Genomic DNA, 57,671 nt, shown 5'->3' on the forward strand with positions numbered 1-57,671 from the left:
CCAGCTCGGACAGATCCTCCAGGTCAAAGCCGAATTCGGCCACCGCCTGACGGCTGCACTGATCCATATTCAGATTGTAGATGTTGTTTTTCAGGAAGCGCCCCGGCAGAAACTCCAGGGAGAGGTAGTAGACCCGCTTGGCCTTGGACTCGTGGTAACGCCGCTGGGTATAGATCCAGCGATCCACCATGCGATCGCGCACGGCATATGCCAGTGCCTTGTAGTAGGGGTAGGGACGGGGTGGATCGTAGTCATTGCCCAGCGAGGAGATCACGTGGCGTTGGATATCGTTCTTCAGGCTGTCCTTGTCATCGGATTGGCACAAGGGTTTGTAAGTGGAGACGGGTCGCGACGGCATGGAATCACCTCCGGCGTGATCGCTGAGTTATATGGCAGACCATATGATGGAAATAATGAAGTATAGCTGGGTTAGAGTCAGGTGGCAAGCAGGGAAACGCCAGGATGAGCCGGGGTGGCGCAACAAAATACACTTTCAACCGAGGAATGTAGCTTCTTGCTACGCGAAGCAGGCGCGCAGCCAGGGGTCATGCTCCAGCAAGTGGGCGATTTCCGGCCACCAGTCACGCTGGGAGAGAATGGTATGGAAATTTGGCTTGATACGGGGTGCCAGGGCTATTGCCTCCTGCCACTGCTGGCGGTTCAGGCCACTGCTGGCGGCGCTTTCCCAGAAGCCGGTATGCTCAAAGAGCCCGGCCAGGGCGCACAGGTGTTCGTTGCGTTGGAGGTGAGCCACAATATAGGTGGCCACACCCACCTGAATGCCATGCAGGTGCTGTTGGGGAGCCATGCGATCCAGGGCGTGGCTGATGAGGTGCTCACTGCCGCTGGCCGGGCGCGACGAGCCGCAGATTTCCATGGCAATACCGCTCTGCATCAGGGCAGTGCCCAGCAGGCGCACTCCCTGCAGGTCGTGGGCAGGACGCGCCAGAAACTGGAAAACAGTGGCATCGGAAAGCAGAGCCGCAAAATCGTTCACTTTTTCGCCTGTCGCGTGGAAGGCCAGCTTCCAGTCGCGCACCGCCGTCAGCTTGGCTGACAGGTCGCCGACGCCGGAGTGCCACAGCTGGCGGGGAGCGCCCAGGCAGACCTGGGTGTCGATGATGACTCCGAAGGGCATGGTGGCATTCAGAGAGCGTTTCGCTCCCCTGAGCAGCAGGCTGACTGCCGGGCTGGCAAAGCTGTCGTTGGAAAGGGATGTGGGGACACTCAGGTAGGGTTTCCGGGCCAGGGCAGCCGCGAATTTGGCCACATCCAGGGCCTTGCCTCCCCCAAAGCCAATGATCGCGTCTGCCTGTGACGGCAGGGCCGCAAAGATATCGCGAGCCTCGTCGAAGTCAGGCTCCGCGGCCTCCTGCCTGAAGAGGATGTGAATATCGGCGCTTTCCAGGGAGCTTTTCAGCGCCGACGTCAGAGCAGCGGGCAGGTCGGCGCTCATAACGATGGCCACGCGACCGAATCCCTGGCGTTGGCAGTAGATGCCCAGCCGCTCCAGGGCTCCGGGTTTGATGCGTACCAGGCCGGGAATGGTGATACTGGTGCTGTTCATGTGGGTTGTGCTGCCGAATCGGGCAGGTGGGTGACCACCTCGGCCCAGCGTTCAAAGGGAAGAAAACCCTCCTGGCGGCGGGTCAGCTCCTCGGCCAGCCAGCCGCGGGCAAAGCGCAGGTGAGGGGGAGCCAGCAGCGCTGGTTTCAGATCGGGTCGTCCGTCTCCGGCGAAGGCGATGGTGCAGCCGCGTTCCAGATAGTGACGGGCGATGGCTTCCTTGTCGACGCCCGTTGTCGGGCAGGTGAAAAACTCGCCTGCGGGAAGCGTCATTCTCAGTCCATGGGATGGGCTGAAGGTGCCCGGATTGGCATAGATGGTCGGGTTTACCTGGTGCTGACTCAGCAGGCGCTGGATATACCAGGCGCAACCAGCCGAAGCGATGACCAGCTGCCAGCGGTTCTGCTCCAGCTGTCCGCAGCAGTGGGCCAGCTCTGGTTCCGGCTCCATGGCGCGCAGCAGCTCATCCATCTGGTCCAGGCTGATACGCAGTTCAGCGAAGGTGCGCGCCAGGGCCTCAAAGTGCCCCAGGCGGCCATCCTCGTAGGCCTGCCACCAGCGCCCGCACTCAGCGGGAAGCTGTTCCAGGGCGACGCGGAAGAAGTCGCGCCGGGTGATGGTGCCATCGAAATCGCTGATAAATATGTGCTCCGGGAAGGTCTTCACCGTTACTTCTGCCACTTCTCCCATGGTTTGCGATACACGGGCTTGTTGGGAATTTCCTGATGGAAAAACACCTTGCGCACAAAGAGGATAAGAGTCACTGGCCAGAACAGCCCGAGGGCCAGGCTGAGAAAGAGAGCCATGCCCACATCGGTGCGCCCCTGGCGCAGGGAGTAGACCAGGGCAAAGACAGCCGTAATTCCGGCCAGGATCAGGTAGATGGTGGTATATGTGCCCAGCTGGACGCCTATGGCTTCCAGCTGCTCGGCAATGCGTTCTTCTTCGGCAGTGTTGGGCATGGGGGCCTTCCTGGAGAGTTTTTCGGAAAAGCTTCAGGCTGGAGCACGAAAAGCGCCCCAGCCTGAAGGGAAATATCCTGTTGTGGTCGGATCAGATTTTTTCTTTATACAACTTATAGCGGATGGAGTCCACCAGTGCCAGGTAGGATGCACGAATGATGTCGCAGTGGACGCCCACCGTTGACCAAGTGCTTTTGCCATCGGTGGATTCAATCAGGACACGGGTCTTGGCCTTGGTGCCCACGGTAGTGTTCAGGATGCGCACCTTGTAATCCACCAGGGTGACCTCGTCCAGGATGGGGTAGAATTGAATCAGCGCCTTGCGCAGGGCGCTGTTGAGGGCGTCTACCGGACCATCGCCCATGGCAGCCGTGTGATAGACCTCATTGTTGGGAGCTTCCAGGCGCACTGTGGCCTCGCTGATGGGCTCGGCGTCCTGCTCGCGCCGCTCGTCCACCACACGGTAGCCGCGCAGCTTGAAGTACTCGGGCAGGTTGCCACGGGACTTCTGCAGCAGCAGTTCCATACTGGCTTCGGCTCCTTCGTAGGCGTAACCCTGATTCTCCAGATCCTTGATCTTCTGCACCACTTCCTGGACGCTGGGGTCGTTCATATCGATATCCAGCCCCATCTCCTCGATCTTGTACTGGATATTGGAGCGGCCACTGAGGTCGCTGACCAGCACGCGGCGCTTGTTGCCCACCACCTCGGGGGCAATATGCTCGTAGGTTTCGGGGTTCTTGAGAATGGCGGAAACGTGGATACCGCCCTTGTGGGCAAAGGCGCTCTTGCCCGTGTAGGGCTGGTTCTTCCACTCACCCAGGTTGGCCAGCTCCCGCACCGAATGGCTCAGGTGGTTGAGCTTGCGCAGACCCTGATCGCTGACACAGTCAAGGCCCATCTTCAGCTTCAGGTTCGGGATGATGCTGATGAGATTGGCATTGCCGCAGCGCTCGCCAAACCCGTTGATAGTGCCCTGCACCTGGGTGATACCGTGCTTCACCGCCGTGATGGAGTTGGCCACCGCCAGCTCGCTGTCGTTGTGGCAGTGGATGCCCAGGGGCACGCTGATGTGCTTCTTTACTTCCTCGATGATCGCCCCCAGCTCAAAGGGCAGCGTGCCGCCGTTGGTATCGCACAGCACGATGGTCTCGGCCCCACCGCGCTGGGCCGCCAGCAGAGTCTTGATGGCGTATTCCGGATTGGCCTTGTAGCCGTCAAAGAAGTGCTCGGCGTCGTAGAAGACCTCCTCCACATTCTTCTTCAGGTAGGCCAGGGAGTCCTCGATGATCTCCAGATTCTGCTCCAGGCTGATCTGCAGTGCCGTGGTCACATGGAAATCCCATGTTTTGCCAAAAATGCAGGCCACCGGAGCCTGACTCTCCAGCAGCGCCTGGATGTTGGGATCTTCCTCGCACGTCAGTTTGGCACGACGGGTGGAACCGAAAGCGCTGATGCGGGCATTCTTCAGGTTAAGCTTCTTTACCGCGTGGAAGAACTCAATATCCTTGGGGTTGGAGCCGGGCCAGCCGCCTTCAATATAGTGAATACCGAAGTCGTCAAGCAGCTGAGCCACATGCAATTTATCTTCAACCGTGAAAGAGATATCCTCCGACTGGGTGCCATCACGCAGGGTTGTGTCGTAAAGTTTTACGTCCATGGTGTTCCCTCTTTGAAAAGTTATGATTTCTGTAGTTCAGGAGAGTTACCACAGGCAGGAGTGAATATCAATGACTAAGGCAAACGCCGTTACAATTTACCAGAAATATTGCTGACCATGGTGAGGGACGCAGTTTGTGCAAAGTTTCAAAAGGGCGAAGCGAGGGGAGTTCTGGGGGTTATGAACGCCTGGTGTACAGGAAGTTCGGATCTCACTCCTCCTGAATTCCTTGTGGCTCAAGGGCTTACTATTCGCAGTGCAGACCGCAATTTCAGGAGGCCTTCGCCATGGGGTGTTGCGAAGCGTTTCCAGCAGGAGTTCAGGAAAGCAAAACAGAGTCTATACCCTTTGCGAGCAATGCTAGGCATAGTGCAAGTGGAGCAGCTTTGCGGAGCCGCGCTATCTTTGGTGGGAAAGGGGATGCGCTGCGCACACGCCTGGCTTATTTAATTTGTGCCAGATTTAGGCGCTCTGCCAAAATCATCTTCAAGCCGAACGATATCGTCTTCGCCTAAATACGAACCTGTCTGTATTTCGATAAAGATAAGATGAGAGGCTCCGGTGTTAGCAACGCGATGCACGGCTCCTTGGCGAATGAAAATGTGGCTATCTTCACCGTATATTTGATTGCGGTCATCTATAGTAACTTCACCGGTTCCACTGATTATGATCCAATGTTCAGATCGATATTGATGTTTTTGTAGTGAAAGACGCTTTCCAGGCTTGACAGTAATTCGCTTAACCTTGCATGTCGAAAACTCTGCTATTACAAAATATTCACCCCATGGACGTTTGACTGTGGTGTGGTACTCAAGTAGCTCCAGGTGCCGTGGATCTGCTTGACTGCTGATCAGATCAACGAGATCACGAACTTTCTGGGTGCTCTGCTTTTTTGTAACCAAAAGCGCGTCTGGAGTATCGACAATAACAAGATCCTGGATGTCAACACCGGCAATCAGCCTTTGACTGGAGAGCACCAGATTGTTCTTGCTGTTAATGTGGACAAACTTGCTGGAAATAGTGTTTCCGTAGTCGTCCTTTGGTTGAGTGGTGTCAAGGGCATCAAAGCTTCCCATATCGCTCCATTTAAACGAGCATGGGACAAGGCGAACATGAGTGCTTTTTTCCATAACCGCATAGTCAATGCTGTTGGAGGGTATATCCAGCATAAACTCTTTCTGAATACGCAGGCAGTGCTCGGTATCTTTTCGAATGTTGTGGTGGGCTCTCAGCGCGGCATCATATATGTCAGGTGAGTGCTGCTTCAGTTCTTGGAGGTAGGATTGAGCGGTAAAGCAAAACATTCCACTATTCCAGTAGCTTGCTCCTGACTGGATATACTGCTGGGCAGTCGCTCTATCCGGTTTTTCTTTAAAACCATCTACGTTTTCTCCGTCAGCAATGATGTAACCATACCCTGTTTCAGGGTATGTGGGACTTATGCCAAAGGTAACTAAATGTCCCTGGCTCGCAAGCTCTTTTGCTCGATTGACTGCTTGAATGTATTGCTCTGTATTCTCAATTTCATGATCTGAGGGGGTGGTGAAGACGATTGCTTCACCTGGAAGGTTGAAACATGCTAGCGCAATGGCAGGCGCGGTGTTGCGTCCAATAGGTTCAAGTAAGAAAGTAGTGCGCGATTGGTCAGTTGAGAGTTCATGCAGCTGATCTTTGGCTATGAAATACTGTTCTTGACTCGTGACAATAAAAAGTTCGCTTGACAGGGGTAAGTTGCGTTGTACTGTCTTCTGGAATAGGGATTTTCCGGAGAGTATCTTTGTGAACTGCTTGGGGAAGTGCCGGCGTGAAAGGGGCCAAAGACGTGTGCCCCCTCCTCCGCATAAAATGAGATTTATCATTATAACTCCGGTTGATATGATACAGATAATTGGGGCATTTTTTTACAAAAAGTGGCTGGGAAGCGACCCCCAATACTTTCGCTTACCTGGGAGTGGCTCTCCTTGGCTCTTGGGTTGCGGCGCCTCCATAGTGGTAGCAGCCCTTCAGGTCTATAGCGTTCCAGTGGGCGCGTCCTGTACGGGGCAGCACACGAGGGGAGATGCAGAAGAAAACAGTGCGCCTCAGGCATGCGCCAAGGCGTTTCCCGTGCGGTAACCAACATCATGACGGTATGCTAGGCCTATCCTTCAGGGTGTGATGTGTCTATGCTACGCAATCCTACTAGAATGATGGAGTGCATGTCAATTGGTCGCTTTGGTTCAGCTTGGGCTTCATTTACGGGCAAGTCTTGTTAATGTGGCCTTGTTGCGCTAAGATGAAGGATTATGTTTGCCAGAGGGAGTCTGGGTTGAGCAATCTATGCACTGGTATTCTGACATGCTTTTCTTTACGCCTAGTCGGGGCAGGCTCTTGATATGAGAGTTCTGCAACTAGGTAAATTTTATCCCCCCCACGTTGGTGGAATCGAAAGCCTGATGTTCCACTTGACAGAGGAGCTTAATCGCCGCGAGGTACACTCGGATGTACTGTGTGCCCATAAAAAATTTTGGGGCACTAAGGAACAGGTTCATGGTTACACTGTCTGGCGTGCAGGGTCGCTGGGGGTTCTTTTTTCCACCGCCATCTCGCCGGCAATGATTTACAGGCTTAAGAGAATTATTGATAATTATGACATTATTCACGTGCATCATCCTGACCCAATGGCAAATTTGGCCTTGTTTCTGGCGAAGCCAAAGGGACGCCTGATAGTGCACTGGCATAGCGATATTGTCCGGCAGAAGCGTTCATTAAAGCTCTATGAGCCTCTGCTTCGCTGGATGTTGCGGCGAGCTGATGTGATTATTGCATCCTCAGAAGCCTATAAAAAAGGTTCTTTGTATCTGCGATTTTTCCACTCTAAATTAAAAATAATTCCATATGGCATTAGTGCGGATGGTGCTGATCTTGTTTGTGGAGACCATGTGCAGGAACTTCAAAGCACATTCGGTAATCGAAAAGTTGTATTGAGTCTTGGAAGACTTGTTTACTATAAGGGCTTGAATTTTCTTGTACATGCGGCGGTATTTTTACCAAAAGAGTACGTCATTGTCATTGCAGGTGATGGCCCATTGCGAAATAAACTTGAAAAGTTGTCGCGCAGGCTTGGGGTTGCAGATCGTGTGCATTTTCTTGGAGAAATTTCGGATGAGCAGCGGTGGTTGTTTCTGCGAACTTGTGATGTTTTTGTGCTCCCTTCCCTGGAGCGATCCGAGTCCTTTGGCATAGTGCAGGTTGAGGCTATGGCTTGTGGCAAACCTGTAATATCCACTGGAATACGGCATAGTGGTGTAGGATGGGTTAACCGTGATGGGGTCACTGGGCGCGTGGTTCCCCCTGGTGACCCTAAGGCTTTGGCCCAGGCAGTTATTGAAATTGTAGAGAACAAAAATAACTATGCGCTCTTTTGTCAAAATAGTCTGTTGAGATTTCAGGATATTTTTCATATACATCCTTTTGCTTGTGAAATCATAAAGACGTATGAAAATGTTCTTGGTTTTCCTGGTAATATGCAAACCTGTTGCTCGAGAGCCTCCGAGTCTGTGTCTCAGCGAGTTGCATCTCAGCAGGCAAATACTGTTTCAAGAACTGCCAATGGAGATACATTATGAAAAAAGCTTTTGTTACCGGCATCACGGGGCAAGATGGAGCCTATCTAGCGCAAATCCTGCTGGAGAAAGGATACAGGGTTTATGGCGCCTATCGTCGGGTAAGTTCTGTGAACTTTTGGCGCATGAAAGATTTGGGTGTTCTTGGAGATCCAAACCTGGAGCTTGTTGAATATGATTTAATTGATCAGGCTAATGCAATACAGCTTATTGGACGCTTACGGCCAGACGAGGTGTACAATTTGGGAGCTCAGAGTTTTGTGGGGGTCTCTTTCGATCAACCTATTGCAACCGCAAGCATTACCGGGATTGGGGCTGTGCATTTACTTGAGGCTATTCGGATTATTGATCCAGGCATTCGCTATTATCAGGCGTCCACCTCTGAAATGTTCGGTAAAGTCCAGGCTGTTCCCCAGGATGAGTTAACTCCGTTTTACCCACGAAGCCCTTATGGTGCCGCCAAGCTTTATGCGCACTGGATGACAGTGAATTATCGCGAATCTTATGGTATCTTTGGGGCCAGTGGCATTCTTTTTAACCATGAGTCGCCTCTGCGCGGAAAAGAGTTTGTAACACGCAAAATCACCGATGGTGTGGCCAGCATTGCTTGTGGTCAGCTTGATTGCCTTGAGCTTGGAAATCTTGATGCGAAACGTGACTGGGGTTATGCACAGGAATATGCCGAAGGCATGTGGCGTATGCTGCAGGCAAAGGAGCCTGACACCTTTGTCTTGGCTACTGGCAGGACGGAAACGGTTAGAGATTTTGTAACCATGGCTTTTCGCGCTGTAGATATTGATATTGCCTGGGAGGGGCGAGAAGCAGAAGAGAGGGGATATGACAAACGCTCTGGTAAGACTCTTGTCAAGGTAAACCCCGAGTTTTTTCGGCCTGCTGAGGTTGATTTGCTTGTGGGGAACCCAGCCAAAGCAAAGCAAGTCCTGGGTTGGGAGGCGACGACAACATTGGAAGCCCTTTGCCAAATGATGGTTCAGGCAGACTTGCAAAGGCGTGACCATGGGTACAGTTTCTAGAGTTCTTATATTTGGGATTGACAGCTTCACCGGGAAGTACGTGAAGGATGAGCTGCAAAAGCGAGGCTACATGGTTTACGGCACAGCCTACCCGGGAGGCAGCCCTGTGGGAGACTTCATCCCTTGCGATATAACTAATTCCCTGCAAACGGAAGAGATCATCGCTAATGTCGAGCCAGATTATGTAATTATCCTGGCCGCTATTACCTTTGTGCCCCACGGTCAGGATCGCTCAATATACGACATAAATCTATTTGCGCCATTGAGCATTCTTCGTCAGCTCAGTAAGCTTTCACGAAAACCTCGCCGTATAATTATCCCCAGCACAGGTCACATTTATGGTAACGCCACAGGGGGGGCTTTAAGTGAGACGTGCTGTGCCAACCCAGTGAGCCACTATGCTTTGAGTAAATACGCACTTGAGCAAATGTGCAATGCATACCAGGAAAACTTGGATATTGTTATCCTCAGGCCTTTTAACTATACGGGAATTGGTCAGGCTGGACACTTTCTTATTCCTAAGCTTGTTGAGAGCTTCCGCAATCGGTTACCTTGTTTGGAGCTTGGAAATCTTGATGTTTATCGGGATTTTTCAGACGTGCGGGACGTGGCAAGAGCTTACTCAGTATTGCTTGAAACGGATGATCTTCAGCACAGGGTCTACAATGTGTGCTCTGGCGAGGCAGTTTGCCTGCGTCAAATCCTGGACTGGCTGCGGCAAATGGCGGATTTTTCTCCACAGGTACGCATAAATCCAGACTTTGTGCGCAAGAACGAGATGCGTCAACTTTATGGCAACAATGAGCGCCTGCTATCATTAGGGTGGCAGCGGCAATTTTGCCTGAAAGATACCCTGCGGTGGATGTTAACAACTTGCTGAAATGCGTCGAATATAGTTGGCACGCAATTAAAATGTTTAGCCGCAAGGCGTTCGCTGGGCAATGACGAGCGAATACGGGCAGCGCCGCACTTTAAATTTATTTTTCTGTGTGCGTCCAGACCCCATCCCAGTGGGGGCCAGGAGGCTCTGCGAGGTAGTGATCAATCCGCTCCAGGTAGAGCCGGGCAACATTGTCTGTGGGATAGTCGTGGCTTATATGTGAGAAGTCATCGTATGCCTGACGGAATTGCTGTTGAGCGTAAGCATTCATGGCTTTTTCGTGCCGTTTGATCCATTCCTTGGTTTCTGAGCTCAGCTCAATGTGAATCCCTATAGGTTCATATATGCTGATGGGGGTAGTGCGGCCTTTAACGCGCACTCGGTCTATGCAGCGGCAGGCCCAGTCTGGTGCAGCAGTAGCTGTAGCCTCGCTGATAATGATATTGACGCCATAGGCCTTGGTGAGACCCTCCAGACGAGAGCCAAGGTTTACGTTATCCCCCATGACCGTGTATGCCATGCGGAACTCTGAACCCATGTTGCCGACATTCATAGGTCCGCTGTTGATTCCTATCCCCATGGCAAGGGCTTTCATTCCCTCTGCCGTGAATTCCCTGTTGATCTCTTCCAGTGCCTGCAGCATGGCGAAGGCCCCTTCAAGGGAGTGCCGCGCATGTTCCGCATCTGCCAGTGGCGCTCCCCAGAAAGCCATGACGGCGTCGCCCATGTACTTGTCTATGGTTCCGCGATGTTGATGGATTGCTTTGGTAATTGGTGTTAAGAGGCGATTCATTACATTGGTGAGTTCGGTGGGGGCAATGCCTTCTGAAAACGAAGTGAAGCCCCGCACATCGGAAAACAACACACTGAGATCGCGTTGCTCACCTTCGAGGCCAAATGACTCTGGAGTATGTACCATTTCATCAACCAGTTCTGGAGGTACGTATTGTCCAAAACGGTCAGTAACCCAGCTTTTTTGTTGGCTTTCTCTCCAGAAGTTCATAGTAAGATGCCAAAGGCTGAGTAGCAGTAACAGCACTAGACCTGATGCAAAGGGAAGCACCCAGTTCTGTTGCCAGGCCCACAAATTCAGACCGGTGTGGATTGCTGCCAGCAGGGCGCTGCTGGCGACAATGGACACTGCTTGCAGGCGTGGAAAAAGAAGAGTTGACAGGCCGCCGACTATTCCAAGAACTAACAGTGCGGCTGCCAATGTATAAGGGGGTTCTGCTTTGTAGCTCTGGTGAAGTATGCCCGCCAGCATACTGGCATTGATTTCAGGCCCAGGGTAGACGCTGGCAACCGGTGTGGAGCGTAAGTCCATCAGTCCAGGAGCAGAGGCTCCAAAGATAGCCAGAGCCCCTTCAAGGGCACGGGGGTCAGTCCTGCGAAATAAAATATCTGCTGCTGAAATGTAGGTAAAGTGCCCGCGGGGGCCATACCAGGGAACCAAAGCGCCGCCCCGCGCATCAACAGGGATTTCAAAACCACCGAGCTCGATAGTTTCAAGCTGGATAATTCCAGCCCCTTCACTGACCTTCAGTGTAACCGGAGGCTGCCCAAACAGAGTATATATCATGGCAGTCGGAAGGTTTGGATAGAGTGCCCCCTCCCAGTACTGAACTACAGGTACACGCCGGAAGACGCCATCGGCATCCACAAAGGGGTTGTCAAAAAAGCCTCCCCCGAGTGCTGCATGTTGAAGGTCTGCCAGGTTGCCAGTAAATCGTTCAGGTCGAGGCCACGGAACAGCCTCTATAATTTCAGGCTCAGCATCAACGAGCAACGGAATGGGCAATGCTCCGCTTGAAGGCGGGTCACTATCCCCCGCTTGTGACTGGAAGTAGTAGCCCATCACCACAGGATAAGTTGCGAGTGCGCTTGCCAGAATAGCATCTCCACTCTCTACATCAGGTGCAGGCGGCAGATCGGGATAGCGCTCACGCAGTTGCCCCCACTGCTGGGCCAGGAGGTTGCCCTCGGGCTCTGCAAAGACGATGTCAAATCCTAAAATGCTGATGCCATATTCTTCAAAGAGGATCGTGGTTAGCTCGGCTATTTGGTGACGTGTCCAAGGCCACTGGCCAATTTCGCTCAAGCTGCGTTCGTCCAGGTCAATGAGAACGATGGAAGGATCTTTGTCGCCGATCAGTGTGGCTTGTACGCGCAGGTCATAACTTAGCCATTCAAGCCTCTCCATGAGTCGCAATGTCCAGAAGCCAGCCATCTCCCCAAGTAAGGCCAATACTATGCACAAGCTGCCAACATATTGCCAGGGCAGTAATTTGCGATTGTATACTTTTGCCAACTTGCCCTCCGGCATCACGTGAATATAATGCGCACTTAGATAAAACAGCATTTGACATTATGTGACAAGAGTAATAGATTGCTTTAGAGATGAAAAGGTATTTTTCTCTTTATGCTTGACATGTGGCCTATGGGCAGCTTTTACAGGTGATGCAATGAATCAGCCCCCTTGGCAAGGCAGAACGAGTTTCGTCTTCCGTCTTGCAATGTTTGCTGTCGTATATTACATGTGCATTGTTTCTGTGGCCAGTCAACCTCTTTCCCTGCCTCCTCTTGCCGAACTCCAACAGCAAATGCAGCAGCGTGACTATGCTGGCGTTTATCAAAAACTTGAGTTGCTTGAATACGAGTTTGCTGGCAATCCTGCCTATGACGCTCTTTTCGGTCTTGCCGCTTTGCGATCAGGTGATCCCGCACGCGCATCATGGGCGCTGGAAAGACTGGTTCTTGTTGAGCCAGACAATCTGAATGCAAAACTTGCTCTGGCCAGAGCCTATATGGAGCTTAATCGGTTTAATCGTGCCCAGGGCTTACTTGATGAGGTCAGGCAAATGCAGCCTGCAGCACGGATACTGCAGGCTGCAGAACAACTTCAGGCGGAACTGGAAGAGAAGCGTGCCCCAAAGCATTGGCAGCTCACTGGGCATATAGTGGCGGGAACAGGGTATGATACGAATGTAGGCAGTGCGCCTGGAACCTTTATTCACGAAATCGCTGGGCCAGTGCGTATAGATGAAGAAGCGAGCGCTTTTTCTGAAATAGTGTTGCGCCACCGCCTTCAGTATAGCTCCGACGAAGATTGGCGTTTTTTTGGAGGATACAGGCTCAGGGAATACCGACCATACTCTGCTACGGATTACCTGCGTCACCATTTCACCACCGAGACGGGAGCCATTCGAAACGCTGGAAATTGGCGCTTATCGCTGGAACCGTCTCTGACCAAGGTATGGCGGGACAGTGATGAAGAGAGCCGGGAAGGCCGTATCACCGCAAACACCCGTTATCAGATTAATCAGCGAACATACGCTCTCGGATTTATAACATACAGTCGTCTTTCCTATGACCAGAATACGGAAGATAACGGTGATTTTCTAGTGCTTGGTGGCGGACTGGCGCAAATGCTCAGCGTATCGGGAAAGCCACTGACTCTTTCCACAACGGCGTACTACCTGAGCAGCGATCAGCCTGACAGTGCCAGCGGTGATATGCGAAGCTTGGGAGCTGATATTAATGCTACATGGCGATTGACACAGAAAATGGATGCCAATGGCCGCCTCGGCTGGATTCAAAGGGATTATGCCTGCAGCCTGCACCCGGCTGTGTGCAACAGTGACCGAGATGACACTCAGTGGCGCATCTCTATTGGGGGAAGCTATCGACTCAGCGAGCGCTTGCGCATCGAATCACAAGTTAGCCATGCCAGGCAGGAAAGCAATGTGGATCAGTATGAATACAAGCGAACAGTTGCCAAAGTGAGTGTGCGTTATGAATTTAAGCCTTGGCGGAAATAGTACAGTGCACCGCAGAGGTGCTTGCCTTGTGAGCTGTACTGCTTATGCAGCAGCGTATCGGATGAGTGTTGTTGTGGTGACAATTCTGTTTGTTTTCAGTTACACAGGCGTAGCGTCGACCGTAGCCGGAAGGTTTCAATTCGTGCACGGTACCGTGGAAGTCACCCGTGAGGAACGCACCTATCGTGCGCATCGTGGTGATGATATTCATGAAGGTGACATTATTACCACCGCTCCAGCCAGCAGTGCTCAGGTCCGTATGAGTGACGGTGCCCTTATTGCCGTTCGTCCGCGCAGTGAATTGACTATAGAAACTTACAACTATACCGGTGAAGATGATGGCGAAAACAGCAGCGTCCTGAATCTCGCTCGTGGTGGATTGCGTTCTGTTACTGGTGCTATTGGGAGAGCCCAGCCTGATAATGTCAAAATAGATACCCCCGTGGCGACTATGGGTATCCGTGGTACCGACATGGACGTGTTCCTCGTGCCTCCGCAATCCCCTGCTGGCCCGGCTGCAGCCCTTCCGGACAGTGTTCTGCGCGTCAACACGGGAGTCGGTGTTATTATTGCTGCCGGATTAATGCTTGATGTACCTGCTGGGTTTATTGCCCAGGCCAGCTTCGGTCAGCCGCCGCAGTTTATCCCAGCTCTACCACCTGCAGCAGAAGCCATGGAAGAGGAAAGCCTATTGCAGCCAGAGGAAGAGGGTGATGAAGGTGAATCTGAGACCAGCGCTGACGGAGCAGCAGATGATGCTCCCCTAACTTCAGAAGATGAGAGTGGAGCAGTTGAAGGAGACGCTGATGAAGCAGAAGGCACTAATCAGCCGCAGACAGGCGAGAGCGCAGATGGAAGTGGAACAACTGAGGTGCCAGGTGCAGCGATACTCCTCGGTGAATCTGATAGTGACGTTTTCACAGACATGAGCGATGATTTTAATGAAACACTCATCTTTATCGTCGAGCAGACACTGGAAGAGAAACTTGATGAACAAGCCAACACTCCACCAGTAACCGAGCCCGATCCCCAACCCGATCCCCAACCCGATCCCCAACCCGATCCCCAACCCGATCCCCAACCCGATCCCCAACCCGAGCCCCAACCCGAGCCCCAACCCGAGCCCGAGCCAGAACCGGAGCCCGAGCCCGAGCCAGAACCGGAGCCCGAGCCCGAGCCAGAACCGGAGCCCGAGCCGGACTGGCCTGATCCTATTGATGACAATGTACCTGAAGTCCATAAAGCCACAATAAACATTCAGATTCAGTAAAAGGGGTCAACCATGCGTGCTGTCACCTTGATATTTTCAATGCTCTTTCTCCTGGTCGGCTGCTCTGAAATGCTGCCGGAATCACCGGGTGCTGGAAAGGCCAGTGTCAATATCTCAATCAAGCGTCCAGTAAATCAAATACAGGAAGATCGCCTCCAGGCTGCTTTTATTGACGACAGAACAATGCAGCTTGATATTTTTATCTATCCTTTTCCTTTTGGATCTTACGATGATATCGTGAAACTACAACGCTGTATTGTGGCTGCCTGGAGCATGAGCAGCGAAGGTGAGCCCACGTATGGAGAGATCATCACTCCGGAAATCAGAAGCACGTGCAATGTCCCTGGCGATTTTGATAGCGCAGGCCAGATGGCAATGAGCATGAGTGCCGTGCGAGAAGTGTCAATACCCTATGGAAGTGGCACGGTGAACACGCAAATCAGTGAGCTGGAACCGGGAAGTTATATGATAGCGGTGATTCAATCTGGCGCTTATGGGGAGGAGATGAGCAAAGTTCGAACCTATGCAACCTTAGAGCCGGGGCCAAATAACATAGTCATCAATCTCCTGCATGGGAAATGGGTGTTTGTCAATGAATCCGATGACCCCGCCCCCCTTGAACTGCAACTGCTGCACAAAACAGAGTTCTTTGTTGAGGATAGTGAACCTGTCGGGCTCGTGGAAAGCCCAGCTGCTGCACTGGGATTTTCAGGCTCAGGCACAGTTCAACTAGAAGCCGTTTATCTTCATGAGACACTCGATATCCCGGAGCACATTTACCTCGACGCTTACCTGGGGTACCATGGGTCAAATCTTTTTGGGCAATATGATAACGCCAGTGCGCGCTATTATGGGCTGATGGATAACCATGCAATGAGCTTCATTGCAGCAGAGCAAGTTGATGCAGTTGCAAGTACAGAACCCGCGTTTATTATGCAACAGTACTTTGCTGGCGCAAGTTCCCATAAAATTACCTTGGGCGAATTAATGGGCTGGAGCGGTATCGACAACGCCTTTGGCCTTATTTTTTATGGTGCTGATGGCACAGGGTTTCTCAATAGCCTGGCAAAAACGACAAAAAACCTAATTTATAATACTGATTTTGAACAAATTGACATACAGCATTACTGGTACAGGGAAGATCTCAGTGAGCCAGGCTTTCCAGTTATCGAACTTGACGTTATGGTAAGCGAGCACAGTATCAGCCCGTTCGCCGACACATCTGAAGTTGTACAAAAACTTATGGGCCTGGATTCGGGAGAGCGTATTACAGGGACACTGGTAGAGTACTTCTCCACAGAGCGCGAAGGAGGCACCGTAGGCCCGGTTTCACCGCCAGTAATAGATTATGACCCCAAAGATGGCTTCTCCGTGGCAAGTGCTTCCTCTTCGGTAGTGCCGGCACTCCTCAACCGTGCAACCCTGACCCGTATGCTGCAGCAGCAGTTGGCCCTGGAGCAGGCAGAAAAAGATTTGGGGATCGGCACCATTACCGCTGCCAGTAACCAGCCGGGCCCCAAGTGTTTTACCTCAGACACCAGCAGAGCCTATACATGGTTACTGTATCGCTACAATGGAACAAGTTGGGTACCCGGTTACGAAGAGTCTGGAGAATTTATAGCGTCAAACGATAATCTTGATTTTGAAGCAGAGGAATTCCCTGTAATTCAAGCTGAAATATGTCTGCATCCAATCAGGCTGGCAGCCCAGCAGCCAGCACCAGAAGAGGGTCCAAGCAATCTCATTGCCCATTACACTTTTGATGGTAACGTCGCAGATGTTAAAGGCGCCTACGATGGCGCTTCGTCGGTTGCGGGCGTGACCTTTGACGCCGGAAGGTTTGGCCAGGCCGTGTACCTGGATGGTGGCTATATTACCCTGCCGCATGAATACAATCCCATTATTTCCCCTGACGCAGAAGAGTTCAGCATATCTACCTGGATCAAGGTTGATGAGCTCCCTGAGGCAGATGACGAGTGGGTGATTTTTAACCATGGCTGGGGGGAGTTCAAGCTGGCGCTTAACCATACAGGCTCTGTAAGCTTTGCCGTTAATGAAGACCAGGGTTATGGTGCGTGGCGCACTATTGAAGGACCTGTCCCGCTTGGTGAATTTGTCCATATTGCAGCGATATACTCCAGAGATAATGGTATGCAACTTTGGGTAAATGGTGCAGGGGTTAGTTTTTATAATAGCCTAATTAATGGCATGCGCGATCCAGATGGGATATATCGCTTTATCGGATTTGGCAGAAGCTCGGATGAAGATGGTCCATTCTTCCAGGGAGCCATTGACGAAACTCGAATATTTGATCGCGCCCTTACAGAGGCAGAAGTCTTTCTGCTGGCAGATGCGATCACCGGTACAGCTGGAAATGACAATCTAATCGGCACATCAAATAATGATATTTTTATTGGAAGCGCAGGCGATGACATAATCGATGGCGTCGGTGGTGTAAATACTGTTGTTTACGTTGGAAATCACACATTGTACCAGGTTATAGACAATGGTGGCGGGAGCTATACTGTAGTAAAACCTGATGGCACAGATACTTTGACGAACATTCAGTATCTGAGTTTTGGCGACGTTCAGAATATTGCCATAACTGATCTGCTCAGTGAAAATATAGTCGTAATCGACTGCGGGATGGATGACTGTAGCTGGATACCTGCTGGGAGGTTTGCATTCCCTGATGATGGAGAGTTCTCTCTCAATGATCCTTATGTGCGGTTGGTTCCCGCTCAGCTTCAGTGTGAACCACCAAATCCTCTTTGTTGGGATAATATTGTATGCAGTGTAGATGGCTCTACAGGCGAATTTGGAAGCGGAAACAGTACGTGCTATATCTTCAGCAGCGACCCTGGAGCTCTGCAAAATGCAGTAAACCTAAGTGAAGACTTTCAGTTGATACTCTTTGACAACGACGACAGGGATGTACCAAACCATGACTTAGAGGATGCAGTATACCTGATCATGAGTGATTTTCTTCCCGGCGAAACAATTGAAGGCGCTGTTGTTGTAGAGTATGAAGAAAACAGGCACTTTATATCTGCAGCCGAAGCCTTCCTGTTTAATTTTTTCTCTTCTGAATTGGACGTACAAACCTATCTCTGGATCGAGGCCGCTCCGGGCTTCAGGTACACTGAAACCTGGAACCCTTCGGAAGTCTTCTTCGGGCACGGGGGTACTGAGTCGCTTCCTCTCTTTTCAGGAACCCTCGACACTGCCACAAGTCTCATGGGTGACCCCTTCGAGGATATCCATAGCTCGCATTGGGTTTATTTTAGAAGTGGTTCTTTGGTGTTTGGTGAAAACCCGAACGTTTATGATGTCAATATCCACTGGTTTTCCAACATTCCCATGTTTGCCCCTCTGAATGATACGGGCATATCAACATGCGTGACGGATGACGACCTTATCTTTGGCACCTCCGATTGTACAGTGGGGCCTGAGATTCCCCTGCAGGACGCCTATCATGGCACAAACTCATTTGCCTTTGAGAAAATTGATGCCTCTGGCGCTGTACTGTCAGAGGCGGGGCCAGATGACTGGGATTGCGTACGTGACAATACCACTGGCCTGCTATGGCAGGCTGACGGAAATCAAAGTGGCATCTGGGATAACTTCCCCCTTCCAGATTCAGGCTTCTGTGGATGTGAAAAATGGCGAGTGCCTGCACGCGAAGAGCTGCGTTCACTGATTGACTATCAAATGCTACTTGATGACGAAGCACCTGCAATCAGTGACGTTTTTTTTCCTGACTCCATTATGAGTTTTTACTGGTCATCTACCGGGGACGATACCCATGCCTGGGCAGTGAGTTTTGAAACGGGAATGGAAGAACTCAAAGTACGAAATATCGCAGAAGCGTGGGGATATCGCGCAGTGTGCGCTCCCTACTGAGCCACGTGGAGGTTCTTATGCATAACAGGTTCTTAAAGGTTTTTATTGCCGCCGTAATCACAATACTTTTTTCCAGCATTTCTTTTGGTGACGTGTGCCAGGGAGTGCACCACAGGCAACACTACCTTCCCCAGGAAGATGGCACTGTCCTGCACGCCAACAGCGGACTGATGTGGATGAAGTGCGCAGTGCAGGACGATGCAGACTACAATGATGGCTGCTTAAACCCAGCGGAGTTTTCCGTTTGGACCGAAGCGATAACCGGTACGAATGGCGTGCTGTATCTGGCCCAGGAAATTCAGTATGCAGGGCATGATGATTGGCGTCTGCCAAATATAAAAGAACTTCACTCTGTAGTTGATTTATGTGACAACTCAGGATTCAACGACGTTTTCAACGTCCCAGATGGTCTTTACTGGACATCGTCACCCGCAAGCATTACAGGGGATTTCCAGGTTTGGAAGGTAAATATCAGTGAAGGTGGCACGTCCAGCACAAGCGTAAAACACGATATGGAAGAAAGCCAACCTGCTTATCTCCTACTCGTCCGTGGTGGAGTAACAGGCAGTGGGCCGGTGTTGCCATGAATCCCCAGTTATGCTGCTGCTCCCCCATGGCGTGTTGACTGCGCTGTCACCCCTGCTAAGAAATCCACTGGGTAGCTAAAAAAACCACTTGCACCGCGCGCGTGCTTTCAGAGAGAAAACGTCCGAGATAGTGTCTTTCTTGAACTCTTGCAGCTTGCTGGAATACTTCAAAACACGCAGGCAATTGAAGAATGCTTAGGTTCAGGCGCTCGCATGCGAAAATGGCTTTCGCAGTATGACTCCAATGGTCTTTATTATGATAACGAGGTCGAGCCAGAACCCAAAGTGTTTCATGTAAAAGAGATCGTACTCTGATTTGCAGGCTGCACCAGTAACGCTGTTGGTGTATCCTTGTTCCACCTGTGCCCATCCCGTCAGGCCGGGAAGCACAGCCTGCCTCAGTCTGAACTCTGGAATGACAGAAACATATTTGTAATAGAGCTCCAGCGCTTCAGGCCGAGGCCCAACAAGGCTCATCTGGCCGCCAAGCACATTCAGTACCTGTGGCAGCTCGTCAATATGATACTTGCGTATGACCCTGCCGACGGCAGTAATATACTGTTCGTGGTCACAGTCACCTGGCTGGTGGCCAGAGTCCTTTATGCTGAACATGCTGCGAAATTTCAGCATGGTAAAAACCCTTTGGCAATGCCCCATGCGTTTTTGGTGAAAGAAGATTCTCCCCCCAGACTCAAACTTTATGGCAGTACCTGCACATATGATGGCAAGAAGCAGGAATGGCATCGCCATCAAAGCAATAAGTAGATCGAAGAGTCTTTTCCCTATTCTGTTAAAGGGTTTCCTGGCGACCCTTTCCAACTCGTTACTACTGTTAAATTGCCTGATCACTCGCCCCGTGACCATCTCTGCTGCCTCAGCATAGCTGATTACCTGCAAGGCTCTGGCTGCAAGGGCCTTGCTCCACTCAGCAGAAAGTTCGGTTGTCTGATCCCGAGCTACCCAGGCAACGTTTACAGAAGTGAGTTGTGATGGCGCATTCAGGTACTCCCAGGTTGTTGCCACCTTTGTGTGCAGAGAACAAAGCGCATGGCTACTCGTGCTTGGGATAACTGCTATGCGCACAGGCAACCGGCAACCTGCTGAATACCAAATGCATAGCCATATCCCCACAAGGAGCAGATTGAAAAAGAGAGCGAAGGCAGATAATGAAAGAAATGTAAAGCAAATAATGGTTATGGGAATATGCGTCAGAAATACTGCAGAAATGGGTAGGATAAGAGAAGGTGATCCAGGGTAAAGGCTCAGTTTCTGTAAGACGAAGGCACTTACCAGGCAGCCGAGTATTGAAGCAGCAGCTGCAATAGCCACTTCTGCAGGCACTGTGCTTATCAGTAAGTGAAAGCAAATTATAATAAACACAGCTCCTGCGTGGTACATCAGGCGCGCAGGCTTATCAAATAATGCACTTCCCCTGTAAATGTCCGGTTTAATGACCAGCTCTGAAGGAAGTGAAGGAAACCGAAAGTTTTTTGCAGATCTCATTCTTCTTTAAATGAAACAAACAGGCGGTCAAGGAAAGGATCAATAAGATACTGGAGTAATGTACGCTCGCCGGTCTTTATGACAACCTCGGCAGGAAGACCGGGCACAAGCCGGTTGTTTGCTCCAAGTTTTTGTAATTCTTCGGGTGATATTGCTATTTTACTGAGGTAGTAAGGCATTCTTGTTTGCTCATCAATAAGCCTGTCCGGTGATACCGCGATCACCTCGCCCTCTATGACAGGCGTATTCCTTGCGTCAAAGGCACTGAACCGAAGATCGGCCTGCATATCGCGGTGTACTCTGTCTATATCCTGTGGGCTGATTTTTGCCTCGACGATCAATTCTGCATGCACTGGGACAATTTCCATTACCGTTTCTCCAGCGCGTACTACACCACCAATCGTATGAGCCGATAGTGAGAGTACAATACCGCTTTCGGGCGCAAGAACATCTGTGCGCTGCAATATGTCTTTTGCAGCATGATATTGTTCACGCAGGGAGCCGAGCCTGCGCTGGGCATCGCTGATCTGTGCTTCCACATCATGGTGAAAGTCCTGTTCAAGTTTTACCAGACTTAAACGCAACTCAGTAATACTGCTTTGCGTGCGTGCAATAGCAGCCAAATCTTCAGAACGGCGGCTTATGATTTCCTCAAGAGCCCTTTCTTGGTTTAGAAGACTGTTGCGCGGGTAATGGCCATCTTTGGCCAGCTCACGCAGACCAGCAAGCTCCTCTTTCAGCAGCATGATTTGGCGATCGCGGCTAGCCAGGACATCCCCAAGGCTTTCAATATATTTTTGTTGAGCCTCAATGTTTTCTAAAATAATCTGCTGTTCATTTTGTAAACTTTTTCTTCGTCGCTCAAACAGCTCTCGTTGCGTTTGAACCAGCTCGACAACCTCCGTATCATCGCTGCTCAGGACCTCCAGTGGGAAAATGACATCTGGCAGCCCGCCCCTTTCGGCCAAAAGTCGCGCATACTGCACCTGCACGCTGATTAGTTCATAACGCGCCGTTGTATACTCAGCTCGGGGTCTCGAATCGGCTAAGCGAATCAGAAGCTCGCCTTTTTGAACGAGCTGGTTTTCACGCACGAGGATTTCTTCGACAATTCCACCATAGAGGTGCTGTACCGCCTTCCGGTTTGTTTCTACGGAGACTACGCCCTCGGCGACAATGCCTTTGCCCAGGGGCGCAGTAATCGCCCAAAGTAAAAAACCCCCAAAACCCAGGCCAATAAGAAGAAAGCCCGCGATAAGAACGCCTCTTATATTCGTGTTTGGTATTTGCTGTTGCATAGAAGAACCATCCATAGTTAGCGTTGCTCATTCTGGCCAGCGAGTTGGCCCTGTTGTTTTAATGTCTGCTGGCGTTGCTGCTGAATCCAGCGCAATACCTCGTCTCGCGGGCCAAAAGCTTTCAGTTGACCCTCGGTCAGCATCATAAGTTTGTCAACTGTGCTCAGGATGTTGGTCTTATGAGTAATAACGAATATTGTACACTTACGCTGCTTCAGGTACTTGATCGCCTCAACGAGAGCAGCTTCTCCTACGTCGTCAAGGTTAGAGTTCGGCTCATCAAGAACAATCAGCACTGGTTCCCCATAGATAGCCCTCGCGAGGGCTATGCGCTGTCTTTGCCCACCGGAAAGAACGACTCCCCCCTCGCCAATGAAGGTATCGTAGCCATCGGGGAATTTCAGAATCATCTCATGCACGCCGGCAGCCTTTGCCGCATTAACGACTTTGATGGAGTCTATATCACCGAAACGAGCAATATTTTGTGAGACGGTACCTTCAAGTAACTCGATATCCTGTGGAAGGTATCCAATATAAGGGCCTAAGAGGATTTTATCCCATTGATGAATTTCAGCCCCATCGAGTCGAATTGAACCTCCAGCAGGAGGCCATGCCCCGACAAGCAGGCGTGAAAGTGTAGATTTCCCAGAGGCGCTTGGCCCTACTATGCCAACGGTATCACCGGGAAGTACTTCGAAATTTAAGCCCCGTAGTATTTGTGTCCGACTACCTGGGGCAGCAGCTACAAGATTCGTGGCAGTGATTGAGCCTTTGGGCGCAGGAAGGCTCATGGTCTTGATTTTAGCGGGAAACAGTGCAAAGTGTTCTTCAAGACGCTTAAACGCATTTCTTGCGCCCAGGAAATGCTTCCAGGTTCCAATGAGCAGGTCAACTGGTGCCAGAGCTCGGCCCAGCAGAATTGAGCCGGCAATCATCATCCCTGCAGTGAGCTCTTGTTGAATAACGTAGTAAGCACCTAAGCCCAGAATCAGCGATTGGGCACTGATGCGTACAAATTTTGTTATTGCCTGAATAGTGCCAGCCCTCTCACTTGCCATTGCCTGCAGGTAAATATGGGTCTCATGCTTTGGTTTCCATTGATTACGCACATTATTGTGCATGCCCATGGCTTCAATAGCCTCGGCATTGCGGAAGTTCATGTTCGCAAAACCAGAAGCCTCGTTGTAATATTTATTGGATTCTCCCAGTGGTTTCCGGGTTACCCACTCATTCAACAGTGCCAGTAAAATTAAGATAATTGCAGATACTATGGCAAAAACTCCTAAGGCAGGGTGAAGCATGAAAATAATGATGATATAAATCGGCGCCCACGGAGCATCAAAAAAAGCAAACAACCCGTTTCCCGTGAGAAACTGACGAACATTCGTTATGTCATTAAACGTGTGTGATGCACGAGTGGATGCACCCCTGAGTGCCCGCTCGAAAGCAGTATCGAACACACGGTTGCTGATTTGCGCATCCATTTTATTTCCAGCGCGAACCATAGTCTTGCTGCGTACGCCCTCCAGAGCAGACATGACCACATAGAGTCCAACTACAATGACAGTAAGCATAAGTAGTGTCGTCTGATTGGAGCTCATTAAAACCCTGTCATATATTTGCAGCATGTAAACAGCTGGAAGAATCATTAACATGTTGATAATAAAACTGAACACGCCGAGTGAAACGAATGTAGACTTGAACGTATACAACAGGGAGCGTAGTTCTCCCTTTTCGCCCTGGGCAGATGTATTTATTTGCGAGCTCAATACTCACCTCTCTGAGAATTCGATTCCAAAAAATCATTCATCTGGGCCATATGCTCACCAGTCAACATACCTGCATGGAAATACAGAGCCAGTTGCCCAATGATGTAGTCGTACTGTGCCTGGAGCAGCCGGTTGCGATGAGAAAAGAGCGAACGCTTTGCGTACATCACATCAACAGGGGTACGGACACCAGCCTCAACGCTTCGTTGCATGGAGATCAGCGACACTTCACTTGCTTCTATTGTCCGCTTGAGCGAAGAAATTCGTGCAGAAGCCCCCTGGATTTGCAGGTAAGCATCAGTAACTTGTTGCGCCGCTTCGCGAAGCGCCTCGTCAAAGTTGGATCTGGCTCTGCTTTCCTCTGCTTGCGCCTCCCTGTGGGCAGCGCGTGTACTTCCACCACTATAAAGTGGTACATTCAGCTGCACCGAGGCCCCAAGGACCGTTGCTTTGTCGCGCGGCAGCATATCACTCGTTTCATCGGTTGTCACATATTGAGCTATTAGGTCTATAGTTGGTGCATACCTTGCTGATGCAACTTTGACACTAGCGCCAGCAATCTCTAGTTCGAGCTTCTGGTGTAAAACACCCAGGTTTTCCCGGCGAGCAACCTCAAGCCATTCGCCCAAGTCTCTCTGCGGCTGCACGTATTCTCCCGCATGCGCAAGACGTGCAGGATGAGCCTGTGTGACCCCTGTGATGCGTTCGAACATCGTTTGAGCGATTTTGCGCTGACTACGCGCCTCTACTATGCGGGACTCCACACTTAGGAGCTCTGAGTACACCTCATTGACATCTGCGATCGTAGCCTGACCCCTGCGCTGCATTGAACGGGTTTGCTGCAGTTGCTGTTCAATGGCTGAATGCTCAGCCTCCAGCAGTTGTTCGTGATCAAAAGCCGCCAGAAGTTGAAAGTATACCTGCGCTACCCGAACCTTCAGCTCAGCCTCAGCTATTCTCAGTTCGATGTCTCCACCATCGGCCTGCAGAGAGATCTGTCGGTAACGATGATAAGACTCAAGATTCAACATTGGCTGTCGTAGGGTCAAACCGTAGCTGCTTGTTTCCTGGTTTTTATTAAAGTCAGCATCAAGATCCCGTGTTTTTGTAAAACTCGCTCTGCCGTAAAGCTGAGGCAGCAAACCTGCTCGGCCCTGAGCTCGGTAGGTCTGGGTAGCCTGCTGTTTGAAAATGCTCCCTTGATATCGTGAGTCATTCTCCAGTGCGAGGGAGTAGGCACCCAAAAGATCAATGGTTGCTCTTTTTTTTAAAACCTCGCTTGCTGCCAGGTTTCCGGCGTATAGGATCATCAGAATTGACAGGAAAATTTTTGCTGTATTGTGAAGATATGACATCCCGTTCCCTTACGCATGTACAAAATGTAGCCGAGCAGTGCACCTGGCATTGCTTGTCTTTTCGCCAGGCTTCCGCATGATTTTACTGGCGATTCTCTGCTCTTTTTCTTCATATGTCTTCCCAAAGCCAACTCGGAAAACTACTCCTCAAGATCGCATTTGTCAAGGGAGCGATATCGCGTCACTAGATTTGATTTCTTGCGAATTTACGTTGCAAGTGTTCGGCAGTCACTGATATAGTGCTCCGTTATTTGCTTGTTGAGAATACATGTAGAGGACGAATGCATGGATTGTTTTAAGGCCTATGATATTCGCGGTAAAGTTCCAACAGAACTGAATGAACCTATTGCCTATAATATAGGCAGAGCTTATGCTTCACTTTTTCACTCTGAGAATGTGGTTGTTGGACATGATATGCGGCACGAAAGCCTTGAGTTGTCCGATGCCTTAGTCGCGGGACTCAACGACGCCGGGGTGAGCGTCATTGATCTTGGCCTTTGTGGTACCGAGGAAGTTTATTACGCTACGGCTGAACTTGGCACCGATGGCGGTATTATGGTCACTGCAAGTCATAACCCGAGAGGGTACGGAGGCATGAAGCTGGTGGGTTCTCACGCAGTTCCTTTGAGCTCTGCCGAATTGCGTGCAATCCGTATGCAAATTCTTTCTGGATCGTGGCTCTCCGCCGGAAGTGAAAGCAAGGGCAGTATTAGCAAGCGCTCCCTGCGCGAGAGCTACGTCAAGCACATGCTCAGTTACGTCAATGACAGAGATTTGCGTCCATTGACTCTTGTCGCTGATCCCGGCAATGGCTGCGCTGGTCCTGTGGTCGCAGAGCTGGCAAAATATTTGCCCTATAATATTATTTTTCAGAATGAAACTCCAGACGGCAGTTTTCCCAATGGTGTTCCAAACCCTCTTTTGCCTGAAAATCGCATCAGAACCGCCCAGGCCGTACTTGATCACAAGGCTGACCTTGGAATCGCGTGGGATGGGGATTTTGACCGCTGCTTTTTTTATGACTCCAGTGGGCGTTTTATCGAAGGCTATTATATAGTAGGTTTGCTGGCCCAGATGCTTTTACAGCAACACCCCGGTCAGACAATAATTCATGATCCGCGCTTAACCTGGAATACCATAGAGATGGTACAGCAAGCCCGGGGGAAAACCATACAGTCCAAAACGGGTCACGCCTTTATGAAACAGTACATGCGACAGTACGACGCACTTTATGGAGGTGAAATGAGTGCCCACCACTATTTCCGCAGCTTTCACTACTGCGATAGTGGAATGATTCCCTGGCTGCTGATAACGCAGCTCATGTGCCAAACAGGCCAGACTTTAGCCCAGTTGGTTGATGATCGCATAAAAGCCTATCCCTGCAGCGGTGAATTGAACTTTACCGTAAGCAACCCGCAACAAATCATTGAGCGGGTACATGATTATTACAGATCATCAGACGCTGTTGTGGATTTCATTGACGGCTTGAGCATGGGTTTTTCGGACTGGCGCTTTAATCTTAGGTCGTCAAATACTGAACCGCTGCTTCGTCTGAATGTTGAGTCTCGAGTGGACGAAGAGCTCATGAGGGAAAAGACCAAACAACTCTCTTATTTGATATCATCAGGTGAACTTTGATGCACCTGATTCGAAGTGCCTGGCAATTCCGCATATTTATAGTATCATCTATAGTCAATGAACTCCGAATACGCTTTGCCGGCAGTCGGTTTGGCGCAACCTGGATGATTCTGCAGCCGTTGGCTCAGGTGGCAGTATTTGCGTTTATTCTGTCTGGAATCCTCTCAGCGAAACTTCCTGGGGTAGAGAATACCTATGCATATGCAATTTACCTCTCAGCGGGAGTGCTTGCGTGGAGCCTTTTTGCTGAAATTATATCCAGGTGCTTAACCATGTTTATTGACAATGCGTCACTTATAAAAAAGGTTTCGTTTCCCAAGATAACCTTGCCACTTATCATTATAGGCACCAGCATAGTCAATCATACTGTATTGTTTCTTGTCATAATGGCAATATTCAGCGCGCTTGGACATTTTCCAGGGGTGCATATTCTCTGGTTGCCGCTGCTTATGCTTGTTATGATTCTTCTGGCGTCAGGAATTGGGATAATACTAGGCATATTTAATGTCTTCATTCGGGATACGGGGCAATTAGTGCCAATAGTCCTCCAGTTTTTATTTTGGTTTACCCCAATTGTATACCCGGTATCGATCGTGCCCGAGAGCCTGCGTCACGTACTTTGGCTCAATCCCGTGTACCACCTGACAAATGCCTATCAGGGTCTGCTGGTGTACAATAGTAGGCCCGAAATAACTCCCATTGTGGTACTGACATTTTTGGCCTTGGGCATACTTGGTCTCTCACTGGTACTTTTCCGTAAAGCCAGTATGGAAATGGCAGACGCGCTATGAGCAGTTTACTCTCCGTATCGGGTGTCGGGAAGTCTTACCGGCGCTACCGTTCTGAACTGTCGCGAGTTGCCTCCTGGTTTTTTCCCCGCATTACGGCACAACATGAAAAGTGGATACTGCGTAATATCAGTTTTGAGGTGCAGGCTGGCGAGTCGATAGGCCTTATTGGTGAAAACGGGGCAGGCAAGTCAACACTGCTGAAAATAATAGCAGGAACCCTTCCCCCAACTGAAGGAAGCGTGACTCTTCGAGGACGAATAGGAGCAATCCTGGAGCTTGGAATGGGCTTTAACCCAGAGCTCACCGGGCGACAGAATGCTCAGCACAGTCTTGGCCTGATGGGTTTTACGCCCAGGCAGATCCAGCAGCAGATAGAGCAGATCGAGCACTTTGCAGAAATCCATGAATATTTTGATGCTCCTTTACGCGTGTATTCCAGCGGTATGCAGGCCCGCCTAGCCTTCGCTATAGTGAGCGCATATCGGCCTGAAATTTTAGTAATAGATGAAGCCTTTTCCGTAGGTGATATGTACTTTCAGCATAAGAGTTTTGACCGCATACGCTCATTCCGGGAGCAGGGGACCGCCCTTATCGTTGTATCCCATGACGCGAACTCAATCAAAACTCTGTGCAATAGGGCTATACTCCTGAGCCAAGGGAGCGTTCAGCAGGAAGGGGCTCCCTCGGAAGTGCTTGACTACTATAATGCCCTGATCGCTCACAAAGAAGGCAGCGGCATAACTATTAACAGCACCGCTGACGCGAGCAGGCAAGTCATATCTGGTACAGCAGAAGTGAAGACACAGGAAATTTATATTCGCAACCATAAGGGGCAGGTAACCGATACGCTGGAAGTTGGTGAGAGAGTCACTCTGCAGGTAAAGGTAAAAGTTCTTTTGCCGGTAGCAGAACTTGTGTTTGGATATGCTCTGAAAAACCGTTATGGACAAGTCATGTTTGGTACCAATACCTTTTATACTCAGGACGTGCTTTTCAATCTCCGGCCGCAGCAGCAAATTACTTACAGTGTAGAATTTCCGGTAAACCTTGGAGTGGGAAGCTATTCTGTCAGCACGGCGCTTCACAGTGCCGAAAATCACTTGAAAAACAATTATGAGTGGAAAGACCTTGCACTTGTTTTTGACGTTACGAACACCAGTCGCGAGAAATTCTCTGGCAATGCGTGGATTCCTCCAACCAAGGTGCAAATAGACTATGAGTGAAAGCACATTTTACAGCCAGTTTGAAAAACAATTTCGAGGCAGTTCTGAACTGATACGCAAACGGCTTCAGTTCTACCTGCCATTTGTCTTACCATTAAAGGAAATACACGCCCCCCCCCATTGCGTCACAGACCTTGGATGCGGGCGAGGTGAATGGCTTGAAGTCCTCAGTGAAGCTGGATTTCATGCCGAGGGAGTGGACCTTGATTCCGGCATGCTTGAATATTGCTACGGCAAAAATCTCAACGTGCAGCAGCGAGATGCCCTTACCCACCTGCGGGCACTTGAAGACCAAAGCCAACTTGTGGTCAGTGCGTTTCATCTTGTGGAGCACCTGCCTTTTGTCACCCAGCAGGAGCTGATTCAGCAAGCTATGCGCGTATTAAAACCAGCAGGATTGTTGATACTTGAAACTCCAAATCCGGATAACCTGCTTGTAGCCACAAGTGAATTCTACACTGATCCCACGCATCAGCGGCCAGTTCCCGCCTCCTTGCTCCAGTTTCTTGTTCAGCAAAGCGGATTTATGCGCAGTATCATAGTAGGACTTCAGGAACCTCAGGACATCGGTAGCAAGAAAAACATATGTTTTTATGACGTACTCCATGCAGTGAGTCCAGACTATGGGATTATTGCACAGAAAAACTCATTGGATCAGTATGTGCAACGTTTCGACAAGCTCTTTGAAACCTCGGCAGGCACAACCCTGGCGCAGCTCAGTGAGCGTTATGACCAAGCCATCCATGGGCGAATGGATTACATTGATAACATACACAAGCAAACAACCCATGCGCTTTCTGCAGAACTCGAATTTCAGGCCAGGCAATTTCAGCAGCTGCAGTCTCACATGCAGCACGAAATGCATCAAGTGTATGCAGAGCTTACGCGGCAGCAGGCACAAACCTATCAACTGGCACAGACCATGGAGGCGGTATTCAACAGTCGTTCCTGGCGTATAACACAGCCCCTGCGTACCCTTGCCAGTTACTTGCGCAACATGCGCACAGGTATTCAACGCTTGCGCCATAACCTCAGCATAGGTAAAATCGCCCACAAATTGCAGCAATACCCACGCTTAGCCCGCTTTTGCACGAAAGTAATCACTATAGCGCCGCCGCTTGAAAATTATCTGCGCCGCAAATACACTACCTATCGCAACCCAGGCAATTTTCAAGCTGCATTGCAGGCAGTATCAGAGCTTGGTCCTCACGCCTGCGAAATTTATCGGCAATTACAAAGAGTGGCGAAGCAAAGGAAGATAGGTGACACATGAGAGTGGTAATAGACCTTCAGGGAGCGCAGACCGCAAGCCGCTACCGCGGAATTGGCCGTTACTCCATGTCACTTACCAAAGCTCTGCTTTCCATAGCAGGGCATCATGAAATTCACATCATGCTCAGCGCTCACTTCCCGGAAAGCGTTGAAGCAATACGCAGTGAGCTTTGTGGTCACCTTCCGCAGCACCATATCCATCAGTGGTGCTCGCCCGGGCCAGTCAGTTTTCATCTGAGTGACAATACCCAGCGCCGTAAAAACGCCACATACATCCGGGAAGCAGCTATTGCAGCCCTTAAGCCAGATAGAGTACTCATCACCAGTCTCTTTGAAGGATGCTACGATGACGCCGTAGTCAGCCTGAAGCAACACGATCCCAGCACACCAGTCGCCGTTGTGCTCTACGATCTCATTCCCCTGCTGAATCCCGACACCTATCTCCAGGATCACCGCTACCGGGAATTCTACCAAAACGCCATAAAGCAATTGAAAAAAGCCGATGCGCACCTTGCCATATCCCAGCACAGTGCTCAGGAAGGCCTTGATGCCCTTACATTACCCCAATCTTCTATAAGTATCATCGGGACTGCATGTGACAGTCACTTTGCACCCAGGAGCATACCGAATCACCAGGCTCAAATATTTCTGAGCAGTTTCGGCATTACCGGGAAATTTGTCATGTATACCGGTGGAACCGATAATCGCAAAAACCTGGCTCGACTCATCCAGGCATATGCCGGCATACCCGCCACCATACGCCAACAACATCAACTTGTATTTGTCGGCAAGCTCAGCCCTGAGCAATCCCGTCAACTCAAACACCAGGCCCGACAATCCGGGCTTGACGAAACAGAAACCGTAATTACCGGCTATGTGGACGATCAGCAATTAGCCTGCCTCTATAATCTTTGTGCCGTATTTGTCTTCCCTTCCTGGCATGAAGGCTTTGGCCTTCCCGTGCTCGAGGCCATGGCCAGTGGCGCCCCCGCACTCGCTTCAGACCGCACCAGTCTTCCCGAAGTCCTTGCAAACCCCCACGCCATGTTTGATCCCTTCGATACAGATCAAATTCGACAGAGAATTCAACAGGCACTCACAGACCATGACTACTGCAGGCAACTCATCGCCACTGGACTCAAACAAGCCCGGAAATTCAGCTGGAAGCAAACAGCACAAAAAGCGCTGGTGGCACTTGAGCAAGCAGCACAGCACCCCGAAATAGTCCAGACCCGCCCGGCAAGACAACATAAACCGACAATGGCATTTCTTTCCCCCCTGCCCCCTCAGAAAAGTGGCATTGCTGATCACAGCGCCATACTGTTGCCAGCATTGAGCGAGTACTATCAAATAGAAATTTTTTCTGACCAGGAGTTCATGGAAAACTCCTGGATAGCGCAACACCTGAAGCACCGAAAACTTCAGGAATTTCCCGGCACAGCTCACACCTATGAGCGAATACTGTATCAGTTTGGAAATTCAGCATACCATGACTACATGTTTTCTCTCCTGCAGCAGCACCCTGGTACCGTTGTGCTTCACGATGCCTTTCTCAGTGGCATCCTCGAGCATATGGAAAAAAACACAGCTGAACCCCATTTTTCGCGGCAGCTCTATTATGACCATGGCTATCTCGCTCTGCAGCAAAAATACCGTGGCGACAGCGGCACAGAACAAGCTATTAAAAATTACCCCTGCAGCCTTCATGTACTCAGGCGCTCCCATGGTGTCATTGTTCATTCAGAGCACTCAAAAGCAGTACTAGAAAACGCTTACGGCCCCCAGGTTTCTGATGTAATTGCATTTGCCCCATTGCCGCGTGCGACTCCCCATGCACTTAGCAGCCAGCAGGCTCGCCAGCAACTTGGCATAGATCCGCAGGCATTTATGGTTTGCAGTTTTGGACACATAGCGCCAACCAAACTCAGTCACCTGATTTGCCAGGCATGGACACATTCCAGGCTCAGCAATAATCCGAACATGCAACTCGTATTTGTTGGGGCCTCCGACCCCCGTGACCCCTATAGTCATATCATGAAAAAGAGCATCCAGAGTGTAACGAACGTAAAGTGTACTCAGTGGGTAGACGAAAGTACCTATCACCTTTGGCTTGCCGCCGCGGACATAGCCGTTCAACTGCGCACTGACAGTAGGGGAGAAACCTCCGCTGCCATTCTCGATTGTCTCAATTATGCCATACCAACCATTGTCAATGCCCATGGCTATCTAGCCGAACTTCCGGAAGACACCGTCTTTCGACTCCCGGATATCATTGAACCTCAGCAACTAGCGCGCGCAATCGAAACGCTTCAAAGCAACGAACCCCTGCGCGGAGAAATTGGAAAAAGAGCAGTAAAATACGTGCAGGATCGCCACCAGCCCTGCCACAGCGCCAGCCACTACACCCATCACATCGAAAGTTTTCATAACCAGGCCATGCGCACCGCCCATGGCCTTATCAGAACCCTTGCAACAGACACCGCCAACCACGATCAGAGCTGCCTGCGCGAACTTGCCCAGGCAATAGGCAAAAGTATTCCAGCCCCAGCCAGACAGCAACAGCTTCTCGTTGACGTGACCGCCACCAGCACCAATGACCTTCGAACCGGCATTGAGCGGGTTACCCGTGCTCTGTTCCTTGCTCTTTTGCAGGCGCCACCACAAGGCTATCGCATCGAGCCCGTATGCCTGGTTGAGCGCAATCAGCGTTGGAGCTACTACTACGCGCGCAACTATACCTGCACCCTTTTGGGCATACCCACCCATATTCTCACTGAAGAACCCCTTGAAGTTTGGCCTGGCGACCACTTTCTCAGCACAGAACTCGCCTTGCACCAGACACTGTCTGCATATCGTCACAACCTTTATACAGCGCTCGCCAACCAGGGAGTCACCATCCATTTTATGGTACACGACCTGCTTCCACTCAGTCATCCAGAGTATTTCCCGCCAGGGGCGGATCAACCCTTCGCCCAGTGGCTGCAAGTGCTCACTGAAGTCGCGCACAACATCATATGCGTCAGCAACGCCGTAGCGCAGCAATTGCAGGAGTGGTATAAACAGCACCCTGCCAACCGCAGACAGCCACTCACCATTCAGCACTCCCACCACGGAGCTGATATCAGCCAGAGCGCACCCACAACCGGAATCCCCGAAGAAGCATCGTCCATTTTGCAACACATGCGCCAGCGCCCCACCTTCCTCATGGTCGGCACCATCGAACCACGCAAAGGCTACCTGCAGGTGCTCCATGCTTTTGACATACTCTGGAGAAACAAGGTAAATGTGAACCTGGTAATCGTTGGCCGCGAGGGGTGGCAAGGCTTGCCAGATGAAGCCCGTCGCGATATACCCAGGACTATACAGTATATGCAGAACCATCCTGAACTTGACAGCCGCCTGTTCTGGCTGGAAGGCATCAGTGACCAGTACCTTGAAAAAGTATACACAGCCAGCACCAGCCTCATAGCAGCATCCTACGGCGAAGGCTTTGGGCTTCCCCTTATAGAAGCCGCTCAACACAGCCTCCCCATTATAGCAAGGGACATTCCTGTCTTCCGTGAAGTCGCCAGGGAGCACGCCTGGTACTTCCAGGCCCATAACCCGGAGCAACTTGCTCACGCCATAACTAACTGGCTTGAACTATACCGCAGCGAACAGCACCCAGCCTCCCAGAACCTGCCCTGGCTCACTTGGCAGGAAAGCGCCCAGAACCTGTGGGGGAAATTAACAAAACCGGGAGTACCATGAAACTTATTATCCAGATACCCTGCTATAATGAAGCAGGAACCCTCGCCATTGCTCTTGCAGCCCTCCCGCGCCACGTGGAGGGATTTGAAATCGTAGAGTGGCTCATCATAGACGACGGCAGCACCGACGACACCGTAAAAATTGCCAGAGGATGCGGAGTTGATCACATCGTCAGCTTCACCAGGAACCAGGGCCTGGCCAAAGGCTTCATGGCCGGCATAAAGCGGGCCCTGGCAGAAGGAGCCGATGTTATCATCAACACCGACGCTGATAATCAATATAACGCCGCTGACATACCAGCCCTTGTCGCCCCTATAATTGGAGGCAAGGCCGACTATGTCATAGGTGAGCGCCCCATCAGCGCCATCGAACACTTTTCTCCAGTCAAAAAAGTTCTCCAGAAAATTGGGAGCTGGGTCGTTCGCGTCGCCAGCAAAACCGACATACCCGATGCCCCCAGTGGCTTTCGCGCCATGAGCCGAGAGTGCGCTATGCGTTTAAACGTTTTTAACGAGTACACCTACACCCTTGAGACCATTATTCAGGCTGGCCAGAAAGGCATGGCCATAACATCCGTACCCGTTGGCGTCAACGAAGATCTGCGCCCCTCACGCCTCGTCAAAAGCATCCCCAGCTACATAAAAAAATCCATCATTACCATTATTCGCATCTTCGTCGTCTATAAGCCATTTCGCTTTTTTATGACCATTGGCGCAATCCTTTTTGCCCTTGGTTTCTCCATTGGCTTGCGTTTTCTCTATTACTATTTCACCGGAAATGGTGAAGGCTATGTGCAGTCACTTATTCTTGCAGGCCTTTTGATGGGCATGGGATTTCAGACCGGGCTCATCGCCTTCATCGCCGACCTGCTCAGCGTAAACCGTAAACTGCTTGAGGAAGTTCGCCTCATGCAGAACAATACCGCCTCGAAACTATGAAAACGCACCACAAAAAACTCCTCCACACCGCAGGAACCCTTATCGCTCTTATTGCCATAGTCTTTGTCGCACAGCGCCTCTGGCAGAACATTCATGCACTGGATCCAGGCAGGATAACCTCCGCCACCTGGCTCGCCATACCCTTACTCTGCTTGGTCTACAGCGCCGCAAACCCCATAAGGGCCCGTATCTGGTACCATCTGCTCCACGCCCAGCAGACCCCCGTTCACTGGGCATGGGCCCTTTACGCCTATGGAGCCAGTGACATCGCCAAATACCTCCCTGGAAATATCTTTCAATTCGCCGGACGCCAGACACTTGGCATGGCAGCTGGAATACAAGCCACCGTGCTCCTGAAATCGGCATTTTGGGAAATAACCCTCATGGTCGGCAGCGGCAGCCTGTTCCTCATTCTTATCCCCCCACTGCTGAGTCACCACATGACCATATCAGTTCCCGGCATCCCCATCCTCCTTATCCTGTACATAACTCTTGTTATGATACTCCTGGGAGTCCTGAGGCGATTTTTTGGCCCCGACGCCAACAAAGCAGCCGCCCTCCAGGTGCTCTTCCTTGGCATAAGCGGCCTTACCTTTGCGATACTCATGACCGTAATCACCAGAACCCCTGTGGATCTGAGTTTGCTTACCAGTTGGACCGCAGCCTATATTATAGCATGGCTCATCGGTCTCATAACCCCCGGTGCGCCAGCTGGCCTGGGCATTCGCGAAGCCATCTTGCTGCTCCTGCTGACACACACAGCCCATGAAGCCCACCTGCTTCTTGCCATAGCCATCAGCCGCGTCATAACAACCATCGCAGACATAGCCCTCTTTTTTTTAGCCACCACCCATAGCAAACAGCAAACCTCACCCTTTTCAGGAAGCTGACCATGACAACAGCAGCTCAGCCAACAACCAGCAACACCCGGCTTCTATTTCTGCTTACCATTCCTATCGTGCTTGTGATTCAGGGCGCAGTGCCCTTTCTTGCAATACCCACTCTCGGGCAAGCAGTCTGGACAGTCGGGTTTGGGCAGTCGTTCCTGAACCAGTCACTCATGGCTATCCACGCCACAAATATGGGAGCCCCTGAACCAGCAGCAATTGCCTTTGGACTGGCAGGAGCCTACACTACCACCCTTTTACTGGCCCTCGGCCTCGAAGCCCCCAATGCATATGCCACCATGGCCGCCCTTTGGTTTACTATCGCCTATTACGGTGCATGGCGACTGAGCCGTTACCTTGGCCTCAGTCCAAACCTCGCCATTCTCAGTGCCCTCACCTGGATGAGCCTGCCCATTATCTGGAACCACGCCAGCTACTCCATGCTCTCCATGGGCATAGCCCTCCTGCCAACCTACATATGGAGCACCCTGAACCTTGCCTGGCACAGCCGCCAGTCCTCTCCCCGCAGAAAACCCGCCATAGCACTTTACCTTGCCCTCTGCCTCATAAGTATCTTTATGGACGGCTATACATTCATGATGTTTGCAACCGCAACAGCAGCCATATACCTTGCTACCTACTGGCAGAACCCCAGCCAGCGGCGCCAAATACTCTTCCAGTTGGCTCCCGTAATATTCCTTGGCTTGAGCCTTGCCTACACCCTATTTGCCCTGTATATTGGTCAAAGCACCTACGAACGCGCTCCAATAAGCTTCTTTCGGGGCTGGGGACTCGACCTCAGCTTCATCGCCGTACCCACCCAGGGAGTTCACTGGTTTTGGGACGCGCTGGGTCTTAGCATCCCTCGCAGCGCTGAAACCTACTTTGGCGACGCCTCTGTATGGGTAACCACCTTTGCCCTGCCCCTTGTTCTCACCAGCGCCATAGCCCTGTACCCGACCCTGAAGCACACCCGCAAAATTGTCACCATCCTGGTGTTGCTTGCCGCGATTGGCTATTACATGAGCCTGGGCCCATCGCTGAAAATCAACTCCACCAAACCGCACCCTACGCCCGATGGAGGAATGCAAGCATCCCATGCCATCGCTCCCACCGCAAATGCCGTGATATCCCGTTATCTTCCCGGATTTAACAACATGCGTGCCTCTTACCGCTGGAGCGCCCTCGGCATGCTTGGAAGCTGGGCAATTGTTAACCTTGCCCTCGCCCGCACACCCATGCCCCGCGCAAAGCGCATCACTCTTGCCACTCTGACATTCACGCTGCTTATCACCAGCAACCTTCCCCATCTGCAGCGCAAGTGGCAAAGCAATCATAAAAATTACCAGGCATTTCAACAAATCCAGCAAACCATACTCGTCGATCTCAAGCTCGACACTCGCCCCGGAGAGTACGTAGCCTTTTTACCCTACCGCAACGACTTTCTGGTGAATTACCTTGCGTCAGCAGCCCGGATACGGGCCTATAACATCGGTGGCGATAAAAACCTCGCCCAGGCCCGTGCCAACTGGCCCATGACACTCCGGCAATATCCCATGGCAGTCATCGATGAACACTTTGTATCGCGAACCATCACGTTACTCACCGAAACTACAGCAGACACCGTAGTCCTGCCTCACATAGACATGCTCTGGGCTGCCCACTACTGGCCCTATCCCACAGAACACAGAGACGCCATAGAACAGATCCTGCCCCAGTTTGCCTCATACCCTGGCATTCACATACAGACCAGGGAATACTACACCGCCCTGCGCCTGCAAACCCCATAATCATTTGAAGGACCGCACATGCCCGTAAGACGCCCTGCCTTTTCCCTGATTGTCATCATCCTGCTCATCGCAGGGTGTGGCAGTAAAAGCAGCACAGATCCCATATCACAGAAGCCGGGAACCACCCCGCCCGACACCCCCGCCCAGCACATTCCGCTGCAGGCAACCATCCAGGGCATAGCCCAGAATCACACCCTGCAAATACAATATAACCAGCACCCCCCCATCCACATTGACCACACAGCCAACAACACCCCCTATTTCCTCGGCACCCAGGCCCCCGACACCAGCTATCACATCCAGATAATACAACATCCATGGCAGCAACTTTGCAGCATACAGAACCCAAGCGGCACCATAACCACCCATAGCCAGCCCGTAATTACCATCACCTGCGCCACCACCAAACTCAACGACACCGGAATACACAGCTGCGCAACAGCCAGCCAGGCGGATACCACCTGCCCCCAGGCAGCAGCACCCCGCCAGGACGCCGATACCGGACGAGACTTCGCCGCTCGCCAGGGAACAATCCTGAAAATCGGCAACGGCAACGCAGGCTTTGACTTCACGAAAATAAGCGCCGATGGAACCCCCCTCCCCCCCAGCAGCCCCACATGGTCCTGCGTACTCGACAATCACACCGGCCTCATGTGGGAAAGCAAGAGCCCAGGCCCTGGCCTTCATAACGCGCAGCACACCTACACCTGGTATAACCCCAGTGGATATGACGACGGAGGCAACCCCGGAGCAGTGCAAACCAGCCCCCCAAAACCCGAAAACTGCACAAACCACCTCCCGGCCTGTAACACACACGAATACATAATCGCAGTCAACATCAGCACCCTGTGTGGCTCCCGTGACTGGCGCCTGCCCACACGCGAAGAGCTCCGCTCCATAATTGACTACAGCCAGCATAAAGTCGCCATCGACACAGACTACTTCCCTGCAACCATGGCAGGCTGGTACTGGAGCGCCAGCCCCAATGCCGACTACCACTACTTCGCCTGGGGCATCAACTTTGGCAACGCCAACGACTTCACCAACTTCAAGCACATCGCTCACCACGTGCGACTCGTGCGCAGCCACAAGGAGAAGCCATGAAAGGCAAAATGCCCATAATAGCGACACTCGCACTAGTAATTATCAGCATCAGTAGTGCCAGCAGTCGTGCCGCCCACATCTGTCGTGAGACCATTACCCCCACCACACCCGACAGCCAGTTTGTGGAGCACCACGATGCAACCGTCACCGACACCAGAACCGGCCTCATGTGGAAACGATGCAGTGAAGGCCAGCAATGGGACGGAACAACCTGCACAGGCCAGGCCATCACCTTTACCTGGCAACAGGCACTGGAGTATGCACAGGCCCATACCCACAGCCAGTACAGTGACTGGCGCGTTCCAAACGTAAAAGAACTCGCGTCACTCATGGAAAACGCCTGTACCCAGCCAACCATCAACACCCGAATCTTTCCCGCCACACCCAGTGAACGTTACTGGACATCCAGTCCCGCACCCCGCCGACCGGGCGCATCCTGGAATATACGCTTCCTCAGCGGACACAGCTATACCTACGACAACTGGCAACTCAGCCATATACGACTCGTTCGCCCTGGCGCGCAGCAGCAATGATGCGATTTGACACGAAAAACACATTTTTTTAACGGCGGAACTTGGCGTCGTCGCCGAGTCACCCTGTCTCAACGAAGAAGGAGGTTTTTGCGAAAAAAAAAACATGCACCACAGGGAAAACAACCTGAATCCATAGAAAAAACATATAAAAGAGCTTGACAAGGGGTCATTGAATCATTAAAAACTAATCGATGTGTAGAGGATGCCGTTTGGATCTCCTGTAGATTGCAACGGGAATCATCGTGACGTAACTCGATTACAAAAAAAGGAGGGTTTCATCATGGCGAACTGTGGCCCGTTTGTTTGCAGGAGGTGGCCAAGGGGACACTGATTGATCGGCAGAGAAAGACAGTTATAGGTAAAATCCAAATTTGAGAGGTTAATGTATGAGCGTTACAACCGCAGAAATTATTGAGCTTTATGTAGCAAGCTTCGGACGCGCACCCCGTAAATCCGAGCTGGAAGCCCTGGAAACTGCATCCGCAGGGAAGACCAAATCTGAAGTGGCAGCAGACATGATTGAGAGCTCCGGCTCCTTCGCCTCTGCTGACAACACTGCATTCCTGAACGAAGCATACCAGGCGTTCTTTGGCCGAGTTGCTGACGCTGAAGGTCTTGCTTTCTGGGGTGCCGCCCTTGAAGCTGGACTGAGCCGTGCTGATCTGATTGCCGAACTGGTAGCTGGTGCTGACAACTATCCCGCAGAAGGTGCCAATGCAGCCGAAGCCGCCAAGGATAAGGCAATAGCAGCCAACAAAAAGGCCGTAGCCACGTACTTTGCCGAGTCTGGCATTGAAGATGAGGCCCAAGCCTCTGAAGTGCTCGACGGAGTTACCGAAGATCCTGCCACTGTAGACAGTGCCAAGGACGTAATTGACGAGGCCACGCAGGTTCCAGGTGAGACATTTACACTGGTGTCCGGCGCGGAAGTGGTTGAAGGCACTGCTGGTAACGATACGATCATCGCAGTTACCGATAACCTCGCTTCCAAACGCACCCTTGATCAGGGCGACCAGATTGACGGTGGTGAGGGTAACGACGTCCTGAAAGTTGCTTTGGGTGCCAACTTTAACGGCTTTACCGGTGACGGGTACCTCAAAAACGTGGAGACCATTGAGCTGACCAATGAGAGCAATTTCGCGCGCACCTTTAATGCTAATGGTATAGAGGGCGTTACAGAGTACGTGGTGAATGCCACTACGAAAGACGTTAAGGTAACTAACATTAAAGAGCTTCTTGATGTTATTACGGTCAACGGGCAAAAAGAGGGGACCCTCGACTTCACATACGCTGCCGCAGCAGTGAGCGGTTCTGACGACGCGCTTACCCTCGCGCTGAATAGCGTAGGTAGTGCCAAAACAACTACTGCCGCTCAGATTAATCTTGCTGTAAGTATTGCTGGTATCGAAGACCTTTCTTTGGATGTTGCAGGGAATAACTTCGTGAATCTGACCAGCGTTACTGAAGCGAAGACTATTTCCGTACTTGGTTCAGGGAATGTTGATATTACTGCTGTCGCAGCTGGTGTTACGGCTTTTGATGCCTCAGCGGCAACAGGGACGGTGACAGCAAATCTCGCAGGCGCTGGCACTTTCACAACCATTATGGGTGGGGCCGGTAAAGACACTATTACTGTAGATGGAACCGAACTCGACATTATCGCAACCCTTGATGGTGGAGAAGGCTATGACGTTCTGACGATCAATAATGCCACCAGTGGTGCTGCTGATAATACCCTTGCCCTCAATATGCAGAACTTCGAAGAGCTGCGCATTAATGGCGCCGCTACTCAAGAGCTGACGTTCGCAGCCGCCTCGGTTTCCGGACTTGAGAAAGTAGTGCTCGGAACTATGGGTGTCGGTGGCTCGGTTGTGCTGGCGCAAATGCAGGCAGAAAATATGACTCTGCAGCTGCAGACCGCTACCGCTGGCTCTGCCACAGTGGGCAAGGCTACTTACGACGGCTATGGCGAGCTTACCATTACTACAGGTGATGCTGCGAACGATAAGACGGCCCCACGCGAAACTGAAATAGAGGTTATAAGCAACAATGCCTCTATTGTGAATGTGAACGTAGCCGCACGCACTGCGCTTAACAGTGATATACTGCTGACAGCTGCAGATCAGCTGACCTTGAACGTGGCAACAGGCAAAGCAAGTGAAGCTATCGGCGTGACCCATGTAAAAGGTGATGAACTTACTTCTTTTGGTGGCTCGATTAACGCCCAGGTTGCAACTTCCGTAATTATTGACGCTAAAGGCCTGCTGGATGGTGCAACCATTGAGGCTAACCAGGCTGAGTCTGTTGTTGCCGATGTCGCAGCAGGTGATTTGACGCTTATCACTGGTAAAGTGGAGTCCATTGAAATGAAGGCGACGGGTGCCTTCCAGATTAATGATGACTCTGACCTTTCTGCTCTGAATTCTTTGGTTCTGACTACAGGCAAGGTATTCACTTTTGAAGATGCGAATGTAAATGGCTTGGCTGAACTGGCCTATGTTCAGGTAGACGGAAATGGAAGCATGACTTTTGGTAATAATGCAATAGGGGCTGATCAGGAAGGTGTTACGGTCGCGGCAACCGAATTGCTTGGTGGAATTACGGTTATTGTCGATGATGCAGCCTCAGTTGCGGGTTCTACAGCAGCGGTGTACGGAAGTACTATTGGTAAAAATACCATAGAAATCGGCGCCCGTGCAGAAGTAGAACTCACAGGTGGTGTAAGCGCCGATGTGTTTACCGTTGACCTTAATGTGAACGTTGATCAAAACATCACTATTACTGGTGGCGCTGGTAATGACAAGTTCGTCATTGGTAGTACTTACCAGAATAAGAACATTGTAACCATTACAGACTTTAACAGTGGAGATGCATTCCACATTGACGGGACAGATAAAATAGCAGCAAGTACTGTTGCTGACACTTATGATTTGAATGACGCTGTTGCCTTCCTCTTGGATGCGGGGATGTCTGGAGCGACTACGAATAACGTAAGTGTACAGGAGTTTGACGCTGCTGCTGAAGACGTGACAGCCATTTACTATGGTGGTGACACGTACTTCGTGATCGGTAACAGTGATGGCAACTTCGACGCAGGCGAGGTTCTTCTGAAGTTGCAAGGTGTAACTACGGTAACAGCTGCGCAGGTTACTGCACTGTTCGATCTTACGGTTTAAGTGTAAATCAAATACAAGCCGGATAAATGTAGATTTATTGTGTGCTTGTAGTTGATTGGCGCGAATTTGGAAAAGCCCCGGCGGCTAGCCGGGGCTTTTCATGTATAATCCGAAAGTAATCGGGAGTTGAAGTTGTTTGATCTTGTTCCATTAAATGCAAAAAAATATAAGACTTTATCCTGGTCCAAGTTCCAGGATTATAGATTTGCTTCAAAATTTAATATTATACCAGTTGTGATAGCAGAGTTGGCTGATGTTATTGCAACTTTGCCTTTGGCTTTTGTAAGATATGCTACTGGTGAGCTTGAGCTGGTAGCCATAGCAGCACTGAAGAACAATGAAAACTGGTTTATTACACCGGCTGGAAAATGGGTGGGTGGCTATGTGCCTGCGGCACTGAGAAGCTATCCCTTTGGGCTTATTCGTGTTGCTGACGCGGGTCAGAAAATCTTGGGCATTGATGAGTCTTCAGGGTTAATACATGCCAATCAAGAACATATAGCTTTTTTTGATGATTCAGGTGAACATGCAGCTGAAGTGAAAAATATAGTACATTTCCTGCAAAAGATAACTGAAAATAAAATTGCGACTGATGCTGCTGTGCAGTCGCTTGATAAGGCGAACATTATTGAGCCATGGCCACTGGGGATTCAAGAAGGTGATGATATTACTCCCGTTGAAGGGCTGTATAGAATTAATGAAGGTTTCCTGAACAATATAGACGAGCTGCAGTTCTATGAGTTGCGCAAAAAAAATGCACTTGCGCTTGCTTACGCCCAGCTTTTTGCACAAAAACGCATGGAGCTATTACAGCGCGCGCGAAGCATGTATATAAATCAACGTGCTCATGAACACCTGTTGGCCCAGGATAGTCTCGATTTTGAAATTGGTGATGATACACTGAAGTTTTAGCAGCTTGCTAAATACCTAAATCAGGCAGGCAACTGAAAAACCAAGATATACAAGGCACCCGCAAAATGAGAAATGAGGCGTACTCTTCGTGCATTGCACGACAAGTGGCAGCGGGCAATGTCGCTTATGGAGGTTTTTCAGCAGCCGGTTATGGAGTTGCCGCATGACTACCTGGACCGATGGATATGTCGCAGAAATTGGATATTTGTATGGATATTATGGTGAACTGAATCCTCGGCGATGTCAGCTTGCCTTTTTGCACAGTGGGCTGCAGCCTCCGCAGATATACAACGCATGTGAACTGGGCTTTGGGCAGGGGGTCAGTATTAACCTGCACGGCGCAGCCAGTGGTATTCCGTGGTTTGGAACGGACTTTAATCCTGCTCAGGTATCCTTTGCGCAGGATCTTGCCGCCCAAAGTGGGGCCGCTGTGCACCTTGCCGATGATACTTTTGCTGACTATGTAAGGCGTGATGGGCTGCCCTTGTTTGATTATATCGGTTTGCATGGAATCTGGAGCTGGATTAATGAGAGCAATCGCCAGGTTATTGTTGATTTCATCCGCTGCAAGCTCAAACCGGGTGGCATTGTTTATATAAGTTATAACTCGCAGCCGGGCTGGGCAGCCATGATTCCATGGCGTGAGCTCCTTACGACCCATGCAAACCGCATGGGTGCTCCAGGTCTTCCCATTGCAGCGCGTATTGATCAGGCCATGGGTTTTGCCAGGGATCTCATGGCTGCGAACCCTCTGTATGCTCAGGCGAACCCTATTGTTGCAAAGCGTTTTGAAGACATGGGGAAGCAGGATCGTCATTACCTTGCCCACGAATATTTTAACCGTGACTGGCTCCCCATGAGTGTCATGCAACTCTCAGCGCAGCTCAAAGAAGCCAGGCTTGATTATGCCTGTTCTGCCCACTATCTCGATCATATTGATGCCCTTAACCTCACTTCTGAACAGCAGCAGCTGCTTTCGAAAATCCATGATCCTATAATGAAGGAAATGGTGCGTGACTTCTGTATGAATCAGCAATTTCGTCGTGACTACTGGAGCAAAGGCTTGCGTCGTCTTGCACCATTGGAACAGGCTGCTGCACTGCGCGAGCACGTGGTGATTCTTACTCAGCATCCCCAGGATATCAGCCTGAAAATTAAGGGTGCTCTGGGTGAGGCAGTGATGAATGAAAGTGTTTATGGCCCTATACTGGAATATCTTGGTGACTGGAAGCCTCGGAGTATTCAGCAGATTGAACAGGCCCTTGCCAGCAGAAATATCACGCTGATCCAGATAGTTCAGGCCGTATTGGTTCTGAGCGGAAGCGGAAGCCTGGCAGCATGCCAGGATGAAAAAACGATTGAGACAGCTCAAGTATATACAGACAGGCTCAACCAGCACATTTGTGATATGGCTCGCAGTCGCAGTGAAATTTCGTTTCTTGCCAGTCCGGTTATCGGTGGCGGTGTCCCTGTGAATCGTATTCATCAGTTGTTTTTACTTGCGGTAAGGCTGGGGCATACCGAACCTCAGCAATGGGCGCAGTATGCCTGGCAGATACTTGGCTCCCAGGGGCAGAAGCTTGTCAAGGAGGGGAAAACACTGGAAAGTACCGAGGATAATCTTGCCGAGCTCTCCAGAAATGCTCAGGAGTTCGCTGAAAAGCGCCTCCCGGTGCTCAAAGCTTTGGCTGTAGGCTAAGCTGTCAGTTCGATGGTGTACTCGGTAAAAAACTTTATCCCTCTGCAGCAGCTCTGGCAAGATGACCTGCTTCGGCAGACACTGCTGCGTCAGGCCCAGGGTGATCCGTACCTGTTTATTCTGTTGGCCAGTCGCAGTGCCCGGCTGAGTATGGAGAGCCATCTTGCTCAACTCCATCCAGGCAGCAGTGCTGATGATGCAGTGGCAAGGCTCATGGGTAAAGGATTCAGCCCTTCGCAAATCACCACAAGCTTTGCCCAAAGCTGGCTTTTGCAGGATACAGTCATCTATCTGCCCACGACATCACTGTGGCGCAGTGCCTGGTCTGGTGCCCTGTTGGCCTTTGTGCCTATAGTCTTTGGCTGGTACTGGATACTTACCCATATGCAGCTGACCCCCAGCAGTCTGGGTGCTTTTTTTACCACCACCGGAGCCCTTGCCATACCCACCTTGCTGCTGGCCTCTGGTATTGGCAGACTCTGGCGGCGAGCGTTCGCCGGTACACCAGCTCAGCTGCACCCTCAGTTTGCCCGCTGCGCTGTCAAGTGTGCCCGGAATTATCAGCCAGATCAGGAGTATATGCCTGACGTCTTCACTGGCTTCGCCCAGGCGCCTGAGTCGATCACCGAGACGGTGGCGTTGCACGATGCGGCTACGAAAGAGCAGATTATGGAAAACCACATCATAAATCTGAAAAATCAGCTGGCAATATGCTACACTGCCAGGCGAGTGTACGCGGCAAAATTGCTGGCTGAGCTTACTGGTGTCTATCACACTAAGGAGTAGTATACATGGCAGAAAAACAGACCATTACCATTGACGGCAAAAATTACAATCTCGATGAACTCAGTGAAGGGGCACGTGACCAGATCACCAACCTGCGGGTTACCGATCAGCAGATGGCTCAGCTGCAGCAGCAGCTTGCTATTGCCCAGACTGCTCGCGCAGCTTACGCGCAGGCCCTGCAAAAAGAGCTGGATAAGTAAGCTTTCTTATCCAGGGCAGCCACAGGCCGCTCAGAGAAGCACCTGTGGCTGTGTGTAGGATACATAACAGTGCTCGGCCATGTCAAAAATCAACTGGATGATATGTCCAATGTGCTCTGCGGTTTCATCCTGTGTGGCTACTTTCAATGAGAGGATGCCGATTGCACCACCTTGGAGCGAAATCATCCTGATTGACCTTGCCAGTATCCAGCAATTCATATTCAAAATGCGGTGTATAGGGTGCAAAGAGCTCTGGTGTTGGGGTGAAGTAAATCAGCTATTCGCTTGTCTTTCCAGCCGTCCTTGCCATTGTGAAGCAGCAGGGAAATAATAGGTGGCAAACGCAGGCTGCGCTTCTCACTGACATGTCGTTCCCAGCGCCTGAGCATGTAGCGCAGTATTTGATAACGAGACGCACTGTTCTGAGTGCTTTTGTGTTCCTGCAGAAAATACAGGTGTGCTGTTCCTGGATGGCAAGGGATTCAAATTTATTGGTGGATGCGCTGCGCTTATCCACCCTACAGTCTGCACACTACCAGCTATCCTATTTATCGTGGACATCCCTGTTGGGTTTTGGTTTTCTCGTATTCCTCTGAATCCGGTTCGCTCGGATCAAAGATCTACCACTTCAAAAGCCGTCTTGGCATCAAAAATGTTGACTGCGTAGCGGGAGAGTTCTTCCTCAGTTGCCTGGGCAATGCGCTCATGCACCGCTGGTGGTACAGAACCAAAGCGGCGCTCAATCTGGGTATACAGGATTTGAGCCTGGCCCTTGAGCATCCCCTCTTGTATCCCCTCTTGTCTGCCCTTGAGTATCCCTCTTGCTTCCCACTTCTCAATGACTGCGCTCATAACAGCCTCCTTGTGCTCAGGTATTTCATCCAGTGAGCGTTGTATTGGCATGTGGGTACTATTCAAGCATCCCCCGCAACCAAGGTTGACTGTGAAGATGTATTCTGGGTACCTGCTGACGTGGCTCCCCCTCCCCCCACCGGGTTTGGGTTGGTTCCATCAACCAGAACAGTCTCCAGATTCTCACCGTGAGTGCTGCTTTGGGGCAGTATTCCAACAGTTGCCCCCCCCCGCAAGTAGGTGGGGGGGAGAGATACTCCCTACAGAGAAAGGTCCACCACTTCAAAAGCCGTCTTGGCATCAAAAATGTTGATGGCGTAGCGGGAGAGCTCTTCCTCAGTTGCCTGGGCAATGCGCTCATGTACCGCTGGTGGTACAGAACCAAAGCGGCGCTCAATCTGGGTATACAGGATTTGGGCCTGGCCCTTATGCACCCCTCTTGCTTCCCCTCTTGCTTCCCATTTCTCAATGACTGCGCTCATAACAGCCTCCTTGTGCTCAGGTATTTCATCCAGTGAGCGTTGTATTGCTTGATCGTCGATGTCGCTATTGACGCTTATGGCGTAGGTCAGGAACTGATGGAGAAGTTCCAGTGTAGTGCACTTGTCATGATTCGCGTTGTTAATCAGCAGCATAACGGTAGGCAGGATTTCCCTGAGACTTTTCCGGCGACCGTGGTGCAGAATCATCAAGAATGCACTGGTATCAGGCCGGTATATCTGCCGCCGCTGATCCATCTGGGACACATCCCACAGCACGTAGTCAAAGACCGGTGTGTAGGGTGCCATGGACTCAGGATCGCTGACATCAAGCAAGTCAATAATCTCCTTGCGACGCCACCTGTCCTCACCATGGTACAGCACCAGCGGTATAATGGGCGGCAGCTTGGTGGCCTGTGGGTTCTCCCGAAGGTACTTCTGCCACTGGGCACTCATGTACTTGAGAAGCTGCAGACTACACCAGTCATCAGGGTAACTCTTGTGTTCAAACAGCATGTAGATGAACGCCTGCTTGTCACTATCCCTGAAGTTGGCCAGGAATACCCGGTCACTGTAGGTTTTTCTCAGGTCATCATCGACATAGGTCGTTTCAATACGCTGCAGGGTGGAAAAGTCCAAAACCTCAGCAATGTGCGCTGGCATTTCATGCTGGAGCAAATCCTGGGCAACACCGGCAGTTGCCCCCCCCAGGAAGTCTGTGTGTGTGGGGGGAGGGGGGGGAGGGGCACTCCCTACAGAGAGAGTTCCACCACTTCAAAAGCCGTCTTGGCATCAAAAATGTTAATGGCGTAGCGGGAGAGCTCTTCCTCAGTTGCCTGGGCAATGCGCTTATGTACCGCTGGTGGTACAGAACCAAAGCGGCGCTCAATCTGGGTATACAGGATTTGGGCCTGGCCCTTATGCACCCCTCTTGCTTCCCCTCTTGCTTCCCCTCTTGCTTCCCATTTCTCAATGACTGCGCTCATAACAGCCTCCTTGTGCTCAGGTATTTCATCCAGCGAGCGTTGTATTGCTTGATCGTCGATGTCGCTATTGACGCTTACGGCGTAGGTCAGGAACTGATGGAGAAGTTCCAGTGTAGTGCACTTGTCATGATTCGCGTTGTTAATCAGCAGCATAACGGTAGGCAGGATTTCCCTGAGACTTTTCCGGCGACCGTGGTGCAGGATCATCAAGAATGCACTGGTATCAGACCGGTATATCTGCCGCCGCTGATCCATCTGGGACACATCCCACAGCACGTAGTCAAAAACCGGTGTGTAGGGTGCCATGGACTCAGGATCGCTGACATCAAGCAAGTCAATAATCTCCTTGCGACGCCACCTGTCCTCACCATGGTACAGCACCAGCGGTATAATGGGCGGCAGCTTGGTGGCCTGAGGGTTCTCCCGAAGGTACTTCTGCCACTGGGCACTCATATACTTGAGAAGCTGCAGACTACACCAGTCATCAGGGTAACTCTTGTGTTCAAACAGCATGTAGATGAATGCCTGCTTGTCACTATCCCTGAAGTTGGCCAGGAATACCCGGTCACTGTAGGTTTTTCTCAGGTCATCATCGACATAGGTCGTTTCAATGCGCTGCAGGGTGGAAAAGTCCAAAGCCTCAGCAATGTGCGCTGGCATTTCATGCTGGAGCAAATCCTGGGCAACATTCGCGTGCTCCAGAACAGCCTGTACAAATGTATCGTGAGGATTGTTCACTTTGTCGTTACTCATGGAAGAAGTATAGGTTCAGAGGCCCTTGAAGGCAAGTTTTTCTCTGTGAGTCAGCATCTGGAAGACGCTTTCGCCATGATAACGATTTCTGAATCTCTCGCCGACATGAGCCCCCCTCCACTATGTATTCACCCGTCCTGGACGATAATTCACAGGAACATCAGACTGCTTGGTAGCTTTGCGTGAGGCCCTGCTTTTTCCCTTCCAACTCCCGCGTCGCAGATGGGAGACAGCGGCCTGGCTACAGCTTCAGGCTCCGAATAAATTCTCCCAGTGGCTCGCCGAATTCCGGGTGCATCAGGGCCAGTTCCACGGTGGCTTTCAGATATTCCAGCTTGTCGCCGCAGTCGTAGCGTTTGCCTTCAAAGAGGTAGGCGTAGATGTCCTGCTGGTGGCCAAGTGCCTTGATGGCGTCGGTCAGCTGGATTTCGCCGCCCCGGCCGGCGCGGGTCTGCTCCAGTATGGGGAATATCTCCGGGGTCAGGATGTAGCGGCCGATAATGGCAAGGTCGCTGGGGGCTTCGGCCACGGGGGGTTTTTCCACCATGTCGCTGACTTTAAAGGTGCGTGGGGCGATTTCGCTGGCGGCTACGCAGCCGTAGGAGGAGATCTGCTGCATGGGGACTTTTTCTACTGCCAGCACGGATGCCTGGTAGCGGTTAAACTGCTCCACCAGCTGGCCGATGCCGGGGGTGGAGGGGGTGCGGATGATGTCGTCGCCCAGCATGACGGCAAAGGGTTCGTTGCCCACGAGGTTTTTGGCGGTCAGGACGGCGTGCCCCAGGCCCAGGGCCTCTTTCTGGCGTACATAGGCTATTTCCACCATGTCAGTGATATCCCTGACCATCTTGAGGAGTTCGGTTTTGCCGGACTCCTGCAGCTGGGTTTCCAGGCGGTAGTCCTTGTCGAAGTGGTCTTCAATGGGGCGCTTGCTGCGACCGGTGACGAAGATGATCTGCTCGATTCCCGAGGCCACGGCTTCTTCCACCACATACTGAATCAAGGGCTTGTCCAGCAGGGGCAGCATCTCCTTGGGCATGGCCTTGGTGGCGGGCAGAAAGCGGGTGCCAAGGCCCGCAACGGGTAAAACGGCTTTGCGTACTTTCATCGTGGGCTCGCTCCTTGTGTGGGACATTTAGGGTTATTACTCAACTTTCGCACCTTGTTGCCTTGAGTTAAGTTGTTGTTATATTGGCGTTTATCTCGCGGAAACCGTATTGATTTTGAATGCTTGACTTATCTGGTATTCTATTTTTCGTCTCCGGATATTGTCCTTTTTGACCGCGCAAAAAGGACACAAAAACGCGCCCCCCGAACGCCCGTTTTTGCGGATCGCCTGCTCGCCTGTTCTGGAGATCCGGCAGACACTGCCTCCCTGCAGTGCTGCCGGACCACTCACTTCCTGTGAGTGTCCCGTTCGGGTCTTGCCAGCCAGGCGTCGCACTCACCGGACGGGCTCAGGGGGGAACGGCCTGCTTCTGCCTTTCCCCCGTGTGCTGGCCCAGCCAGGACGCGCCGACTGGAACGCTATGGACCCGCAGGGTTGCCGCCACGACGGCGGCAACCGCAAACCAAAAGCCATGGAGGGCGGTTGTTTGCGGTCCCCAGTTCCAGGCAAGCGGACGGCTGAAAAGGACAGCACTGGGGGCCGCTTCCCAGCCACTTTTTGCGGGTAAAAAGTGGCAAAAGAAACTCGTATACATGGTGAGGATAATGTCAAGCAACGCAGTCTGTGTAGAACCATTTCGGCCATTGCAGCATGACATCAGGGTCAGCGCTGACAAACTGCCGTTTCGGGGATGTGAAACTTCAGTTATTACTATAAGTCTGTCTTCATTTTTCTGATTATCTCAAGCAGAATTGGTATTTTGTCCCTGCAGGTAAAGTAAATCGCATCAGCGTTAATATCCACATAGTGATGGACGATGATATCCCGCATGCCTTTTGCCCTTTTCCAGTCTACTTCAGGGTATTGCTTCAGCAGTTCACCATCCGTGATTTTATCGAGATTTTTCAGCGACTCACCGATGACTATCAGCATCATGCAAATTGCATCAAGTTTATCGATACCTGCTGGGCTATCAGTGAAATCGGAAATACTGTGAACAGGCTCAAACCGAAGGCAAATCTTGCTGGCCGCCTCTTCGATTTGGCGTAATACCTCCGCTACCAGCTCCCGGTCACGCATAAAGAGCCTCTTTGTCAATTCTTCGCTTGAGAAAAGGGTTCATGTTTTCGCGATAGGTGACGATATCCACTGGGCACTGGAGCACTTCTTCAAGTTCAGACTTCAGCCCTGCCAAGAGGAAAAGATCCGGGCGTTCGATACGAATCACCACATCCACATCGCTGCTCTCCTTCAATTCCCCACGGGCGACAGAGCCAAAGAGGCCAATTTCAAGCAGGCCGTATTCCTGCGCATGCTTCTGCTTGAAGTCCTGGAGTGTCTTCAGGAGTTTATCCGTGCTTTGCAAGGCACACGCTCCATTCCTACTTGAACTTCACCTGGTCATTTTCCACGGTGATTTTCAGGTTTTTGCGGTTTTTGAATTTGCCTCGCAGCAGTTCTTCGGCCAGGGTGTCTTCCACGAATTTCTGCATGACCCGCTTGAGGGGTCTGGCGCCGTAGATTTTGTCGTAGCCCTTCTGCAGCAGGAAGTCGCAGGCTTCGTCGGTCAGCTGCAGGCGCAGCTGGCGATCCTTGAGGCGTCGGTTCATGGTTTCCAGCAGCAGGTGCAGGATCTGACGCAGGTGGCTCTCTTCCAGGGGGTGGAAGACGACGATTTCGTCGATGCGGTTGATGAGTTCGGGGCTGAAGATGCGGCGCACTTCACCCATGACGTTTTCCTTCATGCGGTCGAAGTCGATGACGCTGTGGGAGCGGGTGGCGTCCTTGCCGAAGCCCATCTGCTTGTCGGCTCCAATCATGCGGGCTCCGGCGTTGGAGGTCATGATGATGATGGTGTTGCGAAAATCCACCACGTGGCCGTAGGAGTCGGTCAGGCGGCCATCGTCGAAGATCTGCAGCAGGATGTTGAAGATTTCGGGGTGGGCTTTTTCGATTTCATCCAGCAGGATGACGCTGTAGGGGCGGCGGCGCACTTTTTCTGTCAGCTGGCCTCCTTCTTCGTAGCCCACGTAGCCCGGAGGCGCGCCTACCAGGCGGGAGACGGAGTGTTTCTCCATGTATTCGCTCATATCGAAGCGCACCAGGGCGTCTTCATTGTCGAAGAGGTGTTCGGCCAGGGATTTGGCCAGTTCGGTTTTGCCCACGCCAGTGGGGCCGAGGAAGAGGAAGGCGCCGATGGGCTTGGTGGCAGACTGCAGGCCGACGCGGCTGCGGCGGATGGCCTTGGCCACGGCTTTGACGCCTTCGTCCTGCCCCACCATGCGCTTGTGCAGTTCGTCTTCCAGGGAGAGCAGCTTCTGGGTTTCCCGCTCCTGGAGTTTTTGCAGGGGGATGCCGGTCATGAGTGAGACGACGCTGGCGATGTCCTCTTCACCGATCACGGGTTCAATCTTCTCCTGCTCCTTCTTCCACTCCAGTTTCTCCTTCTCCAGCCGGATAATGAGTTTTTCCTGCTCGTCACGCAGTTTGGCGGCGGTTTCGAAGTCCTGCTTGCCGATGGCGTCCTTCTGCTCTTCGCGCAGTTGCTGGGAGCGGCTCTCCATCTTCTTGAGGTTGTCGGGCAGGATGACCTTGTAGATGCGGGCGCGGGCGCAGGCTTCGTCTATGACGTCTATGGCCTTGTCGGGCAGGAACTTGTTGGTGATATAGCGGGTGGAAAGGCTGATGGCGGCCACGATGGCGGGATCGGTGATGCGCACGTGGTGGTGTTTTTCGTAGCGCTCCCGCAGCCCCTTGAGGATTTCCACGGTGTCGTCGTCGGAGGGTTCGCTGACCAGTACCGTCTGAAAGCGTCGCTCCAGGGGGGCGTCCTTTTCAAAGTACTTGCGGTATTCGGCCAGGGTGGTGGCGCCGATGCACTGGATTTCGCCACGGGAGAGGCTGGGTTTGAGCATGTTGGAGGCGTCGATGGAGCCTTCGGCCGCGCCGGCGCCGATCAGGGTATGGATTTCATCAATGAAGATGATGACATTGTCGTTTTCGGTGATCTCGCGCATGATATTTTTCATGCGCTCTTCAAACTGGCCCCGGTACTTGGTGCCAGCCACCAGCATGCCCAGATTCAGGCTGATAAGGCGTTTGCTGGCGAGAATTTCGGGGATATCCCGGCTGGCGATGCGCTGGGCCAGGCCTTCGGCGATGGCGGTTTTGCCGACGCCGGGCTCGCCAATGAGCACGGGGTTGTTTTTGGTGCGGCGGCACAGCACCTGGATGACCCGCTCGATGACGCTGTCGCGGCCGATCACGGGATCAAGCCGGCCTTCGGCGGCCAGTTTGGTGAGGTCGCGGCCAAATTCATCCAGGGTGGGTGTGGGGGCCTTGCGGGACTGGATGGTGCGGTTCATGCTGTCCAGGTCGGGACGACCGGCGATGACGCGGTTGATCTCTTCGCGGATATGGGGCAGCGAGAGGCCCATGGCGCTGAGGATATCGTAGGCTTTGCCTTTCTGTTCGCGCATCAGGCCGATGAGAATATGTTCGTCGGCCACATAGTTCTGATTGGTGAGTTTGGCCTCTTCCACCGCGTACTCCAGTACCTTCTTGGACTGGGCGCTGAAGGGGATGTCGGCATCCATGATGGTGTTGCGGCCGATGGGCAGGTATTTTTCTATCTCCAGCTTCAGGATGTTGATGTTGATGCCCATGCGCTTGATGACATTGACGCCGATGCCGCCGTTGTCCTTGATGATGCCCAGCAGCAGGTGTTCGGTGGATATGGAGCCCTGCTGCAGGCGCGCGGCCTCCTGGCGGGCAATGATAATGATACGCCTGGCTCTTTCGGTGAACTGCTCGAACATACCCTGTCTCCTGTTGTGAAGTGCCGTTGCCAGCCAAATGGGAGTATACCCTGCGGGGCGATAGTGTCAACTGATTCGGAGATCTGTGCTGGTGCCTCCCTTGTCAAGGGGTGGCACATGGGGTATAACTTGCTGCTGGAAAACGGGCGTCGCCCCTGCCCGGTCGTGTCTGCTCCAGGTGCCCGCATGGCCGCCTGAAACCTTGCGGGGCCCCATGAAAACATACGGGAGTTATACCTATGACCATGTCCATACAGGAAAAACAGCAGCGGGTCCGTGAACTGCTCAAGGAGCGAAACGCCGTCCTGCTGGCGCACTACTATCAGCGCGATGAAGTGCAGGCCATTGCCGACTTTGCCGGCGACAGCCTTGGCCTCTCCATCGAAGCTACCAGGACCGACGCTCCGGTGATCGTCTTCGCCGGAGTGCACTTCATGGCAGAAAGCGTCTACATCCTCTCCCCTGAAAAAACCGTGATTCTGCCCGCCATACAGGCCGGCTGCCCCATGGCCGACATGATCACCAAGGAGAAACTGCTGGCCCTCAGGGATGAATATCCCGGCTATACCGTGGTCTGCTATGTGAACAGCTCGGCGGAAGTGAAAGCGTACTCCGATATCTGCTGCACCTCGGGCAATATGCTGAAGGTCATCGAGAGTATTGAAAACGACAAGATCCTCATGATTCCCGATAAGAACCTGGCCAAGTTTGCAGCGCGCCACTTTCCCGAAAAGGATATCAAGTGGTACAGCGGCTACTGCCCTACCCACGATCGCGTCAACGCGGCCGATGTGGAAGAGGTCAAGGCCCTGTATCCCGACGCCGAGGTGATTGCCCACCCCGAGTGTGCGCCGGAAGTGCTGGCCCTGGCCGATCACATCTGCTCCACCAGCGGCATGTCCCCCTACGCCCGGCAGAGCAGTGCGCGGGAATTCATCATCGCCACCGAGATGGGAGTGCTGTACCAGCTGCGCAAGGATAATCCCGACAAGAAATTTTATATTGCTTCGCGCCGCCTGCTCTGCCCCAACATGAAGATGACTACTCTGGACAGCATCATCCGCTCCCTGGAAACCATGGAGAACATCATCACGGTCCCCGAGGAGATACGCCTGAAGGCGCGGGCGGCGGTGGAAAAGATGATCGCTATCCCCCGCAACGCCTGATGCGTTCCGAGCACCTGACCATCTCGCGCCACCGTGGCGCACGTTGTATCAGGGCTCGCGTTTCCCCCGAGGGCATTCGCGTTACCGCGCCTGTGCGGACGCCAGCCGCCGCCATTGATCTCTTCGTGCAGACCCACTGGGACCACCTGCAGCAAACCTTCGAAGAACTCAGCCGCCATATGCGTCACATCACCTGGGAGCCCGGCTCCCAGGTGCCCTATCTTGGGCAGTGGTACGAGCTGGAACGCTCTTGCGGCGCCTGCCTGCGTGGCAGCGTGGGGATTCGCGCGGAGAAACTGGTGGTGATTCCCGCCCTCGGTGGGAACCGGAGCCTGGGAGAGCAGGTGGCCGCCTGGTATCGTCAGCAGGCCAAAAGCCATATATTCGGGCGCTGCAGCCACTACGCCCGTGAAATGGGCGTGAGCTATGAAGCCATCCGGGTCAAGGACCAGTCCACCCGCTGGGGCAGCTGCTCCTCACGGGGCAACCTGAACTTCAACTGGAAGCTGGTCACCATGCCGCCTTTTGTGCTGGATTACGTGGTCGTCCACGAACTGGCCCACCGCAGACACCTCAACCACGGCGCCGAATTCTGGACCCTGGTTCAGCGTCACAGCTCCCGGGTGGAAGAAGCCCGGGCCTATCTGAAGTCCTATAATCTGGTGTTCGCGTAGCCCTGCCGAAAATCCTGCTACCGCTGCAGGCCCCGCAGCAGGCGCTGCCCCTCATCCCTGATCTGATCCCGCAGTTCCTGCTCCAGTTTTTTCTTTTCCTCTTCCAGCTGTCGCCTCTGTTCATCGGAAAGGCGCTGTAGTTCTGCGTCCAGGCGGGCCTTTAACGCCTTTTCAGAGAGGTCCGTACCCACTCGCTGCTCCAGGGCCTGCAGAGTGGAGATGTCGCCGCGCAGCACCGCCTGCAGCTCTTCAAGCTCTTTTTCGCTGATGCCGGAATTGCGGATCATCTCCGTGGCCAGCTGCTCCAGCTCCGCTTTCAGGCGCTGTTCAAACAGGCGTCGCTGTTCGTCAAGTTCGGCGCGGAAACGGTTGCTCAGCTGGCGGTCCAGGTCGGTGGAGAGGCTGACCCTCGGGCTGGTGAAACGCCCCGAGAGACGCATATCCACGTCGAACTGGCTGACGCTGTCCAGGGTGCGGTGGATGATGCGTTCCAGTTCATTGCCGGGGTTTTCCAGGCCGAGCCTGGCGTCCAGAAAGTGCAGTACGCCGCGTCCGCTGAGAGTGCCGCCGCTGGTGATGTCGATGCGCATATCGGTCTGCAGGCGGCTGGGGCTCATGAAAAGGCGGTCAACCCGGGAACCGCTCTTTTCATAGCCACGCAGGGTAATATTCAGGGTATCCAGGGGCTCAGCCTGACGGCGCTCGCTGACCCAATCGATGCGCAGGGAGTCGTAGCCGCTGACACGGCTGGACTGCAGGAAGGCCTCCATGGGTCTGCCGGTGACGCGCTGGTTGTCGGTCATGCCCTGCAGTCTTCCGGCAAACTGGTTGCCGCTGCCGGTGGTGATATCCAGCGCTGCGTTGGCGATGAGCCAGCCGGGTTTGGGGTCGTACAGGGTGAAGTGGACAATGCGCCCTTCACCGCGCGAAGGCTTGCTGCCGGCCTGCTCTTCGCGCTGGGCGGAGCGCTGGCGCAGCTTTTCCACATAGGGGGAAAGGCGATAGTACCACTCCCGCAGGTTTTCCAGGTTCTCCTGCACGTCTTCGCCCAGGAGGGTTCCCGCCAGTTCAAAGGCGCCATCGGCGTCAAAGGAGTACTTCTCGCGCAGGGCGTCAAAATCATCGCCGGGGAGTGCCTGCAACGCTCTGATGAGCTGGCGGGCCTCGTCGCGGTCGCGGGCCAGGTCGCGCAGGAGGGCTTCGTACTGGTCGACCTCAACGCGCATTTCCCGTTGCAGGGTGCGTGCCTCCTCCAGCAGCTGGCGCAGCTCGCTCTCGCTGCGGATGGTTCGGGCCTGTTGTTCGAGTTCCCGGAAGCGCTCCTGGTAGGGCTGCATATCGGGGCGGCCCAGGGGCAGATCCTGCCATTTGTTTTCAATCTCCTCCAGGCGCTGTTCGATGCGCTGCCCTTCCGTGCGGGTGTGCAGGGTCTCCTGACGCACCACATCCCGTGGCTCGGGCAGGCGTTGGGATACATCGGCCACGAAGGTCTGCGCTGCCGATGGTTCCGTCGCGGGGGGCTTTGGCGCTGGCTCCAGGATGCGGGCGGGAGACTGGCGGGGCTGGTCCAGGGCGACGCCGCTGGCCACCACTTCGTCCAGCAAGAAGCGCCGCTGCAGCAGATGTCCCGAGTCTATGCGCAGGGCGATGCGCTCCGCCTGGGCCAGATTGCGCATGGCGTCGGTTTTGTCGGGAACCTGGAGGCCGCGGATCTCCAGGGCCAGGGGATTCAGGGAAGTATCCAGGGAATCGATTTCCACGGAGGCTCCGGCGGCGCGGCTCAGGCCAATTTCCAGGCCCTTTTTTACCAGGGGATCCATGAAGACCAGTATAAACAGGCTGATGCCACCGATGATGACCACATAGACCAGGGCTCCGATCCAGCGGATGGGCAGCGGCTTTTTCAGCTGGTCAAAACTGGTGTCG

Annotated in this window: 44 protein-coding genes (2 of these 44 only partly in view); 24 read left to right on the forward strand and 20 right to left on the reverse strand. The window is 52.2% G+C overall.

The annotated features are described in order from the left end of the window. The 6 genes from SELIN_RS01045 to SELIN_RS01075 form a co-directional block, all read right to left on the reverse strand. Positions 1-358, reverse strand: the 5' portion of a protein-coding gene (locus SELIN_RS01045; RefSeq protein ID WP_013504849.1) for a glycogen/starch/alpha-glucan phosphorylase. Its footprint begins 2,159 nt before the window's first position; the window shows 358 of its 2,517 coding nt (coding positions 1-358); the start codon lies at positions 356-358; its stop codon lies beyond the left edge, outside the window. 159 nt (positions 359-517) lie between these two features. Continuing rightward, positions 518-1,567 carry an iron-containing alcohol dehydrogenase family protein gene (locus tag SELIN_RS01050; protein WP_013504850.1) on the reverse strand — a complete coding sequence of 350 codons (1,050 nt, stop codon included), beginning with the start codon at positions 1,565-1,567 and terminating at the stop codon, positions 518-520. Then, positions 1,564-2,232, reverse strand: a complete 669-nt coding sequence (locus SELIN_RS01055) for an HAD-IB family phosphatase (protein WP_049871065.1) — start codon at positions 2,230-2,232, stop codon at positions 1,564-1,566. The genes SELIN_RS01050 and SELIN_RS01055 overlap by 4 nt, the downstream gene beginning before the upstream one ends. Positions 2,233-2,234: 2 nt before the next feature. Continuing rightward, positions 2,235-2,528, reverse strand: coding sequence for a hypothetical protein (locus SELIN_RS01060; protein ID WP_013504852.1), 294 nt, complete (start codon positions 2,526-2,528; stop codon positions 2,235-2,237). A 91-nt stretch (positions 2,529-2,619) separates the two neighbouring features. Further along, positions 2,620-4,188, reverse strand: a complete 1,569-nt coding sequence (gene cimA, locus SELIN_RS01065) for a citramalate synthase (protein ID WP_013504853.1) — start codon at positions 4,186-4,188, stop codon at positions 2,620-2,622. Positions 4,189-4,634: 446 nt separating this feature from the next. Beyond that, positions 4,635-6,047: a mannose-1-phosphate guanylyltransferase/mannose-6-phosphate isomerase gene (locus SELIN_RS01075; protein WP_013504854.1), complete on the reverse strand. Its 1,413-nt coding sequence runs from the start codon at positions 6,045-6,047 to the stop codon at positions 4,635-4,637. Between the two features lie 516 nt (positions 6,048-6,563). Here SELIN_RS01075 and SELIN_RS01080 point away from each other — a divergent pair. From SELIN_RS01080 to SELIN_RS01090, 3 genes are read left to right on the forward strand one after another with little or no spacing between them, the layout of a single operon-like run. Next, positions 6,564-7,796 carry a glycosyltransferase gene (locus tag SELIN_RS01080; protein WP_013504855.1) on the forward strand — a complete coding sequence of 411 codons (1,233 nt, stop codon included), beginning with the start codon at positions 6,564-6,566 and terminating at the stop codon, positions 7,794-7,796. Next, on the forward strand, positions 7,793-8,827 hold the full coding sequence (gene gmd, locus SELIN_RS01085) for a GDP-mannose 4,6-dehydratase (protein ID WP_013504856.1): 1,035 nt from the start codon (positions 7,793-7,795) through the stop codon (positions 8,825-8,827). The genes SELIN_RS01080 and gmd overlap by 4 nt, the downstream gene beginning before the upstream one ends. Next, positions 8,811-9,707 carry an NAD-dependent epimerase/dehydratase family protein gene (locus SELIN_RS01090; RefSeq protein WP_013504857.1) on the forward strand — a complete coding sequence of 299 codons (897 nt, stop codon included), beginning with the start codon at positions 8,811-8,813 and terminating at the stop codon, positions 9,705-9,707. The genes gmd and SELIN_RS01090 overlap by 17 nt, the downstream gene beginning before the upstream one ends. A 97-nt stretch (positions 9,708-9,804) precedes the next feature. On the opposite strand, the gene SELIN_RS01095 is transcribed toward SELIN_RS01090, so the two are convergent. Beyond that, on the reverse strand, positions 9,805-12,015 hold the full coding sequence (locus SELIN_RS01095; protein ID WP_041725860.1) for a CHASE2 domain-containing protein: 2,211 nt from the start codon (positions 12,013-12,015) through the stop codon (positions 9,805-9,807). A gap of 154 nt (positions 12,016-12,169) precedes the next feature. On the opposite strand from SELIN_RS01095, the gene SELIN_RS01100 reads away from it, so the two are divergent. The 4 genes from SELIN_RS01100 (at position 12,170) to SELIN_RS13635 (ending at position 19,285) form a co-directional block, all read left to right on the forward strand. Then, a complete protein-coding gene (locus SELIN_RS01100) occupies positions 12,170-13,525 on the forward strand; it encodes a tetratricopeptide repeat protein (protein WP_013504859.1) in 1,356 nt (451 codons plus the stop codon). Positions 13,526-13,586: 61 nt separating this feature from the next. Continuing rightward, positions 13,587-14,795 carry a FecR family protein gene (locus tag SELIN_RS01105; RefSeq protein ID WP_041725861.1) on the forward strand — a complete coding sequence of 403 codons (1,209 nt, stop codon included), beginning with the start codon at positions 13,587-13,589 and terminating at the stop codon, positions 14,793-14,795. Positions 14,796-14,807: 12 nt separating this feature from the next. Beyond that, positions 14,808-18,698 (forward strand): LamG-like jellyroll fold domain-containing protein, encoded by a 3,891-nt coding sequence (locus tag SELIN_RS01110; protein WP_013504861.1) that lies wholly within the window; start codon positions 14,808-14,810, stop codon positions 18,696-18,698. A 17-nt stretch (positions 18,699-18,715) separates the two neighbouring features. After that, the gene (locus SELIN_RS13635; RefSeq protein WP_013504862.1) at positions 18,716-19,285 is read left to right on the forward strand and encodes an Lcl C-terminal domain-containing protein; all 570 of its coding nucleotides are present in this window, start codon (positions 18,716-18,718) and stop codon (positions 19,283-19,285) included. Between the two features lie 201 nt (positions 19,286-19,486). On the opposite strand, the gene SELIN_RS13640 is transcribed toward SELIN_RS13635, so the two are convergent. Genes SELIN_RS13640 through SELIN_RS01135 form a run of 4 tightly spaced genes read right to left on the reverse strand, consistent with a single transcriptional unit; the run spans position 19,487 to position 25,210 of the window. Next, entirely contained in the window at positions 19,487-20,788 is a 1,302-nt protein-coding gene (locus SELIN_RS13640) for a sugar transferase (protein WP_013504863.1), read from the reverse strand. Then, positions 20,785-22,086, reverse strand: coding sequence for an HlyD family type I secretion periplasmic adaptor subunit (locus SELIN_RS01125; protein WP_013504864.1), 1,302 nt, complete (start codon positions 22,084-22,086; stop codon positions 20,785-20,787). The genes SELIN_RS13640 and SELIN_RS01125 overlap by 4 nt, the downstream gene beginning before the upstream one ends. 17 nt (positions 22,087-22,103) lie before the next feature. After that, positions 22,104-23,855: a type I secretion system permease/ATPase gene (locus SELIN_RS01130; RefSeq protein ID WP_013504865.1), complete on the reverse strand. Its 1,752-nt coding sequence runs from the start codon at positions 23,853-23,855 to the stop codon at positions 22,104-22,106. Further along, complete coding sequence (locus SELIN_RS01135; protein WP_013504866.1) at positions 23,852-25,210, reverse strand: TolC family outer membrane protein; 1,359 nt, start codon at positions 25,208-25,210, stop codon at positions 23,852-23,854. Before SELIN_RS01135 ends, SELIN_RS01130 begins: the two co-directional genes overlap by 4 nt. A gap of 285 nt (positions 25,211-25,495) precedes the next feature. Between SELIN_RS01135 and SELIN_RS01140 the strand changes: the two genes are divergently transcribed. The 15 genes from SELIN_RS01140 (at position 25,496) to SELIN_RS01210 (ending at position 45,909) form a co-directional block, all read left to right on the forward strand. Next, complete coding sequence (locus tag SELIN_RS01140; protein WP_013504867.1) at positions 25,496-26,848, forward strand: phosphohexomutase domain-containing protein; 1,353 nt, start codon at positions 25,496-25,498, stop codon at positions 26,846-26,848. Then, positions 26,845-27,639, forward strand: a complete 795-nt coding sequence (locus tag SELIN_RS01145) for an ABC transporter permease (protein WP_041725863.1) — start codon at positions 26,845-26,847, stop codon at positions 27,637-27,639. The genes SELIN_RS01140 and SELIN_RS01145 overlap by 4 nt, the downstream gene beginning before the upstream one ends. Then, positions 27,636-28,862 carry an ABC transporter ATP-binding protein gene (locus tag SELIN_RS01150; RefSeq protein ID WP_013504869.1) on the forward strand — a complete coding sequence of 409 codons (1,227 nt, stop codon included), beginning with the start codon at positions 27,636-27,638 and terminating at the stop codon, positions 28,860-28,862. The genes SELIN_RS01145 and SELIN_RS01150 overlap by 4 nt, the downstream gene beginning before the upstream one ends. Further along, on the forward strand, positions 28,855-30,135 hold the full coding sequence (locus SELIN_RS01155; RefSeq protein ID WP_013504870.1) for a class I SAM-dependent methyltransferase: 1,281 nt from the start codon (positions 28,855-28,857) through the stop codon (positions 30,133-30,135). The genes SELIN_RS01150 and SELIN_RS01155 overlap by 8 nt, the downstream gene beginning before the upstream one ends. Continuing rightward, positions 30,132-33,884, forward strand: coding sequence for a glycosyltransferase (locus SELIN_RS01160; protein ID WP_013504871.1), 3,753 nt, complete (start codon positions 30,132-30,134; stop codon positions 33,882-33,884). The genes SELIN_RS01155 and SELIN_RS01160 overlap by 4 nt, the downstream gene beginning before the upstream one ends. Then, on the forward strand, positions 33,881-34,822 hold the full coding sequence (locus tag SELIN_RS01165; protein WP_013504872.1) for a glycosyltransferase family 2 protein: 942 nt from the start codon (positions 33,881-33,883) through the stop codon (positions 34,820-34,822). The genes SELIN_RS01160 and SELIN_RS01165 overlap by 4 nt, the downstream gene beginning before the upstream one ends. Further along, entirely contained in the window at positions 34,819-35,712 is an 894-nt protein-coding gene (locus SELIN_RS01170; protein ID WP_013504873.1) for a hypothetical protein, read from the forward strand. The genes SELIN_RS01165 and SELIN_RS01170 overlap by 4 nt, the downstream gene beginning before the upstream one ends. Positions 35,713-35,714: 2 nt before the next feature. Beyond that, positions 35,715-37,499, forward strand: coding sequence for a hypothetical protein (locus SELIN_RS01175; RefSeq protein WP_013504874.1), 1,785 nt, complete (start codon positions 35,715-35,717; stop codon positions 37,497-37,499). 18 nt (positions 37,500-37,517) lie between these two features. Further along, positions 37,518-38,603 carry an Lcl C-terminal domain-containing protein gene (locus SELIN_RS13645; RefSeq protein ID WP_013504875.1) on the forward strand — a complete coding sequence of 362 codons (1,086 nt, stop codon included), beginning with the start codon at positions 37,518-37,520 and terminating at the stop codon, positions 38,601-38,603. Further along, positions 38,600-39,136, forward strand: coding sequence for an Lcl C-terminal domain-containing protein (locus SELIN_RS01185; protein ID WP_013504876.1), 537 nt, complete (start codon positions 38,600-38,602; stop codon positions 39,134-39,136). The genes SELIN_RS13645 and SELIN_RS01185 overlap by 4 nt, the downstream gene beginning before the upstream one ends. 386 nt (positions 39,137-39,522) lie before the next feature. After that, entirely contained in the window at positions 39,523-42,312 is a 2,790-nt protein-coding gene (locus SELIN_RS01190) for a DUF4214 domain-containing protein (RefSeq protein WP_013504877.1), read from the forward strand. A 132-nt stretch (positions 42,313-42,444) separates the two neighbouring features. Next, positions 42,445-43,224, forward strand: a complete 780-nt coding sequence (locus tag SELIN_RS01195) for a SapC family protein (protein WP_041725864.1) — start codon at positions 42,445-42,447, stop codon at positions 43,222-43,224. 163 nt (positions 43,225-43,387) lie between these two features. Next, positions 43,388-44,923, forward strand: coding sequence for a methyltransferase regulatory domain-containing protein (locus SELIN_RS01200; protein WP_013504879.1), 1,536 nt, complete (start codon positions 43,388-43,390; stop codon positions 44,921-44,923). 12 nt (positions 44,924-44,935) lie between these two features. Further along, positions 44,936-45,709 (forward strand): hypothetical protein, encoded by a 774-nt coding sequence (locus SELIN_RS01205; RefSeq protein ID WP_013504880.1) that lies wholly within the window; start codon positions 44,936-44,938, stop codon positions 45,707-45,709. Between the two features lie 5 nt (positions 45,710-45,714). Next, positions 45,715-45,909, forward strand: coding sequence for a DUF6447 family protein (locus tag SELIN_RS01210; protein ID WP_013504881.1), 195 nt, complete (start codon positions 45,715-45,717; stop codon positions 45,907-45,909). A gap of 221 nt (positions 45,910-46,130) precedes the next feature. Here the strand turns inward: SELIN_RS01210 and SELIN_RS15555 are convergent, their stop codons facing one another. From SELIN_RS15555 to SELIN_RS01245, 8 genes are all read right to left on the reverse strand, one after another. Further along, entirely contained in the window at positions 46,131-46,391 is a 261-nt protein-coding gene (locus SELIN_RS15555; RefSeq protein ID WP_083805865.1) for an Rpn family recombination-promoting nuclease/putative transposase, read from the reverse strand. 130 nt (positions 46,392-46,521) lie between these two features. Next, entirely contained in the window at positions 46,522-46,761 is a 240-nt protein-coding gene (locus SELIN_RS01215) for a DUF4351 domain-containing protein (RefSeq protein ID WP_041725865.1), read from the reverse strand. A 260-nt stretch (positions 46,762-47,021) separates the two neighbouring features. Beyond that, positions 47,022-47,951 carry an Rpn family recombination-promoting nuclease/putative transposase gene (locus SELIN_RS01220; RefSeq protein ID WP_013504883.1) on the reverse strand — a complete coding sequence of 310 codons (930 nt, stop codon included), beginning with the start codon at positions 47,949-47,951 and terminating at the stop codon, positions 47,022-47,024. Between the two features lie 41 nt (positions 47,952-47,992). Next, positions 47,993-48,979 carry an Rpn family recombination-promoting nuclease/putative transposase gene (locus SELIN_RS01225; RefSeq protein ID WP_013504884.1) on the reverse strand — a complete coding sequence of 329 codons (987 nt, stop codon included), beginning with the start codon at positions 48,977-48,979 and terminating at the stop codon, positions 47,993-47,995. Between the two features lie 241 nt (positions 48,980-49,220). After that, positions 49,221-50,087 (reverse strand): UTP--glucose-1-phosphate uridylyltransferase GalU, encoded by an 867-nt coding sequence (galU, locus tag SELIN_RS01230; RefSeq protein WP_013504885.1) that lies wholly within the window; start codon positions 50,085-50,087, stop codon positions 49,221-49,223. A gap of 711 nt (positions 50,088-50,798) precedes the next feature. Beyond that, positions 50,799-51,167: a HepT-like ribonuclease domain-containing protein gene (locus SELIN_RS01235; protein WP_013504886.1), complete on the reverse strand. Its 369-nt coding sequence runs from the start codon at positions 51,165-51,167 to the stop codon at positions 50,799-50,801. Then, a complete protein-coding gene (locus tag SELIN_RS01240; RefSeq protein ID WP_013504887.1) occupies positions 51,160-51,453 on the reverse strand; it encodes a nucleotidyltransferase family protein in 294 nt (97 codons plus the stop codon). Before SELIN_RS01240 ends, SELIN_RS01235 begins: the two co-directional genes overlap by 8 nt. Before the next feature lie 16 nt (positions 51,454-51,469). After that, positions 51,470-53,905, reverse strand: coding sequence for an ATP-dependent Clp protease ATP-binding subunit (locus SELIN_RS01245; protein WP_013504888.1), 2,436 nt, complete (start codon positions 53,903-53,905; stop codon positions 51,470-51,472). 245 nt (positions 53,906-54,150) lie between these two features. Between SELIN_RS01245 and nadA the strand changes: the two genes are divergently transcribed. Both nadA and SELIN_RS01255 read left to right on the forward strand, forming a co-directional pair. Beyond that, positions 54,151-55,071, forward strand: coding sequence for a quinolinate synthase NadA (nadA, locus tag SELIN_RS01250; protein ID WP_041726277.1), 921 nt, complete (start codon positions 54,151-54,153; stop codon positions 55,069-55,071). Beyond that, entirely contained in the window at positions 55,071-55,745 is a 675-nt protein-coding gene (locus tag SELIN_RS01255; RefSeq protein ID WP_013504890.1) for a M48 family metallopeptidase, read from the forward strand. The genes nadA and SELIN_RS01255 overlap by 1 nt, the downstream gene beginning before the upstream one ends. Before the next feature lie 17 nt (positions 55,746-55,762). Here the strand turns inward: SELIN_RS01255 and SELIN_RS13650 are convergent, their stop codons facing one another. Next, positions 55,763-57,671 carry the 3' portion of a TIGR03545 family protein gene (locus tag SELIN_RS13650; RefSeq protein WP_013504891.1) on the reverse strand. The gene runs 470 nt beyond the window's last position, so only the last 1,909 of its 2,379 coding nucleotides appear in the window; the start codon falls outside the window, past its right edge; its stop codon occupies positions 55,763-55,765.

Source organism: Desulfurispirillum indicum S5, from assembly GCF_000177635.2.
GTDB classification, from domain to species: Bacteria; Chrysiogenota; Chrysiogenetes; order Chrysiogenales; family Chrysiogenaceae; genus Desulfurispirillum; species Desulfurispirillum indicum.

Excerpts from the sequence above, each read along its gene's own strand:
- SELIN_RS01105 (WP_041725861.1), top strand. The coding sequence starts at position 13,587 with ATGAGTGTTGTTGTGGTGACAATTCTGTTTGTTTTCAGTTACACAGGC.
- SELIN_RS01090 (WP_013504857.1), top strand. The coding sequence starts at position 8,811 with ATGGGTACAGTTTCTAGAGTTCTTATATTTGGGATTGACAGCTTCACC.
- nadA (WP_041726277.1), top strand. The coding sequence starts at position 54,151 with ATGTCCATACAGGAAAAACAGCAGCGGGTCCGTGAACTGCTCAAGGAG.
- SELIN_RS01165 (WP_013504872.1), top strand. The coding sequence starts at position 33,881 with ATGAAACTTATTATCCAGATACCCTGCTATAATGAAGCAGGAACCCTC.
- SELIN_RS01205 (WP_013504880.1), top strand. The coding sequence starts at position 44,936 with ATGGTGTACTCGGTAAAAAACTTTATCCCTCTGCAGCAGCTCTGGCAA.
- SELIN_RS01175 (WP_013504874.1), top strand. The coding sequence starts at position 35,715 with ATGACAACAGCAGCTCAGCCAACAACCAGCAACACCCGGCTTCTATTT.
- SELIN_RS01140 (WP_013504867.1), top strand. The coding sequence starts at position 25,496 with ATGGATTGTTTTAAGGCCTATGATATTCGCGGTAAAGTTCCAACAGAA.
- SELIN_RS01245 (WP_013504888.1), bottom strand. The coding sequence starts at position 53,905 with ATGTTCGAGCAGTTCACCGAAAGAGCCAGGCGTATCATTATCATTGCC.
- SELIN_RS01215 (WP_041725865.1), bottom strand. The coding sequence starts at position 46,761 with ATGAGCGCAGTCATTGAGAAGTGGGAAGCAAGAGGGATACTCAAGGGC.
- SELIN_RS01110 (WP_013504861.1), top strand. The coding sequence starts at position 14,808 with ATGCGTGCTGTCACCTTGATATTTTCAATGCTCTTTCTCCTGGTCGGC.
- SELIN_RS01080 (WP_013504855.1), top strand. The coding sequence starts at position 6,564 with ATGAGAGTTCTGCAACTAGGTAAATTTTATCCCCCCCACGTTGGTGGA.
- SELIN_RS01155 (WP_013504870.1), top strand. The coding sequence starts at position 28,855 with ATGAGTGAAAGCACATTTTACAGCCAGTTTGAAAAACAATTTCGAGGC.
- SELIN_RS01075 (WP_013504854.1), bottom strand. The coding sequence starts at position 6,047 with ATGATAAATCTCATTTTATGCGGAGGAGGGGGCACACGTCTTTGGCCC.
- SELIN_RS01235 (WP_013504886.1), bottom strand. The coding sequence starts at position 51,167 with ATGCGTGACCGGGAGCTGGTAGCGGAGGTATTACGCCAAATCGAAGAG.
- gmd (WP_013504856.1), top strand. The coding sequence starts at position 7,793 with ATGAAAAAAGCTTTTGTTACCGGCATCACGGGGCAAGATGGAGCCTAT.
- galU (WP_013504885.1), bottom strand. The coding sequence starts at position 50,087 with ATGAAAGTACGCAAAGCCGTTTTACCCGTTGCGGGCCTTGGCACCCGC.
- cimA (WP_013504853.1), bottom strand. The coding sequence starts at position 4,188 with ATGGACGTAAAACTTTACGACACAACCCTGCGTGATGGCACCCAGTCG.
- SELIN_RS01185 (WP_013504876.1), top strand. The coding sequence starts at position 38,600 with ATGAAAGGCAAAATGCCCATAATAGCGACACTCGCACTAGTAATTATC.
- SELIN_RS01060 (WP_013504852.1), bottom strand. The coding sequence starts at position 2,528 with ATGCCCAACACTGCCGAAGAAGAACGCATTGCCGAGCAGCTGGAAGCC.
- SELIN_RS01200 (WP_013504879.1), top strand. The coding sequence starts at position 43,388 with ATGACTACCTGGACCGATGGATATGTCGCAGAAATTGGATATTTGTAT.
- SELIN_RS01125 (WP_013504864.1), bottom strand. The coding sequence starts at position 22,086 with ATGCAACAGCAAATACCAAACACGAATATAAGAGGCGTTCTTATCGCG.
- SELIN_RS13635 (WP_013504862.1), top strand. The coding sequence starts at position 18,716 with ATGCATAACAGGTTCTTAAAGGTTTTTATTGCCGCCGTAATCACAATA.
- SELIN_RS13640 (WP_013504863.1), bottom strand. The coding sequence starts at position 20,788 with ATGAGATCTGCAAAAAACTTTCGGTTTCCTTCACTTCCTTCAGAGCTG.
- SELIN_RS01170 (WP_013504873.1), top strand. The coding sequence starts at position 34,819 with ATGAAAACGCACCACAAAAAACTCCTCCACACCGCAGGAACCCTTATC.
- SELIN_RS01150 (WP_013504869.1), top strand. The coding sequence starts at position 27,636 with ATGAGCAGTTTACTCTCCGTATCGGGTGTCGGGAAGTCTTACCGGCGC.
- SELIN_RS01100 (WP_013504859.1), top strand. The coding sequence starts at position 12,170 with ATGAATCAGCCCCCTTGGCAAGGCAGAACGAGTTTCGTCTTCCGTCTT.
- SELIN_RS01210 (WP_013504881.1), top strand. The coding sequence starts at position 45,715 with ATGGCAGAAAAACAGACCATTACCATTGACGGCAAAAATTACAATCTC.
- SELIN_RS01190 (WP_013504877.1), top strand. The coding sequence starts at position 39,523 with ATGAGCGTTACAACCGCAGAAATTATTGAGCTTTATGTAGCAAGCTTC.
- SELIN_RS01160 (WP_013504871.1), top strand. The coding sequence starts at position 30,132 with ATGAGAGTGGTAATAGACCTTCAGGGAGCGCAGACCGCAAGCCGCTAC.
- SELIN_RS01225 (WP_013504884.1), bottom strand. The coding sequence starts at position 48,979 with ATGAGTAACGACAAAGTGAACAATCCTCACGATACATTTGTACAGGCT.
- SELIN_RS13645 (WP_013504875.1), top strand. The coding sequence starts at position 37,518 with ATGCCCGTAAGACGCCCTGCCTTTTCCCTGATTGTCATCATCCTGCTC.
- SELIN_RS01135 (WP_013504866.1), bottom strand. The coding sequence starts at position 25,210 with ATGTCATATCTTCACAATACAGCAAAAATTTTCCTGTCAATTCTGATG.
- SELIN_RS01050 (WP_013504850.1), bottom strand. The coding sequence starts at position 1,567 with ATGAACAGCACCAGTATCACCATTCCCGGCCTGGTACGCATCAAACCC.
- SELIN_RS01255 (WP_013504890.1), top strand. The coding sequence starts at position 55,071 with ATGCGTTCCGAGCACCTGACCATCTCGCGCCACCGTGGCGCACGTTGT.